At 37.8% G+C, this 57,671-nt stretch carries 48 protein-coding genes; 29 read left to right on the top strand and 19 right to left on the bottom strand.

The genetic code is table 11. The annotated features are described in order from the left end of the window. Positions 1-13: 13 nt before the first annotated feature. On the bottom strand, positions 14-400 hold the full coding sequence (gene rpsI / locus AC4IF5_RS04220; protein ID WP_047373582.1) for a 30S ribosomal protein S9: 387 nt from the start codon (positions 398-400) through the stop codon (positions 14-16). Between the two features lie 5 nt (positions 401-405). Beyond that, entirely contained in the window at positions 406-861 is a 456-nt protein-coding gene (gene rplM, locus AC4IF5_RS04215) for a 50S ribosomal protein L13 (protein WP_027375420.1), read from the bottom strand. A gap of 341 nt (positions 862-1,202) precedes the next feature. On the opposite strand from rplM, the gene AC4IF5_RS04210 reads away from it, so the two are divergent. Then, on the top strand, positions 1,203-2,306 hold the full coding sequence (locus AC4IF5_RS04210; RefSeq protein ID WP_490731990.1) for a DUF3667 domain-containing protein: 1,104 nt from the start codon (positions 1,203-1,205) through the stop codon (positions 2,304-2,306). A gap of 8 nt (positions 2,307-2,314) precedes the next feature. Here the strand turns inward: AC4IF5_RS04210 and AC4IF5_RS04205 are convergent, their stop codons facing one another. Then, positions 2,315-2,647, bottom strand: coding sequence for a hypothetical protein (locus AC4IF5_RS04205; protein WP_490731989.1), 333 nt, complete (start codon positions 2,645-2,647; stop codon positions 2,315-2,317). Between the two features lie 239 nt (positions 2,648-2,886). On the opposite strand from AC4IF5_RS04205, the gene AC4IF5_RS04200 reads away from it, so the two are divergent. The 5 genes from AC4IF5_RS04200 to AC4IF5_RS04180 all read left to right on the top strand — a co-directional run bounded on the left by AC4IF5_RS04200 (position 2,887) and on the right by AC4IF5_RS04180 (position 9,912). Continuing rightward, entirely contained in the window at positions 2,887-6,234 is a 3,348-nt protein-coding gene (locus tag AC4IF5_RS04200; protein WP_490731987.1) for a methylmalonyl-CoA mutase family protein, read from the top strand. Positions 6,235-6,436: 202 nt separating this feature from the next. Continuing rightward, positions 6,437-7,213 (top strand): hypothetical protein, encoded by a 777-nt coding sequence (locus AC4IF5_RS04195; protein ID WP_490731985.1) that lies wholly within the window; start codon positions 6,437-6,439, stop codon positions 7,211-7,213. Positions 7,214-7,274: 61 nt separating this feature from the next. Continuing rightward, the gene (locus AC4IF5_RS04190; RefSeq protein WP_490731983.1) at positions 7,275-7,985 is read left to right on the top strand and encodes a Dph6-related ATP pyrophosphatase; all 711 of its coding nucleotides are present in this window, start codon (positions 7,275-7,277) and stop codon (positions 7,983-7,985) included. Positions 7,986-8,251: 266 nt separating this feature from the next. Beyond that, the gene (locus AC4IF5_RS04185; RefSeq protein ID WP_490731981.1) at positions 8,252-9,358 is read left to right on the top strand and encodes a serine hydrolase domain-containing protein; all 1,107 of its coding nucleotides are present in this window, start codon (positions 8,252-8,254) and stop codon (positions 9,356-9,358) included. A 26-nt stretch (positions 9,359-9,384) separates the two neighbouring features. After that, positions 9,385-9,912, top strand: coding sequence for a 2'-5' RNA ligase family protein (locus AC4IF5_RS04180; RefSeq protein WP_490731979.1), 528 nt, complete (start codon positions 9,385-9,387; stop codon positions 9,910-9,912). Between the two features lie 39 nt (positions 9,913-9,951). Here AC4IF5_RS04180 and AC4IF5_RS04175 read toward each other — a convergent pair whose 3' ends face one another. Continuing rightward, on the bottom strand, positions 9,952-11,313 hold the full coding sequence (locus AC4IF5_RS04175; RefSeq protein WP_490731977.1) for a T9SS type A sorting domain-containing protein: 1,362 nt from the start codon (positions 11,311-11,313) through the stop codon (positions 9,952-9,954). Positions 11,314-11,315: 2 nt separating this feature from the next. After that, on the bottom strand, positions 11,316-11,807 hold the full coding sequence (locus tag AC4IF5_RS04170) for a hypothetical protein (protein ID WP_490731975.1): 492 nt from the start codon (positions 11,805-11,807) through the stop codon (positions 11,316-11,318). Positions 11,808-12,119: 312 nt separating this feature from the next. Here AC4IF5_RS04170 and ruvC point away from each other — a divergent pair, with 312 nt between their 5' ends. Continuing rightward, positions 12,120-12,674, top strand: coding sequence for a crossover junction endodeoxyribonuclease RuvC (ruvC, locus tag AC4IF5_RS04165; RefSeq protein ID WP_490731973.1), 555 nt, complete (start codon positions 12,120-12,122; stop codon positions 12,672-12,674). Between the two features lie 29 nt (positions 12,675-12,703). Here ruvC and AC4IF5_RS04160 read toward each other — a convergent pair whose 3' ends face one another. Further along, positions 12,704-14,602 (bottom strand): zinc-dependent metalloprotease, encoded by a 1,899-nt coding sequence (locus AC4IF5_RS04160; protein ID WP_490731972.1) that lies wholly within the window; start codon positions 14,600-14,602, stop codon positions 12,704-12,706. A gap of 224 nt (positions 14,603-14,826) precedes the next feature. Here AC4IF5_RS04160 and AC4IF5_RS04155 point away from each other — a divergent pair, with 224 nt between their 5' ends. The 5 genes from AC4IF5_RS04155 to AC4IF5_RS04135 all read left to right on the top strand — a co-directional run bounded on the left by AC4IF5_RS04155 (position 14,827) and on the right by AC4IF5_RS04135 (position 18,102). Beyond that, positions 14,827-15,897: a DUF4407 domain-containing protein gene (locus AC4IF5_RS04155; protein ID WP_490731970.1), complete on the top strand. Its 1,071-nt coding sequence runs from the start codon at positions 14,827-14,829 to the stop codon at positions 15,895-15,897. Between the two features lie 148 nt (positions 15,898-16,045). Then, complete coding sequence (locus AC4IF5_RS04150) at positions 16,046-16,222, top strand: bacteriocin-like protein (RefSeq protein ID WP_490731968.1); 177 nt, start codon at positions 16,046-16,048, stop codon at positions 16,220-16,222. A gap of 308 nt (positions 16,223-16,530) precedes the next feature. Continuing rightward, positions 16,531-17,124 (top strand): phage tail protein, encoded by a 594-nt coding sequence (locus tag AC4IF5_RS04145; protein WP_490731967.1) that lies wholly within the window; start codon positions 16,531-16,533, stop codon positions 17,122-17,124. A 4-nt stretch (positions 17,125-17,128) separates the two neighbouring features. Next, positions 17,129-17,815, top strand: a complete 687-nt coding sequence (locus AC4IF5_RS04140) for a T9SS type A sorting domain-containing protein (protein ID WP_490731965.1) — start codon at positions 17,129-17,131, stop codon at positions 17,813-17,815. An 89-nt stretch (positions 17,816-17,904) separates the two neighbouring features. Further along, positions 17,905-18,102: a KTSC domain-containing protein gene (locus AC4IF5_RS04135; protein WP_490731963.1), complete on the top strand. Its 198-nt coding sequence runs from the start codon at positions 17,905-17,907 to the stop codon at positions 18,100-18,102. 52 nt (positions 18,103-18,154) lie between these two features. On the opposite strand, the gene guaB is transcribed toward AC4IF5_RS04135, so the two are convergent. The 7 genes from guaB to AC4IF5_RS04100 form a co-directional block, all read right to left on the bottom strand. Further along, a complete protein-coding gene (gene guaB, locus AC4IF5_RS04130; RefSeq protein ID WP_490731961.1) occupies positions 18,155-19,615 on the bottom strand; it encodes an IMP dehydrogenase in 1,461 nt (486 codons plus the stop codon). Positions 19,616-19,803: 188 nt separating this feature from the next. Then, complete coding sequence (locus tag AC4IF5_RS04125) at positions 19,804-20,508, bottom strand: hypothetical protein (protein ID WP_490731959.1); 705 nt, start codon at positions 20,506-20,508, stop codon at positions 19,804-19,806. 31 nt (positions 20,509-20,539) lie between these two features. Then, positions 20,540-21,043, bottom strand: a complete 504-nt coding sequence (locus tag AC4IF5_RS04120) for a DUF4252 domain-containing protein (protein ID WP_490731957.1) — start codon at positions 21,041-21,043, stop codon at positions 20,540-20,542. 11 nt (positions 21,044-21,054) lie between these two features. Further along, the gene (locus tag AC4IF5_RS04115; protein WP_490731955.1) at positions 21,055-22,335 is read right to left on the bottom strand and encodes a DUF4252 domain-containing protein; all 1,281 of its coding nucleotides are present in this window, start codon (positions 22,333-22,335) and stop codon (positions 21,055-21,057) included. Between the two features lie 59 nt (positions 22,336-22,394). Further along, on the bottom strand, positions 22,395-23,069 hold the full coding sequence (locus AC4IF5_RS04110) for a hypothetical protein (RefSeq protein ID WP_490731954.1): 675 nt from the start codon (positions 23,067-23,069) through the stop codon (positions 22,395-22,397). Beyond that, positions 23,044-23,553 carry an RNA polymerase sigma factor gene (locus tag AC4IF5_RS04105; RefSeq protein ID WP_490731952.1) on the bottom strand — a complete coding sequence of 170 codons (510 nt, stop codon included), beginning with the start codon at positions 23,551-23,553 and terminating at the stop codon, positions 23,044-23,046. The genes AC4IF5_RS04110 and AC4IF5_RS04105 overlap by 26 nt, the downstream gene beginning before the upstream one ends. Before the next feature lie 85 nt (positions 23,554-23,638). Continuing rightward, on the bottom strand, positions 23,639-23,989 hold the full coding sequence (locus tag AC4IF5_RS04100) for a helix-turn-helix domain-containing protein (protein ID WP_490731950.1): 351 nt from the start codon (positions 23,987-23,989) through the stop codon (positions 23,639-23,641). A 151-nt stretch (positions 23,990-24,140) separates the two neighbouring features. On the opposite strand from AC4IF5_RS04100, the gene AC4IF5_RS04095 reads away from it, so the two are divergent. Further along, entirely contained in the window at positions 24,141-25,586 is a 1,446-nt protein-coding gene (locus AC4IF5_RS04095; protein WP_490731948.1) for a hypothetical protein, read from the top strand. After that, on the top strand, positions 25,537-26,496 hold the full coding sequence (locus AC4IF5_RS04090; protein WP_490731946.1) for a hypothetical protein: 960 nt from the start codon (positions 25,537-25,539) through the stop codon (positions 26,494-26,496). Before AC4IF5_RS04095 ends, AC4IF5_RS04090 begins: the two co-directional genes overlap by 50 nt. A 16-nt stretch (positions 26,497-26,512) precedes the next feature. On the opposite strand, the gene AC4IF5_RS04085 is transcribed toward AC4IF5_RS04090, so the two are convergent. The 3 genes from AC4IF5_RS04085 to AC4IF5_RS04075 form a co-directional block, all read right to left on the bottom strand. Beyond that, a complete protein-coding gene (locus AC4IF5_RS04085; RefSeq protein WP_490731944.1) occupies positions 26,513-27,430 on the bottom strand; it encodes an IS982 family transposase in 918 nt (305 codons plus the stop codon). Positions 27,431-27,909: 479 nt separating this feature from the next. Further along, positions 27,910-29,070, bottom strand: coding sequence for a GlmU family protein (locus tag AC4IF5_RS04080; RefSeq protein WP_490731942.1), 1,161 nt, complete (start codon positions 29,068-29,070; stop codon positions 27,910-27,912). Between the two features lie 427 nt (positions 29,071-29,497). Further along, positions 29,498-29,749, bottom strand: a complete 252-nt coding sequence (locus AC4IF5_RS04075) for a type B 50S ribosomal protein L31 (protein WP_002976190.1) — start codon at positions 29,747-29,749, stop codon at positions 29,498-29,500. A gap of 183 nt (positions 29,750-29,932) precedes the next feature. Here AC4IF5_RS04075 and AC4IF5_RS04070 point away from each other — a divergent pair, with 183 nt between their 5' ends. The 5 genes from AC4IF5_RS04070 to AC4IF5_RS04050 all read left to right on the top strand — a co-directional run bounded on the left by AC4IF5_RS04070 (position 29,933) and on the right by AC4IF5_RS04050 (position 35,006). After that, complete coding sequence (locus AC4IF5_RS04070; protein ID WP_490731938.1) at positions 29,933-31,342, top strand: hypothetical protein; 1,410 nt, start codon at positions 29,933-29,935, stop codon at positions 31,340-31,342. Then, the gene (locus AC4IF5_RS04065; protein ID WP_053327424.1) at positions 31,342-31,668 is read left to right on the top strand and encodes a nucleotide pyrophosphohydrolase; all 327 of its coding nucleotides are present in this window, start codon (positions 31,342-31,344) and stop codon (positions 31,666-31,668) included. Before AC4IF5_RS04070 ends, AC4IF5_RS04065 begins: the two co-directional genes overlap by 1 nt. A gap of 66 nt (positions 31,669-31,734) precedes the next feature. Next, a complete protein-coding gene (locus tag AC4IF5_RS04060) occupies positions 31,735-32,958 on the top strand; it encodes a 3-phosphoshikimate 1-carboxyvinyltransferase (protein WP_490731936.1) in 1,224 nt (407 codons plus the stop codon). Positions 32,959-33,040: 82 nt separating this feature from the next. After that, positions 33,041-33,526 carry a hypothetical protein gene (locus tag AC4IF5_RS04055; RefSeq protein WP_490731934.1) on the top strand — a complete coding sequence of 162 codons (486 nt, stop codon included), beginning with the start codon at positions 33,041-33,043 and terminating at the stop codon, positions 33,524-33,526. A gap of 493 nt (positions 33,527-34,019) precedes the next feature. Beyond that, the gene (locus AC4IF5_RS04050; RefSeq protein WP_490731932.1) at positions 34,020-35,006 is read left to right on the top strand and encodes a phosphatidylinositol-specific phospholipase C; all 987 of its coding nucleotides are present in this window, start codon (positions 34,020-34,022) and stop codon (positions 35,004-35,006) included. A 211-nt stretch (positions 35,007-35,217) separates the two neighbouring features. Here AC4IF5_RS04050 and AC4IF5_RS04045 read toward each other — a convergent pair whose 3' ends face one another. The 3 genes from AC4IF5_RS04045 to AC4IF5_RS04035 form a co-directional block, all read right to left on the bottom strand. After that, positions 35,218-37,041: an alkaline phosphatase gene (locus AC4IF5_RS04045; RefSeq protein WP_490731930.1), complete on the bottom strand. Its 1,824-nt coding sequence runs from the start codon at positions 37,039-37,041 to the stop codon at positions 35,218-35,220. A gap of 71 nt (positions 37,042-37,112) precedes the next feature. Then, positions 37,113-38,621, bottom strand: coding sequence for a RagB/SusD family nutrient uptake outer membrane protein (locus AC4IF5_RS04040; RefSeq protein ID WP_490731928.1), 1,509 nt, complete (start codon positions 38,619-38,621; stop codon positions 37,113-37,115). Between the two features lie 25 nt (positions 38,622-38,646). Beyond that, the gene (locus AC4IF5_RS04035) at positions 38,647-41,535 is read right to left on the bottom strand and encodes a SusC/RagA family TonB-linked outer membrane protein (RefSeq protein WP_490731926.1); all 2,889 of its coding nucleotides are present in this window, start codon (positions 41,533-41,535) and stop codon (positions 38,647-38,649) included. Between the two features lie 391 nt (positions 41,536-41,926). On the opposite strand from AC4IF5_RS04035, the gene AC4IF5_RS04030 reads away from it, so the two are divergent. The 10 genes from AC4IF5_RS04030 (at position 41,927) to AC4IF5_RS03985 (ending at position 57,307) form a co-directional block, all read left to right on the top strand. Continuing rightward, entirely contained in the window at positions 41,927-42,721 is a 795-nt protein-coding gene (locus AC4IF5_RS04030; protein ID WP_490731924.1) for an SDR family oxidoreductase, read from the top strand. Positions 42,722-42,858: 137 nt separating this feature from the next. After that, complete coding sequence (locus AC4IF5_RS04025; protein ID WP_490732441.1) at positions 42,859-44,433, top strand: autotransporter assembly complex protein TamA; 1,575 nt, start codon at positions 42,859-42,861, stop codon at positions 44,431-44,433. A 261-nt stretch (positions 44,434-44,694) separates the two neighbouring features. Then, positions 44,695-47,835 carry a SusC/RagA family TonB-linked outer membrane protein gene (locus AC4IF5_RS04020; protein WP_490731922.1) on the top strand — a complete coding sequence of 1,047 codons (3,141 nt, stop codon included), beginning with the start codon at positions 44,695-44,697 and terminating at the stop codon, positions 47,833-47,835. A gap of 20 nt (positions 47,836-47,855) precedes the next feature. Further along, positions 47,856-49,379, top strand: a complete 1,524-nt coding sequence (locus AC4IF5_RS04015) for a SusD/RagB family nutrient-binding outer membrane lipoprotein (RefSeq protein ID WP_490731920.1) — start codon at positions 47,856-47,858, stop codon at positions 49,377-49,379. Positions 49,380-49,460: 81 nt separating this feature from the next. Next, positions 49,461-51,806: a phosphocholine-specific phospholipase C gene (locus AC4IF5_RS04010; protein ID WP_490731918.1), complete on the top strand. Its 2,346-nt coding sequence runs from the start codon at positions 49,461-49,463 to the stop codon at positions 51,804-51,806. A 184-nt stretch (positions 51,807-51,990) separates the two neighbouring features. Continuing rightward, a complete protein-coding gene (locus AC4IF5_RS04005) occupies positions 51,991-52,569 on the top strand; it encodes a hypothetical protein (RefSeq protein ID WP_490731916.1) in 579 nt (192 codons plus the stop codon). Positions 52,570-52,669: 100 nt separating this feature from the next. Then, the gene (locus AC4IF5_RS04000) at positions 52,670-53,473 is read left to right on the top strand and encodes a WxL protein host-binding domain-containing protein (protein WP_490731914.1); all 804 of its coding nucleotides are present in this window, start codon (positions 52,670-52,672) and stop codon (positions 53,471-53,473) included. Continuing rightward, complete coding sequence (locus tag AC4IF5_RS03995) at positions 53,466-56,207, top strand: COG1470 family protein (protein ID WP_490731912.1); 2,742 nt, start codon at positions 53,466-53,468, stop codon at positions 56,205-56,207. The genes AC4IF5_RS04000 and AC4IF5_RS03995 overlap by 8 nt, the downstream gene beginning before the upstream one ends. Next, positions 56,204-56,728, top strand: a complete 525-nt coding sequence (locus AC4IF5_RS03990; RefSeq protein ID WP_490731910.1) for a hypothetical protein — start codon at positions 56,204-56,206, stop codon at positions 56,726-56,728. The genes AC4IF5_RS03995 and AC4IF5_RS03990 overlap by 4 nt, the downstream gene beginning before the upstream one ends. Positions 56,729-56,737: 9 nt before the next feature. Next, positions 56,738-57,307, top strand: coding sequence for a hypothetical protein (locus AC4IF5_RS03985; protein WP_490731908.1), 570 nt, complete (start codon positions 56,738-56,740; stop codon positions 57,305-57,307). Positions 57,308-57,671: the final 364 nt, after the last annotated feature.

The raw sequence follows: 57,671 nt of genomic DNA, 5'->3' as shown, positions 1-57,671 counted from the left end.
CCAACAGCAAATCTTAACGTTTTGAGAATTGGAATCTCTTTCTTGCTTTTTTCTGACCTGGCTTCTTTCTTTCCACCATTCTCGCGTCTCTTGTAAGTAAACCAGCAGGCTTCAATGCTAATCTGAACTCAGCGTTGATTTCGCATAAAGCTCTTGAAATACCTAATCTGATAGCTTCTGCCTGACCTGTATTTCCTCCACCGAATACGTTTACGGTAACATCGTACTGACCAACAGTTTCAGAAAGGATAAACGGTTGGTTTAATTTATAAACCATTACGTCTGTAGAGAAGTATTCTTTAGCATCTTTACCGTTTACTGTAATGTTTCCAGAACCTGGTCTTACATAAACTCTTGCTACAGAAGTTTTTCTTCTTCCGATTTTGTGAACTATAGACATATTAATTATTTAAATTCGTTAACATTAATTGTTTTAGGCTGTTGAGCTTCATGTTTGTGCTCAGTTCCTTCATATAAATAAAGGTTCTTAAGGATAGCAGCACCTAATCTGTTTTTAGGCAACATACCTTTTACAGACTTCTCCAATACCTTTAAAGAATCTTTCTTCTGAAGTTCAGCCGCAGTCATAGACTTCTGCCCACCAGGATATCCTGTATGCCAGATATAAGTCTTATCAGCCCACTTGTTTCCGGAAAGTGTAATTTTCCCAGCATTCAAAACGATTACGTTATCACCACAATCTACGTGAGGTGTAAAGTTCGTTTTGTGCTTACCTCTCAAAATCTTTGCAACCGTAGAAGCTAGTCTTCCTAACGGCTGTCCTTCAGCGTCTACCACAACCCATTCTTTATTAGCAGTAGCTTTGTTCGCTGAAACAGTTTTGTAACTTAATGTATTCACACGTTTTAGTTAAAGATTAAACATAATTTACCCCTAAAAGGGTGTGCAAAGGTACAAATTATTTTTGTAACCCAAAAACATATTTTATTTAATCTATAGAATATTAGCCATTCAAGGCTCTGACAATAGATTTTAACACTTTTTATGTATTTGGCATAAATCTTGTAAATTGTTGCGATGAAAAAAAATTTAGAAGATTCTAAAAACACAAGTGATAAAGAAAAGAGTTTGGTCCCTCAACTCTTTCTTTATTAACTTTATGGTAAAGATTTCCGTAAAAGCTTATTAATATAATATAATTTGTTTAATGAAATAATTATATTTGCGCCAAACTCAGAACTATGAGCCACGGAAAAATCAGAGAAGATAAAACCTGCCTGAACTGCGGGCATCACGTCGAAGAAAGATATTGCCCTTCATGCGGACAGGAAAATATTGAAAGACGCCAACCATTCCATTTTCTTTTTACTCACTTTGTAGAAGATTTTACCCATTATGACGGACAGTTCTGGGGAACCGTAAAAAATCTGCTGTTCAGACCGGGAAAGCTCACAAATGTTTATCTGGAAGGCAAGAGACAGAAATTCGTACCTCCTGTAAAGCTTTATATTTTCGTCAGTTTCATTACTTTTTTCATGTTTGCCCTTTTTCCAATGGTCAATCTTAACTTTGGCTCAAAAGAAAACATAGACTCCAGTAAAGCAAAGTTTCTTGAAAAAATGAAATCTCTCGAGACCCATAAAATACTCGATAGTATAAAAGCAAAAAAAATACTGACAGAAGAAGACTCCACAGCTATTAAAAGTCTAAACGCTCTTCCGGATTCTACCCAAATAGAAGGTTTTGAGGATGCCTTGGAGATGAACAAAAAAATAGACGCTGACGTTGGATTTGGAGAATATAAAACAAAAAAATCCTATGATTCTGCCACCGCCAAAAATCCATCCGCTTTCGATTTTATCCAGACACCAATCGCTCATAAATTTTTTGAACTGAAAGAGAAGGGGGTAACAAAAAAGGAAATCTTAAAAAATATGGTGGAAAAATCATTCCATAATCTGCCGAAGGCCCTTTTCATTTATCTTCCTGTCTTTGCATTCTTTTTATGGATTTTCCACAGTAAGAAAAAATGGTGGTATTTTGATCATGGAATCTTTACACTCCACTATTTTTCATTTCTTTTACTGAACATATTACTTATATTCGTAGTTGCTAAACTGGCAAGCTTATCAGGCTTTTGGTTGATCAATCTTATTTTATATTTAGCGCTGTCTCTATTGCTTCTATACATTATCGCGTATTTCTTTATCGCTCACCGCCGGGTTTACCGTGCTCATGGAATAGTAAGCCTTTTCATCGGAAGTATATTGTTTACCCTTAACTTATTCGCCTTTATGATTCTGGTCATCGGACTTGCTATTGTGAGCTTCCTTATGATACATTAAATAAAAAATTATTTCCTTAATGATTTACTTCCTCTAAAGCTTGCCAATAAATAATACGCAACAAAAACGGTAGAAAATTTAAGAATAGAAGGAATAGCCAGCTCAAGCTTAAAAATTAAAGTTCCCAAAAGAACTAAAATTCCCATGGCTACAAATGATATCCCAAGTTTCTTTGGCAATGTAAAGTCAGGAGTGTCTAAATAATAAGCAATCCCCCAGGCAGAACCAAAGGCAATGGCATAATAGATATCCAGACCGACATTCTGTGAATTTAAAAAGAAATAATTGATCAGGAAGCTTATTACCGTTCCCAAACCAAAATACATCAAAGCTTTTTGCATACCTGTAAAATATGTTGCAAAAGTAGAAATTTTAATTTGAGAATTTGAAAATGGATTCATCTGAAAATAAAAACCCTGTCATTCACTTTAGTCATGAGCATCCCGGTTCTTAAACCAAAACCGGGGATTTTCAATTACATACAGACATCCAAATAAATGAAAATCAACAATATAAAATCAAACACAAGGTTCTTTTTTTATTGTTATATTTGGAAACTTAGAAACTTTCTAGAATTTTTATGGAAACCCAAAAATATACTCCAACCAACAAGGTAAGAATCGTAACGGCTGCCTCTTTATTCGACGGGCATGATGCCGCGATCAACATTATGCGCCGTGTCATTCAGGGCACAGGATGCGAAGTGATCCATCTAGGACATGATAAATCAGCAGAGGAAGTTGTCAACACAGCGATCCAGGAAGATGCCAATGCAATTGCATTAACATCCTATCAGGGTGGTCACAACGAATATTTTAAATATATCTATGACCTGTTAAGAGAAAAGAACTCGCCACAGATCAAAATTTTTGGCGGCGGTGGCGGTGTAATTCTTCCGGAAGAGATCAAAGACCTGATGTCTTATGGAATCGACAGAATTTATTCTCCGGATGATGGTCGTGAGCTTGGATTACAGGGAATGATCGATGATCTGGTACACAGATCAGATTTCGCTACAGGAAAAGATGTTACGGCAAAGGACCTGGACAATATCAGTTTTGAAAATCCGTCAAGCATCGCCCAGATCATCTCTGCCGTTGAAAACTTTTCAGAGGAAAAACCTGAGTTGGTAAAAGCCATCGACGAACAGTCAAAAGACCTGAATATCCCGATCATCGGTATCACAGGAACCGGAGGTGCCGGAAAGTCTTCTCTGACAGATGAGCTTGTACGCCGTTTCCTGCGTGCCAATACCGATAAAAAAATAGCCATCATCTCTATCGACCCTTCGAAAAAGAAAACAGGAGGAGCTCTTTTAGGAGACAGAATCCGTATGAATGCAATCAATGATCCGAGGGTTTATATGCGCTCTATGGCAACCAGGGAGAACAATGTTTCCGTGTCGCCATTCATCCATTCTGCACTGAATGTACTGAAGCTGGCTCATCCGGATGTGATCATTCTTGAAACTTCGGGTATCGGACAATCAGGTTCAGAAGTTTCTGACTTTGCTGATGTATCGATGTATGTAATGACTCCTGAATATGGAGCTTCCACACAGCTGGAAAAAATCGACATGTTGGATTACGCAGACCTGGTAGCCCTGAATAAATCAGACAAGCGTGGTGCGCTTGATGCGCTTCAGGCGGTAAGAAAACAGTTCCAGAGAAACCATCTTCTATGGGAAAGCCAATTGGAAGATATGCCTGTATATGCTACAAAAGCATCCCAGTTCAACGACCATGGCACCACAGAATTATACAACAGGCTTGTTTCGAAAGTCAATGAAAAGTTTGCCGATTTAAACTTAAAAACTTTCATCGAACAGGAGATCACAGATGAAGTAACCATCATTCCTCCAAAGAGAGTACGTTACCTTTCTGAAATCGTTGAAAACAATAAGCAATATGACGCTAACATTGAAAAGCAGGCAGAACTGGCCAGAACAATGTATCATATTGAAGGGGTAAAAAATATTATTTCCAACGAAGCTCTGGATACTGAATACCAAAAGGCCGAAAAAGAGCTTCAACAGGAAAATATCGACTTCCTGCAGACCTGGGAAGACACTAAAAAAGCATTCCATGAAGAGTTTTATTCTTATTATGTAAGAGGAAAAGAGATTAAAGTTGAAACCTCAACTGAGTCTTTATCTCATCTGAGAATTCCGAAAATAGCGTTACCAAAATACAACGACTGGGGAGACCTGATCAAATGGAAAGGCCAGGAAAATCTTCCGGGAAGCTTCCCTTACACGGCAGGAATTTATCCGTTCAAAAGAACAGGAGAAGATCCGACAAGGATGTTTGCCGGGGAAGGAGGTCCTGAAAGAACCAACAGAAGATTCCACTATGTTTCTGCAGAGATGCCGGCAAAACGTCTGTCTACAGCTTTCGACTCTGTAACATTGTATGGGCAGGATCCTGCTTTACCACCGGACATCTATGGAAAGATCGGAAACGCAGGGGTTTCTATCGCGACATTAGATGATGCTAAAAAACTGTATTCAGGATTTGATCTTGTCAATGCACTGACTTCGGTTTCAATGACGATCAATGGACCTGCACCAATGCTGTTAGCATTCTTTATGAACGCTGCTATCGATCAGAATGTTGAAAAATATATTAAAGAAAACGGTTTAGAAGCCAAGGTAGAGGCTAAGCTTAAAGAAAAGTTTGATGATCAAGGTTTGGAAAGACCCAGATATAACGGAGAACTTCCCCCATCCAATAATGGTCTGGGACTACAGCTTCTAGGAATTACCGGAGATGAAATAATCCCGGCAGAAGCATATGCTGAAATCAAGGCTAAAACGATCGCTACTGTACGGGGTACGGTTCAGGCTGACATTTTAAAAGAAGACCAGGCTCAGAATACCTGTATTTTTTCTACTGAATTCGCCTTAAGATTAATGGGTGACGTTCAGGAATATTTCATCAGAGAAAAGGTAAGAAACTTCTACTCTGTTTCCATTTCAGGATATCATATTGCTGAAGCAGGCGCCAATCCTGTTTCTCAGCTGGCCTTCACATTAGCCAACGGCTTCACTTATGTGGAATATTATCTGTCAAGAGGAATGGACATCAATGATTTTGCTCCTAACCTATCTTTCTTCTTCTCTAACGGTATCGATCCTGAATATTCAGTGATCGGACGTGTCGCAAGAAGAATCTGGGCAAAAGCGATGAAACTGAAATACGGAGCAGATGAAAGAAGCCAGATGTTGAAATACCACATTCAGACTTCAGGGCGTTCATTACACGCTCAGGAAATCGATTTCAACGATATCAGAACTACTCTTCAGGCGCTTTATGCCATCTATGACAACTGTAATTCTCTTCACACGAACGCTTATGACGAGGCTATTACAACTCCTACCGAGCAATCTGTAAGAAGAGCAATGGCCATCCAGCTGATCATCAATAAGGAATTAGGACTCGCTAAAAATGAGAATCCGCTTCAGGGATCGTTCATCATTGAAGAATTAACGGATCTCGTAGAAGAAGCAGTGTATGCGGAATTCGACAGAATCACAGAAAGAGGAGGTGTTTTGGGGGCCATGGAGACTATGTATCAGCGCTCCAAGATCCAGGAAGAATCTATGCATTACGAATGGCTGAAACATACCGGAGAGTATCCGATCATCGGAGTAAATACTTTCTTAGGAAAAGACGGTTCACCAACTGTGCTTCCGGGTGAAGTTATCCGTTCTACCGAGGAAGAAAAGCAGGCCCAGATCGAATCACTGCACAACTTCCAGAAGGCTAACGAAAATAAATCTGAAGAAGCGTTGAGAAAGCTACAGCACGCTGCCATCAACCAGCAAAACTTATTCGAAGTGATGATGGATGCTGTGAAATACTGTTCTTTAGGACAGATCACCAATGCATTATTTGAAGTGGGTGGCAAATACAGAAGAAATATGTAAGTCCTTTAGGACAACTATTTATAAATCAAAACGAGGCTGTCTCAAAAGTGTCATTCTGAATGAAATGCAATGTAATGAAGAATCTCAAACAACTGACCATCAATGAGATTCTTCCTTCGTCAGAATGACAAAAGCCGAATTATCTGACTTTTGAGACAGCCTCTTTTTTTTGTATTTTTAATGCATAATTAAGACTTTGCCAATGTCGAGAAAATTTCAAATTAAAAAGCCGTGTAAACAGGTTTGGGATGATATGCAAGATGTAGCCGGTGGTAAATTTTGTGATATATGTACAAAAAAAGTTTGGGATCTTGATCATTTTTCAGAAGAAGAGATTGACAAGATGTTAAAACGTGACACTATCTGTGGAAAAAGATCACTTTTAAAACCTACTTTTTCAGGTGTATTTTTAGCATTGACACTCACATCAGTAATCTATGTAAATGCCCAAACTGAAAATAAGTCCATCACTGAAAACGTCTACCAAAAAAATATTACAATAAGTGGTAAATTGGTTTCTAAAGAAAACGCTAAATTAACCTCAGGAGAAATTTCTCTGGTAACCCTGGAGAAACTGTATAGCGCAAAGGCAGATGGTCATGGAAATTTCACCTTAACTTTTCCTGAAAAAGCATTAACCGAGTATAATATTATCAGAATTGATTATACAGCTTTAGATTCAGGCAATAAAGAATTTACCGATTATAAGTCTTCAATTTTTAAAACCAATGAGTTGCTGGGAAAGCAAAACTTTGAAATTGAAGAAAAATATGTAACCATAGGAGGTATTTACACTACTGATCATCAGCCTCCCAATTATTATTTTTTGGATGGAAAAAAAATAGGAAAAAGAAAATTTGAAAAAATAAAAAAGGAGCATCCGGAATATAAGCATTTCGCATTCTACGATGAATTAACTGTTCAGAAGCTAACTAAAAAAAGCTTTGTAGATAATCTTTATTTACTTTATTCTAAGTAAAAGTCTATGAATCCCCGAAAAATGATCAGGGATTTTTTATTTTTGCAAAACAATAACTCTGATGAAGCCAAAAGCCCTATTCAACTGGAGCAGCGGAAAAGATTCTGCCCTTGCCCTTTACAAAACATTACAGGAAGATCATTATGAGGTAACAACTTTGCTTACCAGCATCAATCATGAGTTTCAACGAATTTCCATGCATGGCGTACGTGTTTCTCTTCTGGAACAGCAGGCTTCTGCACTTGGAATTCCTTTGGTAAAGATGGAGCTTCCTCAAGATCCTTCTATGGAGGACTATCAGGCTATAATGAATAAAACAATGGGTGAAATTCAGGCCCGGGGAATTACTCATTCTATTTTTGGGGATATTTTTCTGGAAGATCTCAGAAAATACAGGGAAGAACAGTTAAATAAAATCGGGATACAGACTGTATTTCCTCTTTGGAAACGCAACACATCTGACCTCATCAATGAATTTTTAAGTCTTGGCTTTAAGACCATTGTAACCTGTGTGAATGGAACTTATCTTGACAAAAGTTTTGCAGGAAGGATCATTGATCAGCAATTTCTTGATGAACTGCCTGAAACGGTTGACCCATGTGGAGAGAACGGAGAGTTTCATACTTTCACCTTTGACGGACCTATTTTTACCAATCCGGTTCAGTTTGAAATTGGAGAAACGGTAAAGAAAACATACCCTAAACCAAAAACTGAAGCTGGAGAAGAGGATAGCGAATATATTTTCTGGTTCTGTGATCTGATTTCAAAATAATTCCAGGAGCCACCACAAATTAGCTCTGACTTTTTTGCCACGAATGCACGAATCCTTTTGCAAATCTAAAGGTATTCGTTGCGATTAAAAAATTAAAGCCATTATAAACAAAAGTATTTCATTACAATTCATACGTGATATCCCGATATGAATGAGGTTTTTTTCCTGTTATTTTCGCATGTTAGCACGCATTTTGCATCGCTTAAGCCTTCTGAAGATTTTAGTATCTTTATGAGTACGAAGATAATCTTAAAAAATAAACACCCGTGATTAAAAATTTAGCATTCCTGTCCCTTTTCTTTTTTTTATTTTCCTGTAAAACTGAACCCTCTCAGCCTCCTATTGATAAAAAAGCCATTGTTGACTCCACGATCACCGCTTTTCAAAAGACTTTACTGGAACAGCAGATCGACTCTGTCTTTAAAAAGTATCATTTCAACGGAAGTATTGCCGTTTTTAAAGATTCTTTACCGCTTTACAGAAAGGAAAACGGATATGCTGACTTTAAGAGAAAAGTAAAAACTGACAGCAATACTGTTTTTGCCATCGGTTCGGTAAGTAAACAATTTACCGCTGTTCTCATTTTGCTCCAAATGGAACAAGGAAAACTGAATGTTACCGACAAAGCATCAAAATATTTAAAGGAATTCCAGATCAAAGAATATGAAAATATCACGATTCATCAGCTTCTTAACCACACTTCAGGATTAAATATGCTGGGTGGAAAGCTGATGTTTAAAAGCGGTGCCGGTTTCTTTTATTCCAATGACGGGTTTAATGCGCTTGGAAAAATTGTGGAAAAAGTTACCGGAAAATCATATGATGAAAATGTTCTTGAACTTTTTAAAAAGGCAGGAATGACTCAATCTTCTACCGGAGATATTTTTAAGGGGAATAATTTTGCCAGCGCTTATCTAGGTACTGCCGGGAAGTTTCAGGAGGTACCGAATATGCCGGGCAGATTGGGAGGAAAAGATATTGGAACTCCTGCCGGAGGGATCCTCTCTACCATTCAGGATCTTCATACCTGGAACAATGCTCTTTATGGCGGAAAAATTTTAAAGCCTGAAACCCTTCAGCAGTTTATGGCAAAAAGTGCTGAAAGACATCACGCCATCTTTGGTAAAATGGGCTATGCCTATGGTATCATGCTGAATATCGGCAAACCAAATTCTTATTTTCACAGTGGCTATGTCAAGGGGTCTCCTTCTTTAAATATTTATTATCCTGATACAAAGACTTCAGTAATCATCTTATCCAATATTGCAGATGAAGAAAAAGGCAAAGCTTTTATTTTTAAACCGCATATAGAGGTGAAAAAGATCACAGACAATCTTGAAAATACATTAGCAGAGCTGAAGGAAAAAAAATAAGTACCTTTACGATTCATTTCAAGGGTATGAAAAAGCTTTATTTTATTGCCATTTATCCTCCAAAAGAAATCGTTGAGGAGATAAAGGTTTTTAAAAAAGATCTGGCGATTCACTATGGCAATTCCAAAGCATTAAAAAATGATGCCCATATCACTCTTTTCCCTCCTTTTTCCAGAGAGATGGAATTGGAACGTGATATTTTTACTGCATTTGAAAAGATCGATACACAAATGCCTCCGTTTGAAATTGAACTCAATGGTTTTGGAAGCTTTCCCAATCCTAAGAATCCCGTGATCTTTGTACAGCCGGAACAGAACTTGAACTTAACTGATCTTTATCACAGAGTAAAACAGCGGTTTAATTTTATGAAGTATTCCTTCGCTCCACATATGACTGTAGGCTACCGGGATCTGACCTGGGAGAATTATCTTAGGGCCTGGGCCCAATATCAGGCAAAAGAATACAAAACTAAATTCATAGTTGATAAAATCTCCTTGCTTCGGCATGATGGGAAATGGGTTTCTATTGCGGAGAAAAAACTGGAAATATTATAGAAAAAAAATCGACTGTGACAGCCGATTTTTATCTTCATTTTATTCTTTTATTATTTTCTGAGAGATGATCAGGGTCTTGCCTTCAGTTACATTCAGCAAATAGGTACCTGCCGGGGCATTTCTAATATCTATCTGTATGGTTGACGGATCTTTTAATTCAGATCTGCCAGAGAACAGCTTGCCTGAAGCATCATATACTTCTACTTTGGTATTTTTTGAAAAATCCTGTTTACCTTTAAGATAAAATTCACCGTCTGTAGGATTAGGATAGATACTGTACCTTCTTTCTTCCGCTTTTACTTCTGAAAGTTTAAGGGTAGATTTATTCAATGTCCATGTAATGTTTGTAAAATGAACCGTACTATGGTTATCTACTTTCAAAAGCGGGTTGTTATCCGTTACTGAAAAAAGCAAAGTATTATTGCCATTATTCAGTTGAGAAGGAGTAATAGTAACCGTATTTCCTGTCTCACTGAGCGCTGTTCCGTTCAGTTTCCAGGAATTCAGCAGTGTATTGGGGATAGGGAGAATTTCAGTAACGGTAAAAGTAACGTTAGCGGTAGCATCTACGGAAGATGTGTTTGCAGGAGTATAAGAATCTACTGGAGATACCAATGAGTGAATTCTTTCAATGATGGCTTCTTTACAAACGGAGCAGAACTGCTGATTGAGATACCTCATCTCACAGCTTTGATGGGGTCTGAACCAGGTTGGACTTTCCGCATGAGGATATATTCCCACTCCGTTTAAGCCAACCCAATTTTTCCATTTTATGGTAGAAGGGTTAGAGTTTTGTGTTTTGTTGGCCGATTCCAGCGAACCCGCGAACCAGTATTCATCAGCCAGCTTCCCAAATGAGTGTCCCAATTCATGCACTACGATCTCATTGGCAGAAGTATTCAATGACGCGAACGCATATGTTCCGCCACAACCTCCATATTCAGGAGAGTTCCCCAATACATAGGTAATGTCATAGTCAGGAATATTGGCGGCTAAGACCTGACCTACTTTATTGGTAGTACTGCTATAGATGCATCTATGAACATTCACATCAAAGGTTGAGCCCAGAAAATTATTAGGATTAGATACCGGAATTACCGGCTCTGTAACATCTGTTGCCGTTCCCGGATGCTTCACCCCGGATTCTGCAGAAACCACTTTTACAGCATAGGCATTAAAGTAATTTTTATATTCAATGTAAGGACTTTTTGTAAAAAGATAATTAACCGTTGTCTCCGCTGATGAAACAAAAGATGCCTGTTGGGCGCTTGTAAACCCATCTCCCAAAACGGCAATAACGATCCGTTTACTATTGTCACCATTCTGTAAAAGCGGAACCGTTTCGAATACCTGCGCAAAGCAGCTGCTTCCTATAAGAAGGGATAATAAAGCTTTTTTCATAATTATAGTTTTTGTGTGAATAATAATTGCACTCCTGAATCGGTCACTTTTTCAACTTTCACAAGCTGAACATTTTCAGAATAGGAAAACCTGGCACTGAATTCCGTGCTTTGAAGAGTGGCTTTATGTCTGGAAATCTCTTCTTTTTCATATACTTCCATCACAGGATTCAAAGGATCCTTTATCAGCTGTTTTCCCATTTCTTTACCACCGGCTTCTGCTATCGTAATGATAAAGTCCCCTTTCTCAACCTCAGTTCGATCAAAAGAAGGAGCAAGCTTAAGTTTCCCTTCAGAGATCTTACGGTCCTGAAGGATTATTTTTTCATTTCCGGACTGGTCTTTATCCGCTTTAAAGAACAGATAGATAATACGTTCACCTTTTACTGAGACAGCCGGCGATCCGGTTTCAACCAATTGTGATCCTCCGTTCTCTTTCTGAAAACTACAGAACAGAAAGACGGGAATAATGAATAGATTAAGTACATTTTTCATATTATATTTATTTAAGGTTAGCTTTTATAAGGTAAAGAAGCCTGAGGCTGGAAGAGGGAAGTTACTGAAGCCCAAAGAGCTGCTATGTCTCAATTCTTATTGTTTTTTTAAACTAATTTTTGGATTTTAGGAGAACTATTGGGAGCTATACTTCCCAAAATTCCTCCCAAACCTCCATCTTCCAACCCATCTTAATCTTAATTTTCTTAATCCAAGCTCATGTTAAAGTTAATAAAGTTTGAGATATTATGAGATCTTTTCTCCGATAATTTTCTACCTCTAAAGAACTCAGAAAGTCCTATCTTTGAAGCAATGATTTCAGAGAAAATAATTTTAGGGATTGACCCCGGAACAACGGTAATGGGATTTGGCATTATCTCCGTCAAAAAAGGTAAAATGGAGATGATCTCCATCCATGAACTGATCCTAAAAAAATACCCCAACCACGAAACCAAGCTCAAATATATTTTTGAAAGAACCCTATCTCTTATCGATGAATTCCACCCTGATGAAGTAGCCCTGGAAGCTCCGTTCTATGGAAAAAACGTACAGAGTATGCTGAAACTGGGCCGTGCACAGGGAGTCGCTATGGCTGCCAGCCTCTACAGAAATATCCCCATCACTGAATATTCTCCCAAAAAGATCAAAATGGCCATCACCGGAAACGGAAACGCCAGCAAAGAACAGGTAGCAGGCATGCTTCAAAATCTTCTTAACCTAAAAGAATTTCCAACCAAATACCTGGATGCTTCCGACGGTCTTGCCGTTGCGGTATGCCACCATTTTAATTCCGGAACCATTACAGATACAAAATCATACTCCGGATGGGAGAGTTTTTTGAAGCAGAATCCGGATAGGTTGAAATAAAAAAGCCCTTAAAGAAGGGCTTTTAATGCTTAATTATTTAAGAATTTTTTGGACTCTTTTTTGTTTTTATCTGAGTAATTGATAATAAATATTCCTTTTGGAAGGGTTCTGTCGATCTGGATCTCATTGGTTTTGGTATTTCCTTTCTGAATAAGCTTACCACTTAGATCATAGATCTGATAATCTCCAAATATATCATTTCTGTTCCCTGACAGCTTCAATTTATTTTCCGCTTTTACATATACTAATTTTGAATCTGGGCTTGTCTTCGCTTCTGAAGTTCCCAGAGTTCCTGTAATTTTTATGGCATAATCTTCCATCTGGCCATATTGTAATTGCGAGCAGGCAGTCATATCCGGTAAGTTAACTCCGTTAAATGTTGCAGCATCTACAGCAACTCTCATCCTTAAATAAGTATCTGTTACCGCATTGGCTGGAGGTGTAATATTATTGGTAAGGGTAAGTCCTCCTCCTGATGCTATCGTAGCTGACAAGTTGTTCACAACCAGTTCTGCCTCATCGAACACTCCGTTATTATTATAATCTATCCAAACCTTCGTAATAAATTTATTGGCCTGATTGAAACCATTTTCATAGCTTACCTTTAGTGGCGTGCTTGAATTCAACGGGATTTCTGTGTAATAAGCCGGTCTTATACAGCTTGCTGTACTATAGTCTTCATAATATTTCGGAGCAGGTTCATCAGAATCATATCCATTAGTCATACTATTGATCGAACCAAACTGAACTCTTGTAGGGCCAATGGCAAAATTATTATTGGCAGGATTTACAATTCCCGGTGGATTACATTGTGCTGCTATTACAGAAACAGAAGATGGAATTACAACAGATGGATCCTGCCCGGCTGTTGAACTAAGTAAGTTTTTTCTGTATTCCATCATCAGCATAATTGCCCTGTCTCTCTGACCTTCTGTAAATTTACGGTTAGAATTGGTATAATTCATTACATTATATTGGGTACCGTCATAATTCTGGTTGGTGCAAGGGTCTATGCTCGTATTGCCAGGAACAGCTACACCGTACATACTTCTTGATGGCGAAGTATCACAAACGCGGTCTCCATCCGTTGCACAATTGTTATTTACCGGACATGAAGTCTGATTTGTATAATTAACTCCCTGGAAAGTATGATACAGTCCGAATGCATGTCCAAGCTCATGAGTAAGCGTAGTATCATGCAGATTTTTTAAAGTGGCTACTTTCATGAAACTTTCATAAAAATAATCATAAGACTCCGGGAATCTTGCATATCCCATCAATCCACCTGCATTTTGCTGCTGCCCATCAAAACCGATAACAACATAAATATTAAAATAAGATGTTTCCGGCCAGTGTGGTGCCATTGCTTTTATATCCGATGCATTAGCACCGTTGCCTCCATTGTTGGAATCAACTCCTCTTACATCATATAAAGGAATAGTGCTCCCATTATATCTTACAATACCAGTCGTTGGGGTACAGTTTGGAGATCTTTTTGCCAATACCAGTTTAAAAGGAATTACATTTCCCCCTGTTGCTCCTGATCCTTCCGGATAGAAGCCATTTCCATACGTAGTAGCATACATTTTATTGGCTCTGTCAATCCAATCTATAATATTCTGATCTGTAAGGCTTAAATTAGAATTTGCCGCAGCACTTGATTCAATAACGTGTACTACGATCGGAATTTCAAATACCTGGCCGGTATAGAGTCCATTCCATGAAGTAGCTCCACCTACTTTATTAAGAAATGACTGTTTGTCCATATTTCTCAACTTAGTTTCCACTTCTTCCCTTCTCTTTTTCAGTTCAGGAAATTGTGCATCCATCTTTTTCAATTCCTCATCAAAACCACAGTAATGATCATGACTCTGAGAAAAAGCATTATAAAACAAGAATACTAACAAAATGATAGTAATTTTCTTCATATTTCATATATTTTTTAGTTATCTAAAAACAAAAATATCATTTTAGATTCAATATATCAAAATAAACTACTGTTTTATCCCCACCTTTTCTTTAATACAACAAAACAATATAATCATGTCTCTTACAACAAATTAATAAATAAATTCAAATTACTTGGTAAAACATAATACTATCTTTTACATTGGTATGATTTTTAGTATTACATTTGTATAAATTTTCATGTATGAAAACAAAACAACAAACTATAAATCAGGGGAATCATAAAATAAACTGGTTCCAGCAGTTTCTGATGGTATGTTCCGGCGGAAATATCCATATTTTAAGAAAGACTCCAAGTGAATGGAATAAATTTTCAGGCATTGGAGGGATTGTCCTTTTCACTGCAGTATTTGCCACTTTGTCTGCAGGCTATGCCATGTATACCGTTTTTGATAACATATGGGCCGCTGTAGGATTTGGAATTCTTTGGGGATTAATGATCTTTAATCTTGACCGCTATATCGTTTCTTCCATTAAAAAGACAGGAACATGGTGGAATCAGATTCTGATGGCTATTCCCCGTCTGATCCTTGCCACATTTTTAGGAATTATCATTTCCAAGCCTTTGGAGCTTAAAATATTTGAAAAGGAAGTCAACAAACAGCTGAATACGATCATTCAAAGGAACAAAAAGCAGCTTCAGGGAGAAATGAACGGAAGAATTCTTCAGCAGAGCGGACCTTTTGAGACAGAAAAGCAACAGATTTCTGGAAAAATAGCAGAATACCAGAAAGCTTATGATTCAGCTTCTGTGGAGCTTGAAAAGGAAATCTTAGGGAAGCAGTCCGGCTTAACCAGTGGAAAGGAAGGCTATGGACCGAATGCCAAACGTAAGCAGGAACTGAAAGAACAGCGCAGGCAGGATCTTGAGAATTACCAGAAGCAGGCAGCTCCAAGACTGGAGTATTTGGATAAAGAAATTTCTAAAGTATACACCAACCTGGAAACAGAGAGAAAATCTACGGAAACCTTTGAAGATAAGTTCAACGGGTTTGCAGCCAGACTGCAGGCATTGGATGAGCTTGGGAAGAACTCTGCCATCATTGGGCTGGCAGCTACTTTTATCATGGGATTATTTATCTGTTTGGAGATCTCTCCTGTATTGGTAAAGCTAATTTCGCATGTAGGACCTTATGATTATCTTTTAGAAAAAACAGAAAATGATTTCAGGCTGTATTCCAAAGAAAAGGTTGAGAAAGGTAATGCCCTGACTGATTTCAGGATTGATGATTTTAAAGATAATTTGTATAAATAATTTTACCGACATTCATGAATCTCACCTTCCTGTTAGCCCGGGAAGGTTTTTATTACAAAAAACTTTTATTAAGAAATATGAATAAGTTGTAATAAAAAAATATAAATTTGAATAACTACAACAAATTAAAATCAAAAAATTAATTACTATGAAAAATTTAAAAAAGGTTTCAAGAGAAAGCTTAAAAAGCATCAAGGGAGGATTTAAAATGTGTAACAGTGAGCTGCCAAACTTCGGATGCGGTGACGCGGAATTTTTTTGCTGTGGACCCGGAGGATGTAGAAGAATATCAGATCTGCCACCGGGATCTTGTGTCATTTTATAATTGAGAATATTACAAAAACTTATACCGATACGATGAAACACTTGTATCCAAATAAAAAAGTCATTGCAAACGCAGTGGCTTTTTTCATTACCGGTAGTCACCATTTAAATAAATAACTTCAGGTTTGTTTATATCATGTGATGCTAAAAGGGTTCATATGCAGACATCTAATTAGAGAGAAAATCTATAAAATTTTAAAATAAAATTAATAAAATCTAATATTTAATATAAAAAATTAAATATTTTTCTATTTATCAATCATTTACGCAAAATATTTTCTAATTTTATATAACTAAATCCTTGTTATCATGAAAAACTTATTTTTTACATGTACATTGCTTATCAGCAGTGCATTTTCTTCTGCTTTAAAAGCACAGGCATCAGAACCTTTCTTAGGACAAATTGCATTTGTACCTTATAATTTCGCTCCAAAAAACTGGGCAGAATGCAACGGACAGATCATGTCTATCGCTCAGAATCAAGCACTTTTTGCTCTTATTGGCACCACTTATGGCGGAAACGGAACCACAACATTTGCTTTACCGGATATGAGGGGAAGAGTGCTTGTTCATAACGGTCAGGCTCCGGGAGGTTCCACGACTTATTCAATGGGACAGATCGGTGGTAGTGAGAGTGTGACTTTAACGGTAACACAAATGCCTGCTCATAATCATACAGTAAATGCCGTAACTGCTGAAGGGAATCAAAACACCCCTACCAATAATCTGCCTGCAGATACAAAACTGCTTGATAAAGAATATTCTGATACAGCAGCAAATACAACCATGAAAGCTTCGATGCTGAATACTACAGGAGGTAACCAGCCTCATGAGAACAGACCTCCGTTTATTACCCTCAAGTGCATTATTGCCTTGAATGGAATTTTCCCAACACAAAACTAATATTATGAAAATTCTTTACTTATTATGCCTGTTTGCAGGAAGCTCAGCTTTTGCACAGACCATAACTTTTAACGGATGTCATAATCTGTTTAATGATCAAAGTTTTGTTTTCAACAAAACAGGAGTAGATGCTTTCAGTAAAAACATCTACATGACAACCCCTATTAATGATCAGCAGCCTTGTGACGGATTAGGAACCTGTGAATTTAAAATTCAATGGAACAACACGCTTACAAGATGGGAATTTCTTGGTGATGAGGGAAACGGGACCTTTACCAATCCTTATTTAATTTATTATAACTCAACAGGAAATAATTCTCTTCCTTTACCGCCTGGGAACAACGTGGGAACATGGGTTGAAAATACGGCTGTGACAAACGGGGAATGTGGCGGAAACCTTACGGTTGCCAACTCCACAATAACAGGAGATGTACAAACCACAACATTGGGAACCTCGGAACTCACCAAAAATAAAATGCAGATTTTCCCTAATCCGGCTTCAGATTTCATCCGTATTGCAGGGTTGGATAGCGGACGGACGATCCAGATTTATGATATTAACGGGCGTCTTGTAAGGTCAGATATGTTTGATTCCAAGATAGATGTTTCTCAGCTTACACCAGGAATCTATGTATTAAAAGTTATGACCAAAGACCTTCAGCATTATGAATTTAAATTCCTGAAAAAATAAATTGTTGAAAGCAATAAACCGGGTTAAGCTTTCGGGTTTCCGGAAGCTTTTTTATTTTAACTCAGGAACATTTTTTGCATCTGTATTGTATGCCTTCAAGTGTTGTAAATCATTTCATCTATTTTCCGGGAACTGAAATATTGAGAATTATATATCAGTCGGGAGCAGTATATGATTATCTTCGGGTACCGCCGGGTATTGTGGAAAAATTCGGAAAGGCAAGATCTAAAGGGAGCTTTCTGAATAAAGTGATAAAGCCAAGATTTAAATATACCAAAATCAGATAAAAAAATGCCTCCGGTCAGACAGAGGCATTTTATATTGATATTTTTTTAATTCCTATAAAGAATAGTTCGGAGCTTCCTGTGTGATAATTACATCGTGCGGGTGAGATTCTTTCAATCCGCTTCCTGTGATCATTACCAGTTTAGAATCTTTTTGTAAAGCTTCAATATCTTTAGCTCCACAATATCCCATACCTGCTCTTAAACCTCCGGTCAACTGGAAGATCACATCTTCTAATTTTCCTTTATGAGGCACTCTTCCTTCGATTCCTTCCGGAACGAACTTTTTAGCTTCACTCTGGAAATATCTTTCTTTTCCTCCTCTCTTCATCGCAGAAAGGCTTCCCATTCCCTGGTAAGACTTGAATTTTCTTCCCTGGAAGATAATTTCTTCTCCCGGAGCCTCATCTGTACCGGCTAAAAGTGAGCCCAGCATCACTGCTCCTGCTCCACTTGCAATAGCTTTTACAATATCTCCCGAAAGTTTGATCCCTCCGTCAGCGATTACTGTTACATTCTGAGATTTAGCATATTCGTATACGTTATAGATCGCAGATAGCTGAGGAACTCCCACTCCTGCAACCACTCTGGTTGTACAGATAGAGCCCGGTCCTACACCTACTTTAAGAACATTGGCTCCCGCCTCTATAAGATCTTTTGCCGCTTCTGCAGTTACGATATTTCCCCCTACAATATCAAGGGTTGGATAGGCTTTTCTGATTTCGGAGATCTTATCTAATACTCCTTTAGAGTGCCCGTGTGCAGAGTCAATAGCAACAATATCAACACCGGCTTTAACCAAAGCTTCAATTCTGTCCAGTGTATCTTCACCTACTCCTACTCCTGCTCCTACAATAAGACGGCCATTCTGATCTTTATTGGCGTTCGGGTATTCCAACTGATTATCAATATCCTTGATCGTAATTAAACCTACAAGTTTATTATCTTTATCTACAATCGGAAGCTTTTCAACCCTGTTCTTTAAAAGGATTTCTTTTGCCTTCTCAAGATTGGTATCCTTGTCTGAAGTGATCAGGTTTTCTTTGGTCATGATCTCTTCGACTTTCATCTCAAGATTTTCCTGATATTTTACATCTCTGTTGGTAATGATTCCTATCAGAATATTATCGGCGTCTACCACAGGAAGTCCTGAGATCTTATATTTCGACATCATATCTTTGGCTTCTCCTAAAGTATGATCTTTGGAAAGGGTTACCGGATCAGAGATCATTCCGTTTTCGGAACGTTTTACACGGTTTACCTGCGCTGCCTGTTCAGCAATCGTCATGTTTTTGTGAATAAATCCTAAACCTCCAACTCTTGCCAGGGCAATTGCAAGGTCTCCTTCAGTAACTGTGTCCATCGCAGCAGAAACTATCGGAACATTCAGCGTGATTTTGTCGGTAAGTCTTGATTTTAAGGATACCTGGTTAGGTAAAACTTCTGAATAAGCAGGGACTAGAAGAACGTCATCGAAAGTGATGGCTGTCTCTACAATTTTGTTATGAATAGACATCTTTACTTTCTTTGCAAAATTAGGCTATTTTGACGACATATGAAAATCCTTTTCGATAGTTTAAATAAAAATTAATAATCAATAACTTAAATCAAAAAACCGCTCTTTTTAATCAGAACGGTTACGGTACAAAATAATTGAAAAGTATGAAACTACTTGTTTGTATATTATATGATCATGTCAAAGGTTTATTTAACGGGTTTCCCATTTTCATCTACATTTTCAATATGAGTCTGGTTATTTTTATCAATATATAATTTTAGCCTTACTTTTCCTTTGGTATCACGGATAAAGACCCCTACATCACCATCAGCTGTTTTACCAGCAAAAAAACGTTCATTGGTAAGCTTACCTTCTTCCCGAAGCTTTGCATAGGCTTTTTTACTTGCATTAGGATCATTCAGCTTTTTCAGGGAATCTTCAAACTTAATGATATCTTCTAAAGGAAAGTTATCCGGACGGTCCCAAAGCTTTAAGCCATATACTCTTTTTTTATCTTTTCCAGCTTCTTCAAGATACTGGAGCTGCATAATCTGATCCGTGTTTCTCTGATCTACAGAATACACCATTCCCGATTCTTTTTCATTGGCATCATACACAAGCCCTCCACACTCATCACCCAAGGAATTGAAGAAAATAAGCCCAGCTTCTCTTTCCCTGGGTTTCATCGCTTTATGATTAACCATTCCGGGATGCTGGCGCTCTTTATTACTGATGACCATTTTTAAGGTTCCATCTTTCTCAACAATATTGATACGCTCTACATCTATCTCCTTAAAACGTTCATTGGAATACTGATTTTTAAATGCGAGAAAAAAGAACATCACACACACTACAGTAAGTACGGCAGCATAGATTTTAAGAATACGGATTTCTCTTATTAATTTTTCCATGCCCGGATAGTTTTCGAGATTAATTGTTTTATTATTTATCTGTAACAGAATTGATCATTTTTGAGATATCGTTAGGGGTAAAATTCCCCTTTACATCTACAAATACAATTTCGTTAGTACGGGAACCTAAAGTGATCAGCATATTTTTAATGGCTTCTCCATCCTGTTTTACACGGATATTGATATTATCCCCGTCATGTTTTATGGTAGCCCACTCTTCATAATGATTATCATTTAAATACCGTGTGTAATCATTAAGCAATTTTTCACTTCCGTTCGATACGGTGAGTATCTTTATTTTGGAAGCTTTCTTCACCAGATTGATCGTTTCTTCACTTTCGCCTTCTTCTTTCAACGCTTTTTTAATGTAAGATTTGGCCAAAATCATCGGTACATTAATGCTCGTGAATTTCGCATCTTTGAAATCATACGCAGAATTTGAGAAGAAATCTATATTCGGTTTTTCGGAAACGATACAGGACTGAAGGGTGAATATTGTCAGAAGGGCTATAAAAATGTTTCTAAGAGTTTTCATGGCAATCATTTTTAGTCAATAGCTTTTAACAATCCCCCCGACGTCTTGCTGATATTGGAGTCTATCTCAGGTCTTCCTTTATATCTTACCGATCCTCCTGAAGAAGCTCTTACTTTCAATTTACCCGATACATTTACGGTAAGGTTTCCTCCGGATGTAGCTTCTGTTTCCAGGTTGGTCAATTTTAGTTCATCTGCCTTGCATAAAGCTCCGCTGCTGACATCAATGGTTCCGGATTCCGCTTTTCCCCCTAAACTGATATTAGACCCGCTTGAGCTTTTGACAGTAATGTTTCCGGCAGTAATTCCGGCTCTGACACGGGCTCCTGAAGAGGCAGAAATATCCGCTTTATTTGAGATTTTAAAATCACCTGTCACATTAGCTCCTGATGAGGCATCAATAGTAATATTATTTTCCGATACAGAATTTACTACAGAAAAGTTGGAACCCGACGAAACGTCAATATTATCCATTCTTGGAGAGGAAACATTCACACTTAGATTTTTAAATCGTAAGTTTTTAACGCCTTTATTATCAATGTATATTCTCAGAACCCCTTTCTCTACCTTTGTAATAACATACTGTAATTTATCCGAATCAGCGATAACTTTCACACTGGCAGGCTTCTCCTGCTTGAATACTACATTTACTCCTGTGCTTATCTGAATACCTGAAAACTCTCCTACATTTCTTGCCTCACCACTCAGATAAGAAGCATTATTTTCTGAGGTAAGATTATTTCTGACATTGGTAATCGAATTCTTTTTAGTCTCACTGGAGTTGATAATCTTACTTACATCATCCATAGAAAGTTTTCCGTCGAGCTTAACAAATATACTTTCTCCGCTTCCCCCATCAATACTTAGTAAGAGATCGTCCAAAATACCGTTCTTGGCTTCAGAAGAAAGGAATTTTATCTTAGCACCGGAATTATTCACAGACATAATCTCACTGTAATTTAAGTTCTTCAGATAAGAAGAAATATCCTGATCCAGTTGAGATAGATTACCCTGAACTCTGCGCCCGTCAGCAGTATTTGATTTTTCAGGATTTTCTGTAATCAAAATTTTCAGCCCATTGATTTTTGACAGCAATGGTTTGATCTGATCCAGCTGCGAGTCATCAATATTCAGGCTGCTGAGCATACCGAACATCGGTTTGGCAATTTTAATAGAGGTCACTCCCTCTACTTCCTGATATTTTTCAAAAAGCTGGTCGAATTTATCTCTTTGCCCATATACATTAAAGAAATGAGAAAAGGCTAGCGCGAGTATTATGAATAGTTTTTTCATGAGTCAATTTTATTTTTTTAAGTTGATAATTACTATAGAACAGATCAGATCTCTTTCATTTAATAATCATCGTCTACTACTTTAGGTTGTACCAATTTTTCACTAACGTTATTTGCAAATATCTGGAATGAATACTTAGTCACATTGATTGCTTCTTCTACATTATCGATTCTTTTGCCGTTTACAATGACATAAGAATTTTTGTATCCTGTAGAGTCTTTTGTTTTATTGTTTTTAAAAGAAGAATTATCTACATATCTTGGCTTTCTCTCTTTTTTAAGCCTTCCTCTTTTTGGCAGGATCTCATCCAAAACATCTTTTTCAGCTACCGGATTTTCCTGGAATATTGAATCTCTTTTCGCTCCTGAAATAGAATCCGTATGATTAATTGCTACCTGTCTCTGATGATCACTATTTTCTTCAATGAAATCAGATTTTTGTCTCAACACTTCATTTTTCACAAGTTTTTCCCTGTCCTGTACTTCTGTCTTGGAACCATTATTATAAAAGAAAAATCCGATACCGAAAAGCAGCATTACGCTGGCAGCCATCCAGAACCATTTAGGGAAAGAGGGCTTTTTTCTTTCTTCTAACGGAATAATTGGAGCAGCATCTTTCTCAGGTTCCTTACCTTCTGCTTTCTGAAGAAAATCTTCAAAGCTCCAGTCCATTTTTTCTTCCTTGATATCCCGGAAGATTTCGTCGTATTTATCTTGTAATTGATCTTTTTTCATAGCTCATCAGTTGTGAGATTTGTTCTTTTACCTTTTGTCTTGCCCGCATAAGGTTTACCCTTACTGCATTTTCCTCCATTTCCAGCATATCAGAAATTTCGGAAACATCATACTCTTCTACATCTTTCAAATGGATGACCATTTTCTGCTTTTCCGGAAGCTGATTGATAAATCCCATAATATGTTCTTTAAGATTATCGACTTCCATACTGTAAAGCTCCGACCGGTGAAGCTGCATATCTGCAAAACCTATTTTCACATCGTGATGCTTCAGCCGGTTCAGACATTCGTTCCGTACAGATTTCAGGGCATAGGATCTAAAATTTCCAAATTGCTCCAATTCATCTCTTTTCTGCCAGAACTTCATCATCAGATCCTGCACCACATCTTCTGCTTCATCACTGCTCATGACGAACCTTTTCGCAAAACGATACATCTCGTCTTTGAGAATAAACACCGTATTCTTGAAAGTTTCTTGGGTCATGAGTTTTGTTTCTTATAGGTAAGACAACCGGTCTTTCAAATCTATTACATCAAAAATAAAAAAACTTCAAAAAAATTTGAAGTTTTTATTTTTTACCGAGAAGCTGCTTCAGAAATGTGATCTCCGCATCCTTGTCTTTAAGCCTTTGTTCGTATTGTTCTATTAGTTTTTCAGAGGCATTAATGGCTGCATAATTCTGAGCTATTGCAACTTCATTATTATTTTGATTGACAGTTATACTATCTCCGCTCAAAAAATCAAGAACGCTTATCTCTAATACTTTTGCGATATCCTCCACCTGAGAAAAAGCGGGCTTGCTTTTATCATTCTCAAAATTAGAATAGGTTTTCTGGGAGACATTCAGAACTTCCGCAAGGTATTCCTGCGTAAAATTTTTATTGATCCTCGCTTTTTTCAGTTTTTCTCCTAAAGTCATAGCACAATGTATTTTTACCAAAATTACATATTTTTTTCTTTTAGAAAAATATTACGGAAACCAGTAATTTTCTACTGTATTATTTCAATTTATTATTCACACCTTTGTAGAGTTATAAAAAAAGTATATATTTAAGCATTAAAAAACGCTTATGAAGAAAAAACTAATCATTCGGTTGGCTTTGCTGGTTGTAACAACCTTTTCTGTATATTCCTGCCGAGCAGAGGATGAAGTGCTTCCTGCTGAAGAACCAACCCAATTCCGTGCTTCTATAGCCATGTTTCAGAAATTTGATGAAAAAGTACAGTCTGATGCCAAATTCAGGTATGAAAACAGCCAGCAGGATTTTCAACAGCCGGCTGAAAGAAATAACTATCCTTATGTCTCTACCGTAAACATTCCTATCTCTGCAGTAAGCTATAAAGTTCCTTTTAAAGAAACGATCTCTGCCTTTCTTGCCAATGCTGAAAACAGTATCTTCAGCCAGGAGTTTTACAGTAAATTCGGTAGTCCTTTCTACGCTGTATCTACTTACACTTACGGGAACAATTCCAAGGCTATTGCTTTTCCTATTCTCAAAGGAGATCAGGTAACAGCTTTTATTCATGGGATTGTTACTCCTGCCAGGGACTATGTGCAGTTTACAGTAGTACAGAATACGGAACCTGCCACGCTTCAGGTGCTTGCAAGGCTACAGTATGCGGTGGATAACCTCTATCCTTCAGGTCCTGTGATGTCCAGGGGGATTGGGACCAATGAAGAACACATCCGTGTCAATGAAATAGAAGAGATAACAATAGTAAAGATCAATCATATGGATCAGACCGGCGGCTTTATCCTTCATCATCCAGGTTATGACTGGTGGAAGGACGCTTCTTGGACAGACCCAAAAAACGGTCCTATTGGAGGAGGCAAGTCTATGTCCGGTGATGGCTCCAAGCACAAGTTCCCAGATTATCTGGATGACGGTGAAAATTCTAATAAAGAGATTATTGATAGTTTAAAAAAGTATCCATGTGCTCAAAATCTTGTAGGGTTATTACCAAACTTAAAAAATGATATAGGGAAAGCTATGAATAGTATTTTCAAAAATAGTAAAGATTATAATATTACTTTTAGAGCTAAAAGTGGACTAGGAGATATAGACGGCACTACTTTTTCATCATATTCAAGTGAGTTTGGAACTTTTAAGGCTGTAATAAATTTAAACGATAATGTATTAGAAAATGCAACGAAGGAATATATACTTGTAACGATGTACCATGAGACAATTCATGCCTATTTAGATTATGAGAGGTTTAAACTCGGAAATGAAGCATTTCAAGATCAGTATCCCAGCGTAATCGTAGGTTATGATTATTCGACTGACGGAACTATGATTAATAGATATAAATTTATAGAAGGACATCAGCAGGTAGGACCATTTTTAACAACACTTCAAAATATATTGACTACCTATAATAGCAGCCTTCCAATAGAAACAGCAAAGGCCATGGCAAAAGCTGGAATAACCACAATGACATCCGAAGAAAGAGAATTGAATAGAAATGAAAGAAATGTCTCTCTTGGAAAACATAAAGGAACTAAGTGTCCATAAAAAGATAAAACAAATGAAAATAAAATCTTTTTTACTAATCCTGCTCTTTATCCCTATCTTATTTTTTCCTCAAAAATATATTCTTTTAGACAGCCTAAAATCGAATTTTATTGTCAATGAATATACATTGGATACTAATGAACTATATGAAATTAAAAAAGATATAAATCTTTATAATGTGTTTATTTCTAAAAATACAATTTTGTTAGTAACAGTTCTACCTGATCTGTCTGAAAAAGTTCTCCCAAGATTGGATGAGAGAGGTAACAATTGGCAAATTGTCAATTTTGAAGATATTAAGGATAAAATCATATCTAATGATAAAATAATAAATATAGCAGTGAATTGGAAAATAAATAATACCCCTGATAAGAAAACACTGCAATATCAATTGATAAAAAAAGAAAATGATAGTTATTATACTTCTAAAATGTGTCTAACTGAATTGTTTAGTATTGGGAGTCTCAAATATCCATTAATCTCTTCTTATGGGACTATTAATACCGCAGAGCAGAAAGTAACGATAAAAGAAATGGAAACAAGTTTTAAGTGTCAGTTTCCTAACAAAGATTTTATCATGGATATAACTGTAAATAATAAGATCAGAGCAATAGACCAACTATATAATTTTAGAAATTATTTATCAAAAGAATATATGATTAAGGGGAACAAGGCATATCAATTCTGGACATTTGATGGTTGGTGGACACATGATGGATATAACGAATCTCGTGGAATAGATCGTTTTTTATATATACCGGGTAAAGGTATTGTCGGCGGATCCTATGATTTTTATTTCAGGAAAAACTCTGGAACAAATTCATCAAATAGTAATTTTATAGTTTCCGACTTTAAACTATGGGGAAACATTATTAATGAAAAAATAATGACAGCTAAAGAGTTAAAATAACTAACCTGAGTTCGGATTAAGCGAAGCTTAAAAATAATTGACCATCATCTACTTTTTTTAAGTTGAGTGCCATTTTTTTTGGAAAGAAGCAATAAGCAGTGAGTCCTCCCAAAATGTTCATCATAAAATTGTTTACGCTTCGATGTCTGGTGTGCTCCACTTGGCAATGGTTTTTTAATTCATCATTTATGGTTTCAATGATTGCTCTTTTTCTAAGCAAGATCTTGTCTTCCATTTTCATGATATGATTTTTCATATTCTTGCGAAGTTTAGTAAATAATTGGATGCCATCGGCAAAAAGCACTTCCCACAAAGCTTTTGAAAGGTATCCTTTATCGGCAAATAGTTTTCCAAAGAGCTTCTGAGTCATGTTTTTAATGTGCTTGATATTTCTGTCATCCACATTTCCTTTCGTTAGATAGAAGGATAAAAGTTCACCTTTTTCGTTACAAACCAAATGCAGCTTAAATCCATAAAACCAACCCATTGAAGACTTTCCCCGTTCTGCCAAACCCTTGAAGACTTTATGGTTGTGTATTCTTTGATTTCTGCAAACTTTCAGAGTTGTACTGTCCATAAAGCTTATACCTGTGCATTTCCCCATGCATTTTTCTTTCAGAAATAAAGCAAAAACGACAAAACTTCTTTGTTGAAGTTCAATAAATCTATTGTAAGAAAGGGTTTTAGGAAATAAGTCCTTCCAGTAACCACAAACTATTTCCTTATAATAATGCTTAAACGTTTTGTGAGCGCCCAAATGAAAGCCAATCATAATGGTGATCATTTCAGAATCTGACATTATAGAGGCTCTGCTTCTTCTTTTCCTGCTATCGCCTAGTGCTTCCAACTTCATTTTTTTTATTTGAGTGGCAAACTCTTTACAAAAATCATCAATTTGTACAAAAATATTTGTAATTTGGTCTTTTAAATTCATAGTAATAATTCGTTTAAATATTTGAATATCAAGAACTTAAATATACGAATTATTACTTTTTCTTACAAATTTTTATGAGTTGCTTATCCCGAACTCAGGTTAACTATATGACAAATTCACACCAAAATATTATATTATGGTTACTTAGCTGCAGAATAGTTGGGGAACGATAATTCAGATTTAATCATCATTGAAAAATATATTAAATGACTGTCAGAAAGGAAACAAAAACTCATAGAAGAAATGGGAAAATATAGTCCCATAAACCCGTTGTTCATTATGAAATATAAAGAAAAAGTTGTTCATTTGATTGAAAATCAGTAAAATGTATTAGCGATAAAGCATTTACAATGAACAAATTGAATGCAAATTACGAAAGGATTTTGGAAGTTTTAAAAAAATATCAAATGAAAATTCTCGTATAGGATTACAGGAAAATTTCGTAAAAAAGGCTATTTTCACAAGTTGTTAGACAGTCTTTAATACGTATCAAAAATATGTTTCAGGATGGCTTTATCTTCCTCCGTCAAAGCCACCTTTCTTCTGGCCATAGCTCTTTCTGCCACTTCATAGACTTTATCCAGCTTGAATCTTTCGTCATCCTTCAACCCACCCCATGAGAAGTTCTCCACAAGGTTAGGGGGAAAACCCGGTTTGAAAATATTGGATGCGACTCCTACAACAGTTCCTGTATTCAATTGGGTATTGATCGCTGTTTTAGAGTGATCTCCCATAATGAGGCCGGCAAACTGCAAGCCAGTATCTTCAAAGGCTTTCGTCCTGTAGTTCCAGAATTTTACATTCCCGTAATTATTCTTCATGTTCGATGAATTGCTGTCTGCTCCGAAATTGCACCATTCACCGATCACCGAGTTTCCTATAAAGCCTTCATGTCCTTTACTTGAATAGCCGAAGATAATAATGTTATTCACTTCACCTCCTACTTTACAATGTGGTCCTACAGTAGTTGCTCCGTATATTTTAGCTCCCAGATTAAACTTAGAATCGTCACAAAGCGCAATAGGTCCACGGAGATGGCAGCCTTCCATCACCTCTGTGTTTTTCCCAATATAAATTTTACCGGTCTTTGTATTGATTGTTGAAAACTCAATATAGGCACCTTCTTCGATGAAGAGATCTTTTTTATCACCTAAAAAACCATTGGTGGAAGATAATTCCTGTGAAGTTCTTCCCTTGGTAAGCAAATCAAAATCAAAATCAATAGCGTGGTGGTTGTATGTAAATAGGTCTTTCGGTTTTTTAAAGAATATCAATTCCTCTTTAATATCCGTCATTTTTTCAATCTGGTTTAAGGAGAATCCCTTCATATTGATCCTGGCAGCGATCAATTCATCTTCATATACCAAAGCTTCTCCCTGTTTAAGATTCCTGATCTGCTGAATTACAGTTTCTGTAGGCAGGAAATTGGGAACCAGAAAAAGGCTTTCTTTTTCTTCCGGGGTTTTAAATTTATCCTGAAGGTACATTTCCGTGAAGTAAGATACCTCAGTGTTTTCCAGAATTTTTTGCCATCTCTCGGAAAATGTCAGGATTCCGCATCGCATGTCAGCCACCGGGCGGGTAAAAGTAAGTGGAAGAAAGTCTTCCCAATATTGTGCGTCTGAAAATACTAATTGCATTTTTTAGAAGTTAAGAAGTTAGAAATTAGAAGTTAGAGACTGCTGGTCGGGATAGGAGGTGTTTGCTCCGAAGTCAACTGTCAGTTTCTAAATTCCATTCCAAACAAAAATACAAAAAGATGTGGGAAGTTGGAAGAGAGACGTGATTAAAAGATGAGAGATAAGAGACACAGGATTGGAGACCCTGATTCCCGGTAAGAAAATTATCAATAAGATTGACCTTTCAATTTTTTTTTCGGTTTGAATAGTATAAAGTTTAAGCTAAATGCCAATGAATTTATTTCCATTTATTTTTAACGGACTCAATGAATTTACCATCTGGTTTTCAAATTAAGTACTTTAATTAACTAGCCTTAATTTCTAGCCTCTATACAAAAAAAGTCTCCCAAATCATTGGAAGACTTCAATATTTTATATAATACAAAAATTACTTAGCGAATTTTTTGTATTTGTTCATGAACTTATCAACTCTACCTGCAGTGTCAACTAATTTTACTTTACCAGTGTAGAAAGGGTGAGAAGTTGAAGAAATTTCCATTTTGATTAGAGGATACTCTTGTCCTTCGTACTCGATAGTGTCTTTTGTTTCTGCAGTAGACTTGCAAAGAAACACCTCGTCGTTACTCATATCTTTGAAAACAACAAGTCTATAATTTTCTGGGTGAATTCCGTTTTTCATAATACAATTTTTAAAAAAATTAAAGTTTGCTTTCGAAATAGTAATGGATATTTCTCTGCTAATTTTAGGTTGCAAAAGTACAACAATTTTTCTAATATCCAAATACCGATTCAATATTTTTTTATTGATAAGAAATTTAAAGTATTTTCGTTAAATTTGGAACCTACTTAAACCTTAATTTCAATGAAATTCAAATTATTACTGGCTTTTTCTTTCTGGATGCTACTTGTAGCAGTATCATGTAATAAGGATGATATTACCTTTGATGAGCCTTCACAGCCACTACGTTTTTCAAGGGATACGGTATTCTGTGATACGGTCTATCATCAGGTACGTTCAGAGACCTACGTAGTAAAGGTATATAACAATGAAGATAAGGATATCCTGATCCCAAGAGTCAATCTTGAAAAAGGAGCTGCATCTTTATACAGGATCAATGTAGACGGAAAGCCGGGATATGATTTTCAGAATGTTCCGTTGAGAAAAAAAGACAGCCTTTATATTTTTGTTGAAATTGCCCCGGAAGCTACCGGCCCGGAAGCCATTGCCGAAGATAAAGTCATTTTCACCGGTCCAGCCGGCCAGCAGCATGTCACTTTATTCTCTGTAGTACAGGACGCTGAATTTTTTATCCAGACTCCTACCAATCCGAATGTGATCTCCAATTCTACAACATGGAATAACAATAAGGCCAAGATCATTTACGGAGATCTTACCATCGATCCTAGCGTTACACTCGATATAGAGCCGGGAACCAAAGTATACTTCCACAAAAACAGTGGAATGAAAGTATCTTCCGGAGCTGTTTTAAATATTAACGGAACCCAGGATGAGCAGGTAATTCTCCGGGGAGACAGAAATGATCCTTATTATGATACGATCTCCAAAAACTGGAATTCTATCAGAATGGAAGCCAACTCTATCCTTAATATGAACCACGCCAGACTTTTCGGGGGAACAAGAGGCCTGGAAATGAGACAAACCACTGCCAATATTACCAATTCATTCATCCATACTTTCTTTGAATATGGAATTTACGCGGTAGGGTCTACTGTGAATGCCAGCAATCTCGTGATGAACAACTGCGGGCAATCATGTATTGGGATTTTCAAAGGTGGAAAGCATAGCTATACCCATGCTACGATCGCCAATTATTCCAAAACAATGGGCACATTCGACAGAAAAGGAATCTTCGCAACCAATGAATGGAAAAATGATGCAGGCCAAACAGAACAGGGAGCTTTGCAGCAGCTTGATATAAGAAACAGTATCATCTATTCTGACAGGGATAATGCTGTCCATTTTGAGCAGACACCGGGACAGCAGTTTGAATTTTTCATCCAAAACTGCTTATTAAAATACTCGGAAACATCAGAAGCAGGTTTCCCTTTTGACAATAATGTCAATGTGGTACAAAGTATCAAAAATGAAGATCCTCAGTTCGTCAATTATTTTATGGCCAAAATGAACTTAAGGGTAAAAACAACATCTCCTGCAAAAGGAAAGGGAAATACAACTGTAGCAGGAAGTGTACCTTTTGATATTGTGAATGAATCCAGAACCACTAACCCTACACTCGGAGCTTATCAATAATGGAAATCACCCAACTACAGCAGCAGGTCGATGAATGGATCAAAACCATTGGCGTAAGGTATTTTAATGAGCTGACCAATATGGCCATGCTGACAGAAGAAGTCGGAGAAGTAGCCAGAATCATTGCCAGAAGGTATGGTGAGCAAAGTGAGAAAGAAAGTGACAAAAGTAAAGATCTGGGAGAGGAGCTTGCCGATGTACTTTTCGTAACATTGTGCCTGGCCAATCAAACCGGAGTGAATCTGCAGGATGCTTTTGACAGAAAAATGAAAATCAAAACTGACCGTGACAAGGAGCGGCATCAGAATAACGAAAAATTAAAATAAGAACCTGGATTTCAGATAAGAGTCTCTGAACATCTGAAATCCGGATTCTGAAATCTGAAGAAAATAATGAAGCTAGAAAAATCAAAATTAAAAGGAAACCAGACAATACAAATCAGCGGTTCGAAAAGTATTTCGAATCGTTTATTGATTCTGGAAAGTCTGTTCAGCAATATAGAAATCGGAAACTTATCCAATTCTCAGGATACACAATTACTGAAAAAAGCACTATCTGAACAAAATGCGGATGTGACAGACATCCACCATGCAGGAACAGCGATGCGTTTTCTTACTTCGTATTATTCCATTCAGGAAGGGAAAACAACTGTACTGACCGGTTCCGGAAGAATGAAAGAGAGACCGATCAAAAACCTGGTAAGCGCTTTGAGAGATCTTGGTGCGGAAATCGAATATCTGGAAAATGAAGGATTTCCCCCTTTAAAGATCACAGGAAAAAAGATCACTCAAACTTCAGTAAATGTGCCGGCCAATATTTCCAGCCAGTTTATTACATCTCTGCTTCTTATTGCCGGAAAGCTTGAAAACGGACTGGAAATTCATCTTGTAGGAGAAGTGACTTCAAGATCATATATTGAAATGACACTGGATATTCTGACAAGATTTGGAATCAAAAACAGTTTTGAAGGAAACACCATCAAAGTAGAGCCATTTGTGAATAATCATTCTTCGGCCATCACCTATGAAGTGGAAAGTGACTGGAGCTCCGCATCCTACTTCTATTCGATCTGTGCATTGGGAAGAGAAACCATCCATTTGAAAAGTTTTTACAAAGAGTCTACTCAGGGAGATTCTGCCATTGCAAAAATTTATGAAGATTTCTTTGGAATTAAGACAACTTTCACCGAAAATGAGCATAAACTAACACTGGAACCTCAGCCAGGATTTTCTTTTCCGAAAAAAATCGTTCTGGATATGAACAACTGCCCGGATATCGCACAGACGCTTTGTGTAACAGCGGCAGCATTAAAGATTCCTTTTGAAGTTTCAGGACTGGGAACTTTAAGGGTAAAAGAAACCGACAGACTGCAGGCTTTATATAATGAATTGAAAAAACTGGGTACCGAAACCAAAATTACGGATCTAACGATTGAATCGGTAAGCTTTGGGGAACCGGAAGACTCTATTTCCATTAAAACGTATCAGGATCACAGGATGGCGATGAGCTTCGCGCCCTTCTGCCTTATCAAAGAACTCAATATTGAAGATGATGATGTAGTGGAAAAATCTTACCCGATGTTCTGGAAGGATCTTGACGCTATAGTGGCTAATTAATCTGAAAATTTGAAAAATGTGGTCATTTGAAAATGGATGAATACTGCCTGATCTCAAATGACTGTATTTAAATATATACTCCATGAAATATCTGGTCTTTTTAGCTTTATGCTTTCCTGCGATTCTTTGGGCACAATATCTGCAGCCTAATGAAGAAATTGTCTATTCTTTTGAAACAAAGACAGGAAAAAGAATGGCACTGATAAAAGATAAAAAGAACGAATATATTCAATACCGGTTTGGGACCAAAAACCATATTGAAATGGAATTTCCGGCAGAAAGGACTCAGGAAAGCTGGAAAAAATTCAAATATAATTCTTATTCCAGAGGCGGAGGAAAACAAAATGCGGGAATGGAGCTGGAATATCTTTCATTTATTAATAACGGCTATACTTATTTACTTTACAGAACTTATCATGCAGAAGATGAGTCATTCTCTGCAGGTATTACCATTACGGACAGCAAGGGTAAGGAAACTGATATTACAGGTGTTTACAAGACAGTGAAGGGCTGCCTCTGTAATCTTGAAGATACCGGTATGATCAAAAAAGAAGATACCGGTTTATAACTTAAAGGTCCTTCTTATGAAAAGCCTCCCACCCTCATTACTGTTTTTCTTCTCACCACATTTCACATTAATAGCCTGTTTAAATTTGTATTAAAATATTATTTCTCGCTGATTGATTTACGAATAATGATCTGCTGAATCTGCAAAATCAGCGGGAAAATAAAAAAATAAAGCGTTAAATTAATTAGACAAAATGATTAGCCATTAAATTTAAACAGATCTTAGTAAAAAGTTCTTTTGTTATTCTGAATTAGATAAAATGAAGAGCCATAATATTTGATCTTAGAAATTCCCCTGCATACTCAGAATGACATAAACAGAGTTTTGGGGCGTTTTGAAGCTGATATTTTCCGGCTTCAATATTCTCTATTTTATCCTTCAGTATTGACATCAACTTAATCTTCTCTTAAAGTTAAATTAACTCCTCATATCTTGATATATCCTTATTTTTAGACTTAAATAAAAATATAATACAATTATGTTCAAGCACAACATGAGACGTTTAACAGCCATTACTTTTGGTATTGCAACAGCAAGCATATTCTTTTCCTGTTCCAATGACAGCATTCTTGAGAGGGATTCGAACAATGCCAATCTGAGTTCCCTTGAAAAGGCAAATTACAGAACCGCCTCTTTGGTTCCTATCGAAATGAACAGCTGGATGGCAGGCCTACAGGATAATATTTCTCTTTCTAAAATCTCTATTCCAGGAACCCATGATTCCGGTGCAATGAGAGAAGTCCCGTCAAACAGCGGAACGGCCAAAACCCAAAATCTGACCATTGCCGAGCAGCTTAATGCCGGTGTCCGTTTTCTGGATATCCGTTGCAGACATATTGACAATGCTTTTACCATTCACCACGGTCCTATTTATCAGAACTTAAATTTCGATGATGTTCTTAATGCCTGCTATGCATTTCTGGCAAGCCATCCTTCAGAAACCATCATTATGTCTGTGAAAGAAGAGTATGATGCTTCCAATACGACCAGAAGCTTCGAGAGTACTTTCGATTCGTATATCCAGAAAAATCCTTCGAAGTGGGATTTAGGAACAACCATTCCTAACTTAGGAGATGTACGGGGAAAAATCAAATTGTTAAGAAGATTCTCTGCCGGGACCGCAAAAGGGATCAACGCGACTTCATGGGCAGATAATACCACTTTTGAAATCAACAATCCCGGAGCCCAGCTGAAAGTTCAGGATTATTATAAGGTAACAAACAATGATGATAAATGGAACGGCATCTTCAATCTGCTGAATGAAGCAAAAAATGATACCAACGGAAAGCTTTTCATCAACTTTACAAGTGGCTACAAGCCGGGAATTTTTGGAATTCCAAGCATTCCTACAGTTTCCAACAATATCAATCCTAAGCTTAAAACGTTCTTTCAGAACAACACGCATGGATCATACGGGGTGATGCCTATTGATTTCGTGACTGCGGAATTATCTGAACTGATCGTCAAAACCAATTTCTAGTTTAGTTATCATTAGATATTCTCTGAAGGGCTGTCTCTGTTTGGGGCAGTCTTTTATTTTTACAAGAGGTAATGAGAGTTTTTCGCTCGCAGATTTTGGAGATTATGCTGATTAGCCAAACATCTGCACGATCGGCGAGAGGCAAAATTTAATGGATAAAAAAGCCTGTTTCAGATCTGAAACAGGCTTTAAAGTAATCCGATTTACAAGTTTATCGCTGAATTCCGTAAGCCGACAATATTTTATTGAAGATCTCTGTATTTTCAAACAGCCCGGTAAACTCTTTTGAATGGGGGCCGTAAGCAAAAACACTTGACGGAATGGAAGTGTGATCATTGGTACTGAAATTTCCGAATACCCATCCTTCCTTAAGATTTCCATCCAAAAGACTTAAACCTCCGGTTTCATGGTCACCTACGACGATCACTAACGTTTCCTTATTTTCATCCGCAAACTTCATAGACTTTCCTACCACATGATCAAAATCCAGTAACTCTGTAACAAGCTGCTCAAGATTGTTGCTGTGCCCTCCTCCATCCGTCTGGGAAGCTTCCACCATCATAAAGAAACCTTTTTTGTTGTTCTTCAAATCATTTAAAGTAAGATCAAAAGCGTCAGCCAGCCAGTTTCCTCTACCAGTTACTCTTTGCGAAGCCAGAGGATCAATAATCACAGTGCGGCTGCTTATCTTTCTCACTGATTTAAGATCCTGATACAGATCTATTTTTGCTTCTTTGAATTTCAGCAGGTTTTCCTGAGACAATCCGCTTGTAGGCCCGCCGATCAGGATTTTTGTTTTGGAAGTAATAAAATCTTTCAGAATAGGCTCAGAACTGTTTCTGTTATCAGAATGCGCATAAAAATCAGCAGGAGTAGCATCTGTGATATCTCCCGTGGAAATCAGTCCGGAAACCAACCCTTTATCTGCAATAATATCAGGGATCTGTGCCAGAGCTTTTCCCATATTGTCTACTCCTACAAATGTATTCTTGGTCTTCACACCGGTAGCAAACGCGGTAGATCCCGGTGCAGAATCTGTAATATAGGCATTGGATGAATTGGTTTTAGACAGACCTGTTGCTTTCATATTGAAAACATTCAGCTGCCCTTTGTTAGCTGTAAAAGCAGCATAATATTGAGGAAGAGAAGTTCCGTCAGGGATCAGGAGAATAACATTCTTTACTTTTTTATTGGCTCCATCTGTTTCATAGGTGGGAGTATAAATACTGTATTCCTTTACATTTTTATAAAAGTTTTTCGGAATGGTATTCATGAACTTTTTAAGATCCGGAATGTGATCGGTGTTAATATAATCTACTCCCATGCCCATCAGATTCACCCATGCATTCGGAAAATCCGGGGCTCCGTAGAAGCGCATTGGTTTCTGCTGCACATGGGCTTTCTCCACAGATTTTTTGATCCTGTCCGTTTCCTCATCTCTTGGAATGCCTTTTCCGTTCCATTTAACAAGTTCCTGCAAATCTGCACTGAACATCCCAATCCTTTTTAACTGGTCCGGTGAATAGTTTTTATCCAGATCACCATCGAAGTAAAGATAATTCGGATAGTTTTTAAAATCCTCCGGCTGAGGTCTCCCCCCTGTAATCACAATTTTCACTCCCGGATTTCCGGTAATCTCAGGATATTTTTTCAGCGTATTGATTAAGGCGCTCAGGGTTGTCTGATAATCCTGTTTGACATCGATAAGCAATTGCAGCTTTTTGTTGGCATCGGGATAGATATACCCTTTATTCAGCCTGATCTGTTTTGAAATATTGTCCAGATAGAGATTTTCCAATGTCCTGTCCAGGGAAAGCTCTTTTTCAGTATGGGCTACCCAAAGCTTATCTTTTACAAGAAATACATCTGCTTCTATAGAACCAAAATTCGCATAATAAGCCTGCCAGAAAGGGATCTCCTGCATATAATCATTGTGTGAATGGGCATTCCCTACACTATAATTTAAATAATTCTGTGCCTGATTTTGAGCAAAAAAGAATAAGGCTACTGCAGCCAAGATTTTTGATAGTTTCATATTGCTGTGAAAAAACTATATCATTACAGTATTTTCTGCAATGATATAGTGGATTATATTATATTTCAATTTTACCAGCCTTCATTTTGTTTAATGATTCCATGGCTGTTTACAATTTCAACCTGTGGAACTGCCCAGACATTATGTATGGCCGGGTTAAAATTTCTTGCTGCCCATACTACCTGTCCGTTCATCCCATGCAATGGCTGCGCATAAGCTGCCTGCGCATCGCCCCAGCGTACAAGATCCCTGTGTCTGTCTGCCCATTCGCCTGCCAGCTCACAACGTCTTTCATGCTTCAGGTCAGCCATTGTACATCCGTTCTTCGGGGTCAGACCTGCCCGGACTCTGATCATATTGATTTCCTGATCTGCAGATTTACCCTGCATCAGCAGAGCTTCTGCTTTGATAAGAATAACCTCAGCATAACGCATAATCGGAACTGCCAGGTCTGTACATGGATAATCTCCGTTCGCACTTACATGACCGCTGTTCAGCTGATATTTGAACGCATCCATATATTTATTGAACTGATATCCGGTAAGGGAATTAGTGGAAGAATATATTCTCTCTTTTCCGTTAAAAGTAAACGTATCTCCAGTCTTCAGAATGGTAGTGCTTCTTCTGAGATCACCTGATTCATATTCATCGTACAGTTCTTTTGTAGGCTGAAAATATCCCCAGCCGTTATATTCTCCCCAACCTTTATTTTCAAGCATTACTCCCGGCAAAATACTTCCCCAGGCTGTAAATTTCGGAGTACCAGGAATTGACCAGACATATTCTGAGCTATAGTTATTCTCAGCTTTGAAAACATCGGCGAAATTGTTCAGCAGACTTCTGTTTCCTTTGGTCATCACTTCATTAGCCCAGAATTCCGCATTCTTCCAGTCTTTCATAAACAAATATACTTTTGACAAAAGTGCCCATGCAGCCGCTTTATGTGGCCGTCCATAGTCCTTCGCAGGAAGCTCTTCCTGGGTAGGTAACAGCTCCGCTGCTCTTTTCAGATCATCCACAATATAGTTGTAGTTGTCCATCACACTGGCGGCTCTTGGGATCGGATTAGGGTCAGGATCCTTTGAACGGTCAATAATAGGTATTCCCGCTTTTTCATTCCCATAGTTATAAGCCAGCTCAAAATACATTCTGCTGCTCATAAATAAAGCCTCGCCCAGATATTTGCTTTTGACAGCCTGTGAAGTCTGGATATTATCAACGTTTCTGATCACACGGTTGGCAACTCCTATTACGTTATACCTTTTATTCCACTGCGTTTCCAGGTCTCCTGCCGCGATGTAGTTGCTGCTGAAATTTTTGGCGTTATCCGCTTCACTCTTTGCTCTTCCGGTTACCATATCATCACTTGCGTTGATAAGCCAGAAAAGACCTCTTCCGTAGAATTCTCCGTCAAATAAAGGTTTATACATTGCATTCGCCCCTGTAATAAGGTCGTTTTCCGTTTTCCAGAAGCTGGCTTCTGTAGGAGTTCCTTCCGGCTGAATATCCAGCTCTCCTGTACAGGATAGAAGCATTACGGAAATTCCTGATATTAAAAATATTGTATTGAATAATTTCATTTTTTTACTTTTTTGTTGTTTAAAATTATAAGCCGATTTCCACTCCGAAGATGAATGAACGTGACTGAGGGTATCTGCCGGTATCAACACCGTAGGAATTCATTCCCACTTCAGGATCAAAGCCTGTATATTTGGTAATGGTAAACAGGTTATTGGTCGTTACATAAATCCTTAGCTTATTCACATCCAGCTTTTGGTAAAGCTCTCTTGGTAATGAATAACCGATCGTAAGGTTCTTTAATCTCAAATAAGATCCGTCTTCCACATAGAAATCCGATACTTTGGAATAATTACCGTTCGGATCACCATGTACCAGCCTTGGAATATCTGTGTTGGTATTCTGAGGTGTCCAGGCATTAAGAATATCTTTTTCCATATTGTAATTCTGCCCGGTTCCCCCCGGGTTCATCGAAATAAACTTCAGTCCGTTGAAGATCTTATTGCCATATACTCCCTGGAAGAAAACGTTCAGGTCAAAGTTTTTCCATGTCATATTGTAAAATAATCCGTATGAAAATTTAGGGTATGGGCTTCCAAGGTTGACAAAGTCGTTATTATTAAGAACTCCGGTGTTTCCCTCTTTTTTCAGGAATTTGATATCTCCCGGTTTGGCATCCGGCTGAATCAGATTTCCGTTAGCATCCTTATAGTTGTTGATCTCTTCCTGAGTCTGGAAAATCCCGCATGTCCTGTAGCCATAGTAAGAATAAAGCGCATCCCCCACTTTTACACGGGTTGGTTTCAGCACTCCTCTTACTCCATTATCATTGATAAATATCTCATTTACATCAGCTAGCTGCTTCACCGTATTTTTTAGTTGACTAAAGGTCGCTCCGATTGAATAAGTGAAATCTCCTGTCCCTTTACTGTTATAATTAATTCCCAATTCATATCCTTTGTCCTGGAACAGTCCTGCATTCACATACTGATTATTATAGGTTGCCGTACTTGGTAAGCTAACATTAAAGATCTGATCTTTGGAATTTTTTACGAAATAATCAAACTGCAGGGAAAGACTGTTGTGCAGGAATGAGGCATCTACCCCAAAGTTGGTCTGCTCAGATTTTCCCCATTTCAGGTTTGGATTAGGGCGTGTTGTAGCATAATAAGCAATATTCTGAGAAGGGTCCTGCCCAAAGATGATATTATTATCTCTGGTCATCAGAGGATTTACCGCCTGTGGAGAAATTCCTCCAAGATTCCCCAGGATACCGTAACTTCCTCTGAATTTCAGATTCGAAAGCCAGGAAATATCCTGCATAAAGCTTTCTCTGGAGATTACCCAGGCTCCTGAAACAGCATAATAATTGGCAAATCTGTTCTGCTTTGCCACCAGTGAAGAGCCATCTCGTCTTCCCAACAAACTCACAATATATTTACCTGCATAATCATAATTAACCCTTGCCAGGTAAGAAACCAGGGCCTGCTTATAACGGTAACTGGAAACATCTTTATTGGTATCCGCAGCATTTTGAAGGTGCTGGAACACTTCCGCTTCGCTTCTGAAGTCATATGATTTGGCGACAAACCCTTCATCGGTCGTCTTCTGGAATGTAAAACCGCCCAGGAAATCGAAATTATGCTTTCCTGCAGCAATTTTATAGGTAAGCAACTGCTCCGCCAGTGCTGTAGATGAATTGTCAGACTGATATTCTAAATTATTGGTATCAAAAATCTTCCCGACTTCCAGCACTCTATAGGTGAAGTTCTTAACATTTCCCAGCTTAAAGGTCTGTGAGAAATTGGAACGAAACTTCAAGTCTTTTGCTAAAGTAATTTCAGCATAAGGATTGAGCAAGATTTCATGGGTAGGATTCCTGATGCTGATCCTTTTAAGATAAGCTACAGGATTGATCATATCTCCATATCCTCCTGCCACATCAATGGGTAATCCGGAAAAGGCTCCTGATGGTGTATATACCGGAACATTAGGAGGATAATACATCGCTGCCACTACCGCTCCTGTATAACCGCTTTTGGTATCGGCCGTATTTCCGTCGGAATAATTGTAATACATATTCTCCCCGATCGTTAACCAGTCTTTTATTTTATGTTCAGAATTAACCCTGAAATTGTATCGTTTTGCCTGGGTATTTAATAAGATCCCTTCCAGATTTCGATGGTTCATTCCCACAAAATATCTGGATTTTTCATTTCCTCCGCTCAGGTTCATATTATATTCCTGAATGGTTCCCGTACGAAAGATCTCCTTCATCCAGTCTGTTCTGGTAATTCTTCCGTCCGGATACAGGTCAGGATTGAAAGCCATTGGTAAGCTTGACAGCTTCCCGGCATTTTCATAGGCCTGGTGCATCACATCCTGGAATTCCGCAGCATTCAAAGATTCTTTCAGCCTCCATGCCTGATTCACCCCGTATTTAACATCAAAATCCACCGTAAGGTTTCCTTTCTTTCCTTTTTTAGTGGTAATAAGAATAACACCACCCGAAGATCTTGCTCCATAAATAGCTGCGGAAGCATCTTTAAGTACAGAGATATCCTGAATATCATTAGGATTAATAGAAGGCGTTCCGTTAAAGACCACTCCATCCACTACATAAAGAGGGGTTTCACCATTGATCCCTCCTAAACCACGGATATTTACTTTAGGCGTGCCGTTAGGGTCTCCTCCTTCATTCACAACCGTTACTCCGGGAGCCTTTCCCTGAAGAACTTCCCCTACTCCTGATAAAGATCTCGAGGTAAGCTTATCCAGTGAAGCCTCGGAAACCGCCCCGGACACTTTACTTTTTTTCTGTGTTCCGTACCCTACAACGACAATCTCGTCAATGGACTTTTCTTTTAAGCTGTCTTTTTTTTGAGCGAGGAACATCGGCGAAGCTGATATTGCACCAATAAGTAATACCCTACCCGTTAAATAAGTTACTGAGACAGGGATTTTAAATACATTCATGACATCCTTTTTGATTAGATGCAAAATTAGAGCAGCTCATTCCTTCGCTCCATTAAGATTTCCTTATGTTTTTATTAAGAAATTTTAGTGATCATCAGTTCCCATGTACCACAACACTGAAATAAACTACTGTTTTTCAATAATATATACAAATAAAGTAGTCATTAACACCTGAATTCCATATATGATTGATATTAAGTTTATTTTAAGTTTATAATCAAACAGAGACAATATGTGAAATAGCATTGAGGCCATTTCCGAAATAATAAATAACCAACTTCATTATTCTTTTTTTACATTTGCTGAAAATAGATTTTACCATGCTATCAGATGTACAAAACAGGCTACAGGATTGCAGGGAAAAGTAAAACAAAAAAATCATACAAATTCAATGACCATCATCATTACAGGAACTTCATCAGGAATCGGATTTGCATTGGCCGAATATTTTGGTAAAAAAGGACACAAAGTATATGGCTTAAGCCGGAAATATACAGAAAGCCAATACTTCAGATCTATCCCCACCGACGTTACCGACAACACTGCTGTGCAGAATGCCATTGCTGAGGTTTTACAATCAGAGACCAGAATTGATGTACTGATCAACAATGCAGGAATGGGAATGGTAGGTGCCGTGGAAGATTCTACAAAAGAAGATATATTAAAACTTTTCAGACTGAATCTGGCAGGTGCCGTTCAGATGATGAGTGCCGTTCTTCCCAATATGCGTGATCATAAATTCGGAAAGATCATTAATATATCCAGCATCGGAAGTGAAATGGGGCTTCCTTTCCGTGGATTCTATTCGGCATCAAAGGCAGCTCTGGATAAGGTAACTGAAGCCATGAGATATGAAGTTTATCCCTGGAATATTGAGGTATGTTCTCTTCATCTCGGAGATATTAAGACCAATATTGCCGAGAACAGAGTCATTGCCCAGGTTTCCCAGCCGTATAAAAATGTTTTTGATAAGGTGTATGCTCTGATGAATGCTCATGTGGATGACGGAACTGAGCCTTTGGAGGTAGCGGAATATATTGAAAAACTTTTAGGAAAAAATAAATGGAAGGCCCATTATTATTTTGGTAAATTCGGACAGAAGATCGGGGTTCCATTGAAGTGGATCCTTCCACAGGGTGTTTATGAAAATTTAATGAAAAAATATAATAAACTGGATAAAAATTAGTTGATTGATAGAGCGCATTGTCATTCTGAACGAAATGAAATGCGTTAAGAATCTTTGTGTTTTAATAGAGATTCTTTATTCCACTCTACTATATTCAGAATGAGAAATTGAAATTACTTTTAAAAATATTTTTTGTGATGTTCTGCGTTTTTATCCAAGCGCAGAAAAAGCAGTATTGGCTGATCGATACGGAAACCCAGGTCAGGAAAAAAGTAAAAGATTCAGCCTCTGCAGCAAAATTTCTGGATTCTCTGGCTCAGAACAGCTACTTCTTTACCCAGCTGAAAGAGGTAAAAATAAAAGGGGACAGCACGGAAATTTTCTATGATAAAGGAAAAAATTTTAATGAAACCTATGTAGACCTGTCAGATTCCATTGCTCAGAAATTAAGGATCAGGAAAGATTTTTTCACCAAAAATTTAGATTCCACCAAAAAAAGCATTAACAAGGTTTATATTGATGACGGATATTCTTTCAGCAGGATCAAGTCTAAATATAAAGGCCAGAAAAATGGGTTTCCTATTGTAGAGCTGGACATCAATAAAAATGATAAAAGAACGATCGACGGTTTTGTTGTAAAAGGATACGAAAGGGTTCCCAAAAGATTCATCAAAAATTTAGAAAAGGAATTTAAAGGGAAAAATTATGATGAAAAGAACCTGCTGTCCATCAACAAAAATTTTCAGAGTCATCCTTTTGTAAGCCTTGAGCGGCAGCCTCAGACTTTATTCACCAAAGATTCTACGAATATCTATTTATTCCTTGAGAAGAAAAAGACGAATACTTTCGATGGAGTGATAGGTTTTGGAAACGATAAAACGGATAAGTTTACCTTAAACGGAACGATGAACGTTAACTTCAGGAATATGTTCAATGGTTTCGAAACGGTCAATTTATACTGGCAGAGAAACCCGGATAAAGGGCAGAACTTTGATCTACAGGTAGACATCCCTTATCTTCTTAAATCCAATATAGGTTTGAACGCCAAGGTGAATATCTACAGACAGGATTCTACTTTTGCCAATGTAAAATTCCTTCCTGCTTTTTATTATCATATAAACAACCGCAATAAGATCGGTATCAGAGGTACTTTAGAAACCTCAACCATTATTGATTCATTATATGTACAGGGAAAAGACTACAACAAAAAAGGAATCGGGATCTGGTATGAAATGACCGAGCCTACAGACATCGATCTTTTCCTTTATAAAACGAAGATCAGTGCCGGATATGATTTCCTGACGACTACCTATACAAAAGATAATATCAAAGCCAATCAAAATCAGTTTTACTTCTATGGGGAACACAATTATAACATCTCAGGAAACCACTTTCTCAATATAAAAGGAGAAGGCCGGATGATGGATTCCAAGATAGAGTTCTCCACCAATGAATTATTCCGTTTCGGAGGCTGGAATTCCATGCGGGGATTCAATGAAAACTCTCTTGCAGCAGATTATTTTTATTATGGAAGTCTGGAATACCGTTATCTGATTGGCAGCCAGGCATTTTTTGACCTCTTCGGCCAATATGGTCAGCTCAATAATAAATCATTAAATGTAAAGCCCAAGCTCTATAGTGTCGGACTCGGATTTAATTTCTTTATACCTATCGGACTGATGAGCTTCCAGCTTTCGAATGGGAATGAGTTTGGAAATCCTTTCAAATTCAACGATATAAAAATTCACTGGGGAATCCTGAGCAGATTCTAGATCACAAGAAAATGCAGAAAACAAAAATTATTTAAGCTTGTTTATATTAGCAGTTTAAAAAATTTACCTTCTCCTTTCTTCCAACCTCCAACCATTCCATATATTATTAATACAATAAAGCAAAAGTCCCTATACAAGCAACATCTATCATATTATCATTATATTAATTAGTCCTGTTAAAAGTTATTAAAATCATATTTTTATTTTAATACAGCATTAAAATACAGGTAACAATACCCTGCTAAATTTGTCTTCAAAAAAATGAAGAAAACTCTAGCAACTTTTGCCGTTTTTTTACTTCCTCTTTATTTTACCGCTCAGGAAATCAACATTTCCGGAAATGTAAAGTCTGAAAACGGTTCTTCTGTGTCAGGGGTAAGTATCACTGATAAAAATACAGGAAAGACCGCTACAACAGATGAGAATGGTAATTTTACCATTTCAGCCAACCCAAAAGATATTCTTGAATTCTTTGCTCCTGATTTTTCGGTTTATACCGTTGAAGTTTCTTCAAAAAAACAGTACTCCATTGTTTTAAAAAAGCCGAATGAAAAGCAAATTGAGGGGGTTGTGATTACCGCTTTAGGAATCGCCAAAAAGAAAGAAAAGATCGGATATTCTACTCAGGAGGTGGGTACGAAACAGTTTGAAACGATTACTACCCCAAGTATAGGAAACCTGTTCTCAGGTCAGGTAGCAGGTCTGAATGTTTCCAATCCTACAGGAATGCAGCAGGCCCCACAGTTTACCTTAAGAGGGAATTCCAATCTGGTTTTTGTCATTGATGGAGTTATTGTGGAAAGGGAAGTTTTTCAGAATCTGGATCCTAACAATATAGAAAATATCAACGTGCTGAAAGGAGCCACAGCATCTGCCTTATATGGTTCAAGAGGACGCTACGGAGCTGTTTTGATCACAACAAAAAATGCCAGAAAGAAAGGATTTTCAGTAGAGTTTTCTCAAAATACCATGATTACAGGGGGCTTCACCAACCTTCCAAAAACACAGACCGAATATGGAAACGGTTCACACGGAAAGTATGAATTCTGGGACGGAGCCGACGGCGGAGTGAATGACGGAGATATGATCTGGGGTCCAAAATTTGTCCCGGGCCTGAAGATCGCCCAATGGAACAGTCCCATCAGAGATAAAGTAACCGGACAGGTAATTCCATGGTATGGTGCCGTGACCGGTACGCAATATGATGATAAATCAAGATTTGAAAGGGTTCCGATCGACTGGGCATATCATGATAACTTAAATACGTTTTTAAAACCTGCCGTTATCAACAATAATAATTTCGCCATCAGCTACAGAAATAATAAAGATATCTACAGGTTCTCAGGAAACTTCATGAATTATGATGACAGGGTTCCCAATTCTTATTTACAGAAATACGGGATCAATTTTTCTTCTCAAAACCATCTTGGTGAGAAGTTGATCTTTGATACGAAATTCAATTTCAACCAGGCTTTTACCCCTAATATCCCCAACTACGATTATAATCCGAGCGGACATATGTATACCATCCTGATCTGGATGGGAGGCGATGTAGACGGAAGGGCTCTTAAGAACCACATGTGGATTCCGGGAAGAGAAGGAAGAGCACAAGCCAACTGGAACTATGCATGGTACAACAATCCATGGTTCGGAGCTGAATATTATAAAAACCAGAACAGAACCAATATCATCAATGCCCAGACCGGATTAGAATATAAGGCAACAAAAGATTTTTCGGTAAAAGGTAAAATATCCCTTGTTGAAAATCATAGCAAAACTGAGGTATTGAGTCCTTATTCTTACTTCAACTACAGCGCTCCAAGAAGCGGAGGTTATATTTTAAAGGATGACAAGACCTGGAACCTGAATTATGACGTGCTGGCCACCTACAAGAAAAAAATATCAGAGAATTTTGATTTTACGATCAACGCAGGAGGTTCAACATTTTATTACAAAAACAATAACAATGAAACCTCTACGGATGGGTTGAAAATTCCGGAACTGTATACATTTGAAAATTCAATAGGAGCTCTGAAGAAGTATACTTACCTGAAAGAAAAACTGATCTATAGTGCTTATTCCACGATAGACATCGGATTATATAATGCTTTCTTCATCAATATTTCAGGGCGTAATGACTGGTCTTCCACACTGCCTAAAGCCAACAGGTCTTATTTCTATCCTTCAGCATCCATCAGTGCGGTAATTTCCAATCTGGTAAAAATGCCTGAAGCCATCAATATGCTGAAACTTTCCGCTTCATGGGCAAAGGTAGCGTATGATTTCCAGCCTTATTCGATCAGGAATTATTACCTGAACAATAAAGGAATTACTTTCAACGGTAATCCTACCTATTATTACCCGACCACTCTGAACGTTGAAAATTCTTTGAAACCGGAACAGACAAAATCTTATGAGCTGGGACTGAGCGCAGGCTTCCTTAATAACAGAATTACTTTAGATGCTACATATTTCAGAACATTAGACTACAATAATATTCTTGAATTCCCGGCTGCAGAATCATCAGGTTTCACTTCTCAGTATGTGAATGGCAATGAATATACAACAAAAGGTTTTGAAGTTTCCCTCGGATTAGTTCCTGTAAAAACGACCGATTTTACATGGAAAACCTTAATCAACTGGAGTATTTATGAGCAGAAGCTGACTTCCATCTATGACAATATGCCTAATTACAAAAATATCAGGTTAGGAGAAAGAATGGACAGCTATTATGATTATACATGGCAAAAATCTCCTGACGGGAAAGTGATCCTGGATGCCAATTCAGGAATGCCAACAAGGGCCAATACGCCAAGTAATCTGGGACATTTTAATCCGGACTGGACTTTTGGATTCAACAATACCTTCAAATACAAAAAGCTTTCTTTAAATATCGGAATTGACGGAAGCATCGGTGGTGTGATGAGGTCGCAGGTCGTTGAGAAAATGTGGTGGGGAGGCAAACATCCTAATTCTGTTGCCTACAGAGATCTTGAATACGCTAACCCGGGAACTTATTATTTTGTTCCGGATGGAGTCAATTACAATCCAGCAACAGGAACCTACACTCCGCATACCAAAGCGATAAGCTTCCAGGACTGGGCACAGAACTATCCATACCAGGCCAGGGTAACCCAGGACGAGAGTGAAGAATTTGCCAATGTCTTTGACAGGACTTTCATCAAGCTTAGGTCTGTAGTTCTGGAATATGATTTCTCTTCTTTACTGAATCCCAAAGGAATGGTAAAAGGCTTTACAGCCAATATCTCTGCCTATAATTTAGCAATGTGGAAGAAATCAAAGAACCTCTACTCTGATCCTGATTTCCAGGCAAAAACGGAGAATGATATCCAGGATCCGTCCAGCAGATGGTTCGGAATCGGATTTAATCTTAAGTTTTAACTAAAAAGTACGTCAATACAATGAAAAATAATATATTCAAAGCGAAAAGGCAAAACGGTAAAACAGCAAAATGGCTTAATGTAAGATCCTTACTGCTCGCAGGAGTGTTAGCATTGACTTCATGTGAATCTAATCTTGATAAGATCAACGAAAATCCTAACGACCAGGCCAGCATTGATCCCAAGTATCTTCTGACCTATATTTCAAATTATACGTTTCAGGTAGACGGGGACAATATGTATGCCTCAAGAATGATGATCGGTACTGATGGAGAAAATAAGTATCAGTATATGAAATGGAATGATGCTTCATTTGAAGTCTATACAAAGGGACTTTTAAATACCGTAAAAATGATGCAGGAAGCGGAAAAGGTCAACAACAAAAACTACATCGCCATCGGTAAGTTTTTCAGAGCATATCATTTTTTTACGATCAGTTTAAAAGTGGGAAGCGCTCCTTATTCCGAAGCTGTCAAAGGAGAATCCGGAATTACCCAGTCTACATATGACAGCCAGGAAGCGATCATGTCCGGAATTTTATCTGAACTGAAAGAAGCCAATGATCTGATCAATACCAGCGATAAAATTGAAGGGGATATCGTTTTCAACGGTGATGCTTTAAAATGGAAAAAGCTGATCAATTCATTCCGACTGAAAATTTTGATCACATTATCTAAAAAAACTACAGTAGGAAACTATAATATTGCAACAGAGTTTGCTTCTATTGCAGAAAACCAGCCTTTGATGACCTCAATTACGGACAATGGCGAGCTTAAATTTGCAGATGCCGCGGACAGCAGATATTCCATGTTCAACAACAGTGGCTACGGATCAAGTTTATACATGGCCGATTATTTCATCAATCTGTTTAAGGAAAGACAAGACCCCCGCTTATTTACTTTTGCTGCACAGACTACCGGAGCTAAGGAGGCAGGCAAGCCAATTACAGATTTCACAGGATACAACGGCGGAAATCCTATATCTCCTTATTCTGATAATGCCGCATTGATCACTGCAAAAAATATATCCAAGGTGAATGATCGTTTTTACAAGGATCCTACTAATGAACCGTCTTCTGTTATAAGCTATTCAGAGCTGGAGTTTATTCTGGCTGAAGCGGCGGCCAGAGGGTGGATTTCAGGATCTGCGAAAATACATTACGACAATGCGATCAAAGCAAGTTTCAGTTTTTATCAGACTTATGTAAAAAATCCGGGACAATATTTCTCAGGTTTTGATGTGAATCAGTATCTGGCAACACCGCTGGTGATCTATAATGATGCAGCCCCTCTGCAAACCCAGCTTGAAAAGATCATGACCCAAAAGTACATGACAATGTTTCACCAGGCACAATGGACTTCTTATTATGATTATTTAAGGACAGGATATCCGAACTATCCTTTAAAGTCAGGGGTCGCTGCTCCTTTCAGGTTCAGGTATCCGCAGTCAGAATACAGTTATAACAGCAATAATTTAAAAGCTGCCCTTGCTGCTCAGTATGGAGGAAATGATGATATCAATTCTAAACCCTGGTGGCTACAGTAAAATCTGATTATTTTTTATATAAACAAAGAAATCGCAGGAAAATCCTATTAACTTGCGGTTTCTTTCTTATTACGATTGAATATGAACAGAAGAGAATTTTTAGAAAAATCAAGTCTTTTATTAGCAGGATTGGGAACTTCAAGCGTTCTTCATCCTTCTATCTTAAAAGCACTGGCTATTGAGCCTGCTGCCCAGTCTACTTTTTATGATGCGGAGCATGTGGTGATCCTTATGCAGGAAAACCGTTCGTTTGACCATGCCTTTGGGGCCCTTAAGGGAGTCCGGGGATTTTTGGATAAAAGGGCTTTTATAAAACCGGATGGCCATTCCGTTTTTTTTCAAAAGGGGAATACCGGAAAATATGCTTCTCCTGCACGTTTAGATTTAAGAAATACCAAATCTACATGGATGAGCTCACTCCCCCATTCCTGGGAAAACCAACAGCATGCACTGAATAAGGGAAAATATGACCAATGGCTTCAGGCAAAAGCTTCAGGAAATAAAGACTATAAAAATATTCCGCTGACATTAGGGTATTATAACCGGGAAGATCTTCCTTTTTATTACCAGCTGGCAGATGCATTCACCATATTCGATCAGTATTTCTGCTCCTCACTGACGGGAACTACACCCAACAGATTATTCCTCTGGTCAGGAACATTAAGAGAACAGCAAAACGGTAAAGTAAAGGCCAATGTCGTCAATGAAAATATTGATTATGATAAGGCCAGACAGGCAAAATGGAAAAGCTTCCCTGAAATACTGGAAGCACAAAACATATCATGGCGGATCTATCAGAATGAGATCAGCCTGCCTAAAGGAATGTCCGGAGAGCAGGAAGCATGGCTGAGCAATTTCACCGATAACCCGATTGAATGGTTTTCAAAGTTTAATGTTAAATTTTCAAAAGGTTATTACCAGAACATTCCCAATATCATCACCAACCTGAAAAAGGAAATTGAAAAAAATCCGAAACAGAAAGAAAGGCTGGAGATGATTATCACCGAACTGCAGGAAGATATGATAAAATATCATCCTGACAATTATTCAAAGCTGTCAAAGGAAGAGAAAAACCTTCACGAAAAGGCTTTCACGATCAATTCAAATGATCCTGACTACCGGAATCTGGAAATCGGTGAGGATGAAAACGGAGAGAGACTGGTTGTTCCGAAAGGTGATGTGCTGTTTCAGTTCAGGAAAGATGTAGAAGAGAAAAAACTGCCACTGGTCTCCTGGCTGGTCGCTCCTGAGCATTTCTCGGACCATCCCGGATCACCCTGGTACGGTGCATGGTATATTTCAGAGGTATTAAATATTCTGACCAAAGATCCTGAAACCTGGAAAAAAACAATTTTCATTATCAATTATGATGAGAATGACGGTTATTTTGACCACGTGCTTCCTTTTGCCCCACCCATAAATCCGAGCCAGCCGGTAGACATGAATGGGAAAGAAGGGGTAGAATATGTTGACAAATCCCAGGAATACATGTCTAATCCGGCCTTAAAAGAGTATGAAAAAGTTGAGGGAACTGTAGGGCTGGGTTACAGGGTTCCGATGATTATTGCTTCACCATGGACCAAAGGAGGTTTCGTGAATTCTGAAGTATCAGATCATACCTCGGTATTACAGTTTCTGGAAAAATTCATCATGAAAAAATTCAGCAAAAATGTTCAGGTTGACAATATCAGTGATTGGAGAAGAGCAATCTGCGGAGATCTTACCTCTGCATTTAATTCTCCAAATGTAAAAGCGCCACAAATGGATTATCTGGATCAGAAAGATTATGCCAAAACCATCAATGCTGCTAAAAACAAACCTGTTCCTGACCTGAAATGGTATGCTGAAAACGAACTTACTCCCAATTTACTCGAAATTCAGGAACGGGGATTAAAACCATCCAATCCGCTTCCTTATAACTTTCATGTCAATCTGGAAGATGGGAAGATTAAAATGACCAATTTAAAAGAGAATGGAGTTCCTCTGTTGATTTATGACAGAACTCAGTTCAACGGCTCTGATTATCATTTTTCTTATGCTTTATATTCGAAACAGGAATTAGCCCACACTGTCCATTCAGGAGCCTATGATTATGAGGTTTTCGGGCCTAATGGCTTTTTCAGGAAATTTAAAGGCAATACCGTTCCTGACCTGGAAGTATTATCTGTAAATAATACCTCTAAAAATCAGATTGAGCTGATCTTTAAAAATACTAAAAAAAGAAATCTTGCTATCACGCTGGAAGATCTATACGGGAAAACCCACAAGACCATTTCACTACAGAAGCCGGAAGAAAAAATAGTACTTGACCTTAGCAAAGAAAAAGGCTGGTACGATCTGAAGATCATGCAGAATGATCACCTGTGGCATTTTGCAGGAAGGGTTGAAACCGGCAAGGTTTCTGTTTCTGATCCACATTGGGCATAGAAAATATTCGGATCATATAAAATCCTGTACAATTCTGTACAGGATTTTTTCATACCAAACGTTATAATATTTTTCAAATATATTACATTATAAAAACCAAATAAACATCAATATAAAAAATATCATATATTATTTTCACAATATGCCGAATTTTATTATATTCACTTAACTAATTATTAGCATCATGAAAAAACTAAAATTAACGGTTGCAATGTCTTTATTCGCAGCTGCTGTATCCGGAAATATGAATGCCCAGGATACCAATACAGATAATCACACAATCACAATCTCTATTCCTGAAGTCGCTTTGGTAGACATTGAACCGGCTGCTACCAAAAACCTTACATTAGGATTTACAGCCCCTACAGAAGCGGGAAACCCCGTGATTCCAAGTGCAGAAGATAATACACTATGGCTTAATTATTCTTCCATCAAATCCGTTGCAGATCCTACCCGTAACGTGACTGTGAAATTGAACGCTCTTATTCCCGGAGTGGATATCAACGTAACAGCCGCAGCCGCTACAGGAGCAGGAGGCGGTACGCTGGGAACATCCGCAGGACTTTTAACTTTAAGCGCAGCTGACCAGACTATCATTTCCGGTATCGGAAGTGCTTATACTGGTAATGGTGCCAATAACGGACATAATCTTACGTATGCCCTTGCTGCAGGGAGTGGCCCCGGAGGAGTGGCTGACTATGCAGACCTGCAGGCGACAGCAACTACAGTGGCGACCGTTACTTACACTATATCAGACAACTAGAATCTAAATAAATTCTATTCTGCATTTCAAAAACAAGAAGAAATTGGTATACAGTTTCTTCCTGCTTTTGTATTATTAATAATTTAACTCCAGACTTTATATGATGATAAAGCGTATTCTTCTTTTGATCACCCTGATTTTGCAGTTCAGCTTTTTACATGCCGGCATTGTGATTCTCAACGGGCTTACGCATTCTTATAAAATAGAAAACGGAAAAGTTTATAAAGGAAAAGTTGCCATTGAAAATACCGGAAACAACCCTCAGAGCGTAAAATTATTTTTACAGGACTTCTCCTATCATTCCAACGGGACCATCCATTATACGGCATTACAGAGTAATCAAAGAACCAATGGAAACTGGATCAGGCTGAATACCAACCTGGTTACCCTGAAAGGCAAAGAAAAAACAGAAGTATTGTATGAGATCACTGTTCCCAATAATGCGATGGACCCCGGCAGCTACTGGAGTGTGATCATTGTAGAACCTGTAGAAGATATAAAACCCAGCGACAATAAGCCCGGCGTAAATATCACCTCTGTAATACGATATGCCATTCAGGTCATTACAGATTATGAAACAGAAAAAGCCAAACCGGATCTCACATTTGAAAGTGTGAAAGTAGAGAAAGAAGAAGGAAAACAAACCGTAAAAATCGCAATAGCCAATAACGGAACCCTTTACTGCAAGCCAACCGCATCTATTGAAATCTATAACCGTAAGACAGGAGAAAAAAAAGGCACCTATTCTAGTTTGGCAATGGGACTGCTGCCTTCTACCTCTAAAACGTTTCCCATCGATATCAGTAAAGTTCCTCCGGATCAATACACTGCTACCATCATAGCCACAGATGAAGAAGAAAATGCCTTTGCGGTCAATGTGGAATTAGAAGTAAAAAATGAATAGAAATTGGACATTATTTATCATCATATTATTATTCCCGGTATTTACTTTTTCTCAACAGCAGTCAGACCGATTGATCAGTAAAAAAGATAGCCTAATGCCGGGAATGTCTACTTCTATCCCCTTCTCATTAGAAAATAATTCAGGAGAAAATAAGGCCTATGACATTTCAGTTATCACCTCAAGTCCACACATCACTCCTATTTTAGCAAAAGGGAAATTTGAAATTTCTCCTTATGAAACTTCAGTATACCTCGTTCCTTTACGCATTGCAGCAGAAACACCTCAGGGAATCTATTCCGTAACACTGAATATTACCGACCTCAATAGCGGAATTATTTTTGCCAAAAGCTCACAGGTTACAGTCTCCGGAAATAGAAAGCTTTCCATAACGGTATTAGACTCGCCCGAGTTTACGAGGGCGGGGTCCACAATACGCCCCTCATTTCTTTTAAAAAATAATGGGAATATAACAGAAACCCTTATACTGGAAAGTAAAAATGCCGTTGTTGACCATGATGCATCCCTTATTTTAGGGCCTAATGAATCAAAGGTTATAACCATACATAAAATAACAGATCCTGATATCGGACAAAATGAGTTTCAGAATCTTCATCTTTCCGTGTATTCAAAAGATAATCCCAAAGAAAATCAAAATATTTACACAAGTACTCAGGTAATATCAGTAAAACCCACAGACAACGATATTTATCACAGACTTCCTGTTGCAGTTTCACTATCTTTCATCGGAATGCAGAACAGGGGTGTTTACCACGATGGTTTCCAGGGGGAGATATATGGTAAAGGAACACTGGATAAAGGTAATAAGAATCAGGTCGAGTTCCGGGCTGTCACCCATAATCCTGTAGAGCTCAATTCATTCACTCAATACGAAGAATATTTTGTTAATTATAAACGGGATAATTTTTTTGTCCATCTTGGTGATAAAACCTATTCTTCCTCTTATTTAACGGAATTTGCCAGGTATGGCCGTGGAGCAGAAATCCGGTATAATTTTAATAAAATCAGCCTTGGTGGCTTCTACAATCATCCCAGGTTTTTCCGGGATATTAAAGATGAATTCAATCTCAATTCAACCTTCAGAATCCGAAAAGAATCGGAAGTTTCTGTCGGATATCTTTATAAAATCCCAAGAAAGGGAGAGCTTCATTACGGAGATGCCAGGCTAGATTCTGACGCTCATCTTCCCTATACCAAAGGAAAATTCAAAATTTCAAGAAACATTAATCTTTCTGGAGAATTTGCCTACAGCACAACAAAAAAAACGGAAGGAACGGCCTATATGTTACAGGCTGAAGCGAATTTTGAAAGGCTCAGCGGAAGCTTAATGTATATAAAGGCAAGCCCTGAATTTGCAGGATATTTCACCAATACAAATACATTTAACGGCAATATTTATTACAAAATCTCAAAAAAGTTCAGTGCTTTTGCCAATTATACACAGGATGCCAAAAACTTTCAGAGGGACACTCTGTTTCTGGCAGCACCCTACAGGCAATACTTCCAATATGGTGTACAGTATAAATACCTGACCACCGGTTCTATAATGCTTAATAACGGTTACCAAAAGTATCAGGATCGCCTGGAACCCAGACAGTTTGACTACTATGAACGCTTTTTCAAAGTCAGCATAGACCAACGGATCGGAATGTTTCAGGTCAACCTTGAAGGGCAATTTGGAAAAACAGACAATTATCTCATAGGTTTTAGTGGCCATTCAAACTTTTATTCAGCCAATCTTTCATTTGAAAGATTCAAAACCTCTTTTAATCTGTACGGAAGTTATGCGATCAGTTCCAGATACCAGCAGCAAAATCAGAAACAGCTCTATTACGGAGCCAGGATCTTCAGTCGTTTTTCTGATAAGACCAGCCTCAGTCTTTTTTATCAGAACAATTATATTCCTGAAGAATATTTCAAAGACAGAAATCTATTTGAGCTTCTGTTTCATCAGCAATTATTCCCGGGAAATGAGCTTGATCTTTCAGGCAGATATTCATTACAGAGAGGTGAAATAGGTAATAAGGATTTTATATTTTCAATGCGGTATACCTGGCGTCCTAATGTTCCGGTACAAAAAACAGCAGAATACATTTCATTATCGGGAAATATAAGCAATATGGGAATAAAAAGAACTGAGGGAATAAAATTAATGCTCGGCCACTATTTATCTGTAACAGATCAAGAGGGAAATTACTCATTTAAAAATGTTATTCCGGGTAATTATTTTCTGGAGATAGACCACACAACCACTGAAATCAACGATATTCCGACTTTCACATTTCCGGCAGCACTTTCCCTTATTAACAAAGAAAATGTATTTAATTTCGGATTAACTACCGCAGCAAATATACAGGGGCATATTCAATTTACAGAAGAAAAAGATGACCTTCCATCATTAATGGGCAAAAAAGATAAAAAGAAAAAGGAAAGTATTATTATAGAAGCTGCCGGTAAAGACCAGACGTACCGTAAAATCTGTTTTATCGGAGAAGATTTTGATTTTACCTATCTCAGACCGGGAGACTGGACTGTTAAAGTTTACCGGAATGGTCTTGATAAACGTTATAAAATTTCGACCGATAAATTCCAGTTTACATTAAAGCCTTCAGAAACAAAAAAAATAAGCATCCACGTTGTCAAACAGCAGGTAGAAATCAAATACCAGCAGGAATCCTTAAAGGTAGGATATAATGAAATAAAAAAGAAGAAATGATTTTGATCCGTTCCATATTGTTATCAATAACTTTTATTTTGTCCGGTTTATTCTATTCCCAGACTACTGTTACCATGACTTTACCTATTGTTACTTTGATGGACATTGAGCCTTCTGGAAATATTACTTTAAATTTTACGGCTCCTACCGAAGCAGGAAACGCGATTGGTAATCCCACCCCTAACACATCAAAATGGGTCAATTATACTTCTGCCATCGCTACTGGAGGATTGACCAGAAGAATTACAGCATCTGTGAATAAGGTTATTCCTGGGGTCAATATAAGATTGCAGGCGGCGGCTGCTTCCGGAGCAGGAGGAGGAACATTAGGTACATCTTCAGGACAGGTTATTCTTACGACTACGCCTGTTACGATTATCAGTGGTATTGGAGGCGCCTTTACAGGAAATGGCGCAAACAATGGCCATGCTCTTACAATCTCCTTAATTCCCGGTAATTACGGTACTTTAACGGCCCAAACCAATACAGCCATTGTAATCGTCTACACTATCACAGAATAAAATTGAAACATGAAGATCAATAGTCACTTCCCCAGAGAAATACTCTTAAAAAAATATTTATGCATAATCCTTATAACAATTTGTAGTTATTGGGAAGCACAGACAATCAATGCAAGTGGAAACAATTGGACTGTAAGTGTACCCTCTATCACTGAAGCCGGAAATAATTATACAGGAACTTATGAAAGTACAACCAATGTAATCACACTATCCGGTACATTACCAGGATCATTTCTAAATCTCCTTACAAGTGGAGCCGCCAGGATTAGTATGCACCATAATTCTACTTCCTGGAATAATGCTCTCCATCTTTATGCCAAAAGAAGCGGCGGTACTACTAATATCAGCGGGCTTTGCCTTCTTTGTACCGCAACTATAAATGGTGGAAATACTTACCTGGAAATACCACCGGCCGCGGCTACAGCATTTTTTACAATCAACTTTACCGGAGTTTTAGGGCTAGGCAACAGTGTGACTTTTTCGGGTGTTAATGTGCAATTGCAGATAGGCGGTGCTTCTGTCGTAATCCCGGCTAAAACATACAGCACTCAAATTGTTTTTACAATAGGGCCGAATTAAAATTTTGCCAATCTACAGACTATTTTCAAGTGATCTAATCCCAAATACCAAGATGCATAAAACCTCCGGTTTATAGACTTAAAATAAGGTCAAAATGATGGATAATACAACATACCAGTAGTGGGTAAATAATTAGAACGTTATCCTAACCTTCTCTTATTAGGTTGTCTGATGGGGATAATAGTATAAATACAGTAAGTAAGTATTTGTATAGTATAAAAGGATATATGGTTTGTGGTTTGGTTATCCAGCAAAAAAAAGTCTCATGTATTTGTTATACATGAGACTTTTAAAAATAAAATAAAAACTGGCGGCGGCCTACTCTCCCGCGTTAGCAGTACCATCGGCGCTGGTGGGCTTAACT

This window comes from Chryseobacterium sp. UF-290 (genome assembly GCF_058245615.1).
This window is presented reverse-complemented; position numbering and strand designations above follow the sequence as displayed.

Bases quoted from the DNA above. Each gene is read 5' to 3' on its own strand.
- rpsI (WP_047373582.1), bottom strand. From the start codon at position 400: ATGTCTATAGTTCACAAAATCGGAAGAAGAAAAACTTCTGTAGCAAGA.
- AC4IF5_RS04210 (WP_490731990.1), top strand. From the start codon at position 1,203: ATGAGCCACGGAAAAATCAGAGAAGATAAAACCTGCCTGAACTGCGGG.
- AC4IF5_RS04205 (WP_490731989.1), bottom strand. From the start codon at position 2,647: ATGCAAAAAGCTTTGATGTATTTTGGTTTGGGAACGGTAATAAGCTTC.
- AC4IF5_RS04200 (WP_490731987.1), top strand. From the start codon at position 2,887: ATGGAAACCCAAAAATATACTCCAACCAACAAGGTAAGAATCGTAACG.
- AC4IF5_RS04195 (WP_490731985.1), top strand. From the start codon at position 6,437: ATGTCGAGAAAATTTCAAATTAAAAAGCCGTGTAAACAGGTTTGGGAT.
- AC4IF5_RS04190 (WP_490731983.1), top strand. From the start codon at position 7,275: ATGAAGCCAAAAGCCCTATTCAACTGGAGCAGCGGAAAAGATTCTGCC.
- AC4IF5_RS04180 (WP_490731979.1), top strand. From the start codon at position 9,385: ATGAAAAAGCTTTATTTTATTGCCATTTATCCTCCAAAAGAAATCGTT.
- AC4IF5_RS04175 (WP_490731977.1), bottom strand. From the start codon at position 11,313: ATGAAAAAAGCTTTATTATCCCTTCTTATAGGAAGCAGCTGCTTTGCG.
- AC4IF5_RS04170 (WP_490731975.1), bottom strand. From the start codon at position 11,807: ATGAAAAATGTACTTAATCTATTCATTATTCCCGTCTTTCTGTTCTGT.
- ruvC (WP_490731973.1), top strand. From the start codon at position 12,120: ATGATTTCAGAGAAAATAATTTTAGGGATTGACCCCGGAACAACGGTA.
- AC4IF5_RS04160 (WP_490731972.1), bottom strand. From the start codon at position 14,602: ATGAAGAAAATTACTATCATTTTGTTAGTATTCTTGTTTTATAATGCT.
- AC4IF5_RS04155 (WP_490731970.1), top strand. From the start codon at position 14,827: ATGAAAACAAAACAACAAACTATAAATCAGGGGAATCATAAAATAAAC.
- AC4IF5_RS04150 (WP_490731968.1), top strand. From the start codon at position 16,046: ATGAAAAATTTAAAAAAGGTTTCAAGAGAAAGCTTAAAAAGCATCAAG.
- AC4IF5_RS04145 (WP_490731967.1), top strand. From the start codon at position 16,531: ATGAAAAACTTATTTTTTACATGTACATTGCTTATCAGCAGTGCATTT.
- AC4IF5_RS04140 (WP_490731965.1), top strand. From the start codon at position 17,129: ATGAAAATTCTTTACTTATTATGCCTGTTTGCAGGAAGCTCAGCTTTT.
- AC4IF5_RS04135 (WP_490731963.1), top strand. From the start codon at position 17,905: ATGCCTTCAAGTGTTGTAAATCATTTCATCTATTTTCCGGGAACTGAA.
- guaB (WP_490731961.1), bottom strand. From the start codon at position 19,615: ATGTCTATTCATAACAAAATTGTAGAGACAGCCATCACTTTCGATGAC.
- AC4IF5_RS04125 (WP_490731959.1), bottom strand. From the start codon at position 20,508: ATGGAAAAATTAATAAGAGAAATCCGTATTCTTAAAATCTATGCTGCC.
- AC4IF5_RS04120 (WP_490731957.1), bottom strand. From the start codon at position 21,043: ATGAAAACTCTTAGAAACATTTTTATAGCCCTTCTGACAATATTCACC.
- AC4IF5_RS04115 (WP_490731955.1), bottom strand. From the start codon at position 22,335: ATGAAAAAACTATTCATAATACTCGCGCTAGCCTTTTCTCATTTCTTT.
- AC4IF5_RS04110 (WP_490731954.1), bottom strand. From the start codon at position 23,069: ATGAAAAAAGATCAATTACAAGATAAATACGACGAAATCTTCCGGGAT.
- AC4IF5_RS04105 (WP_490731952.1), bottom strand. From the start codon at position 23,553: ATGACCCAAGAAACTTTCAAGAATACGGTGTTTATTCTCAAAGACGAG.
- AC4IF5_RS04100 (WP_490731950.1), bottom strand. From the start codon at position 23,989: ATGACTTTAGGAGAAAAACTGAAAAAAGCGAGGATCAATAAAAATTTT.
- AC4IF5_RS04095 (WP_490731948.1), top strand. From the start codon at position 24,141: ATGAAGAAAAAACTAATCATTCGGTTGGCTTTGCTGGTTGTAACAACC.
- AC4IF5_RS04090 (WP_490731946.1), top strand. From the start codon at position 25,537: ATGAAAGAAATGTCTCTCTTGGAAAACATAAAGGAACTAAGTGTCCAT.
- AC4IF5_RS04085 (WP_490731944.1), bottom strand. From the start codon at position 27,430: ATGAATTTAAAAGACCAAATTACAAATATTTTTGTACAAATTGATGAT.
- AC4IF5_RS04080 (WP_490731942.1), bottom strand. From the start codon at position 29,070: ATGCAATTAGTATTTTCAGACGCACAATATTGGGAAGACTTTCTTCCA.
- AC4IF5_RS04075 (WP_002976190.1), bottom strand. From the start codon at position 29,749: ATGAAAAACGGAATTCACCCAGAAAATTATAGACTTGTTGTTTTCAAA.
- AC4IF5_RS04070 (WP_490731938.1), top strand. From the start codon at position 29,933: ATGAAATTCAAATTATTACTGGCTTTTTCTTTCTGGATGCTACTTGTA.
- AC4IF5_RS04065 (WP_053327424.1), top strand. From the start codon at position 31,342: ATGGAAATCACCCAACTACAGCAGCAGGTCGATGAATGGATCAAAACC.
- AC4IF5_RS04060 (WP_490731936.1), top strand. From the start codon at position 31,735: ATGAAGCTAGAAAAATCAAAATTAAAAGGAAACCAGACAATACAAATC.
- AC4IF5_RS04055 (WP_490731934.1), top strand. From the start codon at position 33,041: ATGAAATATCTGGTCTTTTTAGCTTTATGCTTTCCTGCGATTCTTTGG.
- AC4IF5_RS04050 (WP_490731932.1), top strand. From the start codon at position 34,020: ATGAGACGTTTAACAGCCATTACTTTTGGTATTGCAACAGCAAGCATA.
- AC4IF5_RS04045 (WP_490731930.1), bottom strand. From the start codon at position 37,041: ATGAAACTATCAAAAATCTTGGCTGCAGTAGCCTTATTCTTTTTTGCT.
- AC4IF5_RS04040 (WP_490731928.1), bottom strand. From the start codon at position 38,621: ATGAAATTATTCAATACAATATTTTTAATATCAGGAATTTCCGTAATG.
- AC4IF5_RS04035 (WP_490731926.1), bottom strand. From the start codon at position 41,535: ATGAATGTATTTAAAATCCCTGTCTCAGTAACTTATTTAACGGGTAGG.
- AC4IF5_RS04030 (WP_490731924.1), top strand. From the start codon at position 41,927: ATGACCATCATCATTACAGGAACTTCATCAGGAATCGGATTTGCATTG.
- AC4IF5_RS04025 (WP_490732441.1), top strand. From the start codon at position 42,859: ATGTTCTGCGTTTTTATCCAAGCGCAGAAAAAGCAGTATTGGCTGATC.
- AC4IF5_RS04020 (WP_490731922.1), top strand. From the start codon at position 44,695: ATGAAGAAAACTCTAGCAACTTTTGCCGTTTTTTTACTTCCTCTTTAT.
- AC4IF5_RS04015 (WP_490731920.1), top strand. From the start codon at position 47,856: ATGAAAAATAATATATTCAAAGCGAAAAGGCAAAACGGTAAAACAGCA.
- AC4IF5_RS04010 (WP_490731918.1), top strand. From the start codon at position 49,461: ATGAACAGAAGAGAATTTTTAGAAAAATCAAGTCTTTTATTAGCAGGA.
- AC4IF5_RS04005 (WP_490731916.1), top strand. From the start codon at position 51,991: ATGAAAAAACTAAAATTAACGGTTGCAATGTCTTTATTCGCAGCTGCT.
- AC4IF5_RS04000 (WP_490731914.1), top strand. From the start codon at position 52,670: ATGATGATAAAGCGTATTCTTCTTTTGATCACCCTGATTTTGCAGTTC.
- AC4IF5_RS03995 (WP_490731912.1), top strand. From the start codon at position 53,466: ATGAATAGAAATTGGACATTATTTATCATCATATTATTATTCCCGGTA.
- AC4IF5_RS03990 (WP_490731910.1), top strand. From the start codon at position 56,204: ATGATTTTGATCCGTTCCATATTGTTATCAATAACTTTTATTTTGTCC.
- AC4IF5_RS03985 (WP_490731908.1), top strand. From the start codon at position 56,738: ATGAAGATCAATAGTCACTTCCCCAGAGAAATACTCTTAAAAAAATAT.